The following is a 56,277-nucleotide window of genomic DNA, read 5'->3' on the forward strand; positions in this document are numbered from 1 at the left end:
CTACCCGCCGCCTCCACAGGGCGGAAACTTCCCGCCCCCTCAAGGTGGCAACTACCCGCCGCCTCCGCAGGGTGGAAGCTATCCCCCTCCCGGTGGCAACTACCCACCGCCTGGTGGGTACCCGCCTCCTCCCGGGGGCGGCAACTTCCCGCCGCCGCCCGCCAATGACTACGGCGCAGGATTCGGTGGACCACAGCTTTCCGTGGGTGCCGCGCTGAATTACGGCTGGGAACGCTTCAAGAACAATGCGTTGACGTGGATCGGCATCACTGTTGTCGCGGGCCTGATTTCGTTTGGCATCAACCTGTTGTTCGGGGGCTTCGACTTCTCGACCGACGGGTCGACTTCGGTGTCGGCGTTGAGCATCATAGGCGGATTGGTCTCGATCGTCGTCAGCATTCTGATCCAGGCTGCCTACGTTCGAGGTGCCCTTCATGAAGTCGACGGCAACAAGCCGGCTTTCGGTTCCTTCTTCCAATTCTCGAACATCGGCGCCGTTATTCTGGCGAGCATCTTGGTCGGGTTCGCGGTAGCGATCGGCCTCGTCCTGCTGATCATTCCGGGCATCGTCATCGCATTCCTGACCTATTTCACGTTGCAGTTCGTGATCGATCAGGATCAGGATCCCGTCACCGCAATCAAGTCGAGCGCCAGCGTCATCTCGAAGAATGTCGGCCCACTGCTTCTCCTGGCACTCGCGGCAATCGGCATCAACCTCGTTGGCGCACTGCTCTGCGGTCTCGGATTGCTGGTCACCGGACCGGTCACTCTCATCGCAGGCACCTATGCGTATCGCGTCATCACAGGACGCTTCGTAGCAGCACTCTGACGAGGCTTCACCCCATCACCGAAGGCCCTGCGGTTCCACGTGAAACCGCAGGGCCTTCGGTGTGTTCTGCGCAACTGGACGGTCGCCAACTCGCATCCGAGCGCCTTGTGGTGCTTGGATGACGGACGTGACAGCTCAGGATCAGCAAGACGAATCGACCCACGAAACCAAATTTGCGCACGTCAGCCGGGGTTATTACCCGACGATCGTCGCGCTCTTCACCGCAACGCTGCTGATCTCGAACGTGGCGGCGACCAAGGGGGTCGCCTTCTTTGCGGATTCCGACTTCTCGCTCGGTCCCTTGCAGATTCTGCCCATCATCACCGATGGTGGATTCTTCTTGTTCCCGCTCGCCTACGTCCTCGGTGACGTGCTCAGCGAGGTCTACGGCTTCAAAGCGACCCGACGCGCGATCTACCTGGGCTTCGGCGCACTGATTCTTGCCGCTGCGTGCTTCTGGATTGCAGTGCAACTCCCGTCGGCAGAGTTCTACGAGAACCAGGCCGCCCTCGAAACCGTGGTCGGTGTCATTCCCCGGCTACTGGTCGCGGGCTTGGCCGCCTACCTCGTCGGCCAGTTGCTGAACTCCCTGGTCCTGGTCATGATGAAAAAGCGCATGCAGGAGAAGCACCTGTGGGCGCGGCTGATCGGCTCGACCGTCGTCGGCGAATTCGCCGATACCCTCATCTTCTGTTCCATAGCGGCCGGTGTCATCGGCATCAGCACATGGGAAGACTTCATCAACTACGTGCTGGTCGGCTTCCTGTGGAAGACGCTTGTCGAGGTTCTGGTCATGCCGATCACCTACCGCGTCATCGCATACGTGAAGAAGCGCGAACCGACCTACGCCTGAGGTGCAGGCGTCTTCGCCGCGTAGAACTTTCCGAGCATGTCAGCCTTGAAGTCGTGGAAATACCCGCCTTCGATGCTGGCTCGGATGTCGTCGACCAACTTCACGGTGAATCGCTCGTTGTGGATGGTGCAAAGCGTCGACGCGAGCATTTCCTTCGCCTTGAAGAGGTGATGGATGTACGCGCGGGTGTAATTGGCGCACGTGTAGCAATCGCACTCGTCGTCGATAGGCGTGAAGTCACGACGGAATCGGCTGGTGTTGATGTTGAACCTGCCGGAGCGGACGTAAATCGCAGCATTGCGAGCAACACGCGACGGGTTGACGCAGTCGAAAGTGTCCGCGCCGTTCTCGATTGCGACGAAGAAGTCGTCCGGTTCACTGATGCCGAGCATATGACGCGGCTTGTTCTCGGGTAGTTCCTCGTTACACCAACGCACGATCGTTCCGAGGTTCTGCTTCTCGAGGGCGCCGCCGATGCCGTAGCCGTCGAAGCCGTATCCGTTCTCGCCTTCGATCGACTCGAGTCCGCGGCAGGCTTGACGTCGCAGATCTTCGTACTGCGCGCCTTGGATCACGCCGAAGAGAGCCTGATAGGGCTTGTCAGCGCGTTCGGCGGTGAGCTTCTCGTGTTCATTGATACAGCGGATCGCCCACGCCTGCGTGCGCTCGACCGATCGCTCCTGGTAGCCGCGGGTGTTGAGCAGCGTTGTGAGCTCGTCGAACGCGAACATGATGTCGGCGCCGAGCTGATGCTGGATCTGCATCGACACCTCGGGGGTGAAGCGATGCTTACTGCCGTCGAGGTGCGATTTGAACGTCACGCCCTCGTCGTCGACTGTCGCGAGACGCTCCTTGCCCTTCGCGATGACGTCGTCGGACTGCACACCGACGGCCTCCATCGCGAGCACCTTCTTGAACCCGACACCAAGCGACATGACTTGGAAGCCACCGCTGTCGGTGAAGGTGGGCCCGTCCCAGTTCATGAACTTGCCCAGCCCGCCGGCCTCGTCGACGATGTCGGGTCCCGGCTGCAAGTACAGGTGGTACGCATTGGCGAGCAACGACTGCGCACCGAGTTCCTTCATGGACTCGGGCAGCACGGCCTTGACCGTGGCCTTGGTTCCGACGGCCACGAACGACGGCGTCGCGATATCACCGTGCGGTGTGTGGATGGTTCCGGTTCGTCCGAGCCGGTCCTCGAGCCTGGTCCCTATCGTGAAGATCGACTCGGGACGCTTGTCGACGACGGGCTCGGGCGGTGTCGGTACTGCAGAAGTCACGGGTTCAATCCTGTCACAGCCGCAGAAAGGGGCACGTCGTGCAGTATCGCTACGTTCACGATCCCGAGGATGCCGACGCTGCAATCGTTGCGGTGAGCGCAGCAGTGGTGGCTGCCTGCGTCGCGGCGATCGACTGCCGCACTGCCTCGCTCGCCCAGTTTCCTTGCGACAGCACTTTCGCTCGCGCTTTCGCCGCCTTGAACTGATCGGCCGGAACGATCACCTTGAGCATGTTCGCGCCTGCCAGGATCGATACCAATGCACCTTCGGTGGAAGTGGGTTGGCGGACGCCCAGCAGAATCTCACGCAGCACGAAGCGCAGTTGATCTTCGTACTGCGGACTGGTCGCCGGCCATCTGACGCTCGGAAAGATCCCGAACACTTGATGTTCCACGGCCGTCACTATTCCGCGGGCTCCCATACCTGCATAGAGCGCTTTCCTTGCACCCTTCGCAAGTCGGTTCACCACCGCAGTCGGCCGGGCCGGTGGCTTCTCGGCCAGCCGTGCCAATGCAGCGTTGAGAGTGGGATCCGCGAGTGGCCGATTGTCGATGACGACCGCCCGCGCCCGCCATCCGGAGCCGTCGAGGCGAACGCGGTCGGCAAGCACAAGCTCGACCAACAAGGCGCCTCCGAGCGCAACATCGACGTAGGACGACGAACGCAGTAGCTTTCCGCTGACGTCGTCGGTGGCGAGCAACAGCAGATCCTCGGCAATCAGCATGCTCACCACCGTAGTAGTGCGATCAGATCTCCGCGCCCACGAATTGGCTGTTGTACAGACGGAAGTACGCGCCGCGGGATTCGAGCAGAGCCTCATGGCTCCCCTGCTCCACGATCCGGCCTTCCTCCATCACCACGATCAGGTTCGCATCACGAATTGTCGAAAGACGGTGCGCGATGACAAAGCTGGTGCGGTCGTTGCGCAGAACCGCGGTGGCGCTCTGGACCAGCAGTTCGGTGCGTGTGTCCACCGAACTGGTCGCCTCGTCGAGGATCAGGATGGACGGCTGCGAGATGAAGGCGCGGGCGATGGTGATGAGCTGCTTCTCGCCGGCACTGACGTTGCTGCCTTCCTCGTCGATGACCGTGTCGTAACCCTCAGGCAGAGAGTGCACGAACTTGTCGACGTAGCTCATCTCGGCCGCGCGACGAATCTCCTCGTCGGTGGCACCAGGCTTGCCGTAGGCGATGTTCTCGCGGATGGTTCCACCGAACAGCCATGCGTCCTGCAGAACCATGCCGATCCGTGAGCGCAGATCGTCTCGCGTCATGTCGGCGATGTCGATACCGTCCAAAGTGATTCGGCCCGAATTGAGTTCGTAGAACCGCAGGATGAGGTTGACGAGGGTGGTCTTGCCTGCGCCGGTGGGTCCGACGATCGCAACCATCTGGCCCGGCTCGGCAGTCAGGGACAGGTCCTCGATCAGCGGCTGTTCCGGCTTGTAACTGAAGGTGACGTTCTCGAACTTGACGCGACCCTTGTCGACCGTGGGCGACTTCGCACTCTTCGGGTCCTCCGACTGCTCCTCTTGGTCGAGCAGCGCGAAGACCCGCTCGGCCGAAGCGACACCGGACTGCAGCAGATTGGTCATCGACGCGATCTGCGTGAGCGGCTGGGTGAACTGCCGCGAGTACTGGATGAACGCTTGCACGTCGCCGAGGGTCATCGTTCCGGATGCGACGCGCATGCCACCCACCACTGCGATGGCGACGTAGTTGAGGTTGCCCAGGAACATCACGGCCGGCATGACCAGACCGGAGATGAACTGCGCCTTGAAGCTGGACTCGTACAGATCCTCGTTCTGCTTGCGGAAGCGCTCCTCGACCTCCTGCTGGCGACCGAACACCTTGACCAACTCGTGGCCGCTGAATGCTTCCTCGACCTGCGCGTTGATTCCGCCGGTGCTCTTCCACTGCGCCACGAAGTGCTTCTGTGAACGCTTCGCGATGAACGCCGTCACCATGATCGACAGCGGAACAGTTGCCACCGCGATCAAGGCGAGCAGCGGTGAGATCCATAGCATCATCACCAGAATGCCCAGGACGGTCATCACCGACATGACCAACTGGCTGAGCGTCTGCTGCAAGCTCTGCGCGACGTTGTCGATATCATTGGTCACGCGTGAGAGAACATCACCGCGGGCATGGGTATCGAAGTACCGCAAGGGAAGTCGGTGAATCTTCTGCTCGACGTCCTCACGCAGACGACGAACGGTTCGCTGGACCACGATGTTGAGCAGATACGCCTGCAGCCAACTGAACAGCGACGCGCAGACGAACAGCAGCAGCACGATCATCAAGACCTTGCCGACTGCGTCGAAATCGATTCCGGTACCAGGCACAACTGCCATGCCGGACACCATGTCGGCGAGCTGACCCTGCCCCGAAGCGCGCAATCCTTCGACAGCCTGTTCCTTGGTCGTCCCCGGCTGGAGTTGCTTGCTGACGATGCCGTCGAAGATCAGGTTGGTGGCGTTTCCCAGGATCTTCGGCGCGATCGAGGAAAGTACGACGCTTGCCGTCACCAAAGCGAAGATCAGGACGACGATCGGCTTGTCGGGGCTCAAGCGACCGAGGAGACGTTTGAGCGAAGGGCCGAAGTTCATGGCCTTCTTTGTGGGATCGCCGCCGCCGGGCGGGCCGATGGGAGGCGAGGAAGTCGGTCGATTGCTCATGATGCGTCCTGTACGGCTAGCTGAGAGGCGACGATTTCGCCGTAGGTGGGACAACTGACCACGAGTTCGTCGTGCGTGCCGATCCCCACGATGGCGCCGTCGTCGAGCACGATGATCTGATCGGCTTCCACGATGGTGGAAATGCGCTGCGCGACAACGACGATGCAGGCGTCTTGCGTGACCGGCCGGAGCGCCGCACGCAGCCTCGCATCAGTAGTGAGGTCGAGTGCCGAGAAGGAATCGTCGAACAGATAGATCTGTGGCTTACGCACCAACGCTCTCGCGATGGCGAGTCTCTGACGCTGGCCACCCGATACCGTCGTACCGCCTTGTGCCACCGGTGTGTCCAGGCCTTCGGGCATGGCGCGGACGAAGTCGGCGGCTTGGGCGATCTCGAGGCACTCCCACAGCCATTCGTCGGTAGCTTCGGGGTTTCCGTAGCGGAGATTGGTGGCGACAGTGCCCGAGAACAGATACGGCTTCTGCGGGACCAGACCGATCACCGAGCAGAGCAACTCCGTGTCGATGTCGCGGACGTCGACTCCTCCCACCGATACCGATCCGGAGGTGGAGTCGATCAATCGCGGAATCAGGTTGAGCAGAGTGGTCTTTCCCGATCCGGTGCCGCCGATGATCGCCGTCGTCTTGCCGGGTTCGGCACGGAACGTGATGTCGCGCAATACAGGTTCCTCGGCTCCGGGGAACTGGAACTGAGCGCCACGAAGTTCGACGACTCCCGGGTCCTTCAGTTCTCGGACCGGGTTCTCGGGCGGAATCACCGACGAATCCGTGTCGAGCACCTCGGAGATACGTTCGGCGCACACCGACGCACGCGGCAGCATCACCGCCATGAAAGTGGCCATCATGACGGCCATCAGGATCTGCATGATGTAGCTGAGCATCGCGGTGAGCGAGCCGATCTGCATCGAGCCCTCGTTGATCTGATGGCCACCGAACCAGATGACCGCGACGCTGGTGACATTGCTGATCAGCATCACGAGCGGGAACATCAGTGCCATGAGGCGGCCGACGCCGAGTGCAGTCTCCGTCAGCTCACGGTTGGCATCGCCGAAACGCTCTACCTCGTACGGTTCCCGTACAAACGCTCGGACGACACGGATGCCCGTGATCTGTTCGCGAAGAACACGGTTGACGGCGTCGAGGCGGCCCTGCATGACCCTGAATCCGGGGACCATCCGGGCAATCAGGAAACCCATCGAGACTACGAGAAGCGGGACGCTGATCCCCAGGATCCAGGACAGATTCAGGTCCTGACGCAGAGCCATGATGATGCCGCCGACGCACATGATCGGCGCCATGACGAGGATGGTGCAACTCATCACGACCATCATCTGCACTTGCTGGACGTCGTTGGTGTTGCGGGTGATCAGCGAAGGCGCACCGAAGTGCCCGACCTCTCGGGCCGAAAACGTCCCGACCTGATGCAGCACCGAAGCCCGGAGATCGCGTCCGACGCCCATGGCGACTCGCGCACCGAAGAAGACGGCACCCACCGAGCACAGGATCTGCGTGAGCGTGACCATCAGCATCATCCCGCCGGTGGAGAGGATGTAGCCGGTGTCGCCTTTCGTCACGCCGTTGTCGATGATGTCGGCGTTGAGACTCGGAAGGTAAAGGGCCGCCATAGTCGAAATAAACTGCAGGACGACAACGCCCGTGAGTTCACCCCGGTACGGCGTCAGATAAGTGCGCAGCAGCCTGATCAGCATAGTGAGCGAAGGTTACCAATCCTGGCCGACATGTGCCGCTGGATATTTCGATACACAAAAACTGCTGTGCGCCTTTATTAACCGCGGGGGTTAATAAAGGCGCACAGCAGAGATCAAGCAGATGCGGACTGAAGCTCCGCTTCCTTTTCTTCACGGAGGGCCTTGCTGAGCTTCTCACCCTCGATGTCGACGTTCGGCAGAATCTTGTCCAGCCACTTCGGCAACCACCACGCCTTGTCGCCGAGCAGTGCCATGACGGACGGGATGATCACCATGCGCACGATGAAGGCGTCGAAGAACACCGCCGCGGCAAGCGCGAAGCCGATCGACTTGATGAACGAGTTCGGTTCCGCGATGAAGGCACCGAACACGGAGATCATGATGACCGCGGCCGCACTGACGACCCGGGCGCCATGGTTGAAGCCGATGGTCACGGCCTCCTTCGCGCTCGCGCCGTGGACGTACTCCTCACGCATACGCGTCACGAGGAACACCTGGTAGTCCATCGCGAGTCCGAACACCACACCGATCAGGAAGATCGGCATGAAACTCACGAGTGGTTGCGGGTTCGAGATGATGCCCAACCAACCGTGCTGGAAGATCGCCACCGTCGCACCGAATGTCGCGAGCACGCTGAGCAGGAAGCCGAGCGTCGCCGTCAGCGGAACCAGGATCGAACGGAACACCAAGAGCAACAAGATGAATGCAAGGCCGACGACGACGGCCAGGTAGGGCACCAATGCATCCTTCAGCGTGTCCGAGACGTCGCCTTCGAGTGCGGTCTGACCGGTGATGCCGTAGCTGACGCCGATCGAATCGTTGAGTCCGCCTTCGGCTCCACGAAGGCTGGACACCAGATCCATCGTGGCGGGGTCGGTCGGACCACTCTTCGGAGTGATCAGTACCTGCGCGGTGTCGCCGGCCTCGTTGACCCCGACGACCTGTGCGTTCTGGACGTCATCGAAGCCCGAGATGGTCGAGACGACCTCCGCAAAGGCCTCCCCGGCGGGAACGCTGGCCCCCTTCGCGTCGACAACGGCGATAAGCGGTCCGTTGCGACCGTCACCGAAGCCCTCGTCGATCAGGTCGTATGCCTGACGCGCACTGGTCGCCGGGTCACCGGTGGCCTCCGACGGCAGTGCCAGGCTCAATCCCGTTGCGGGCAGAGCCAATGCGCCCAGAAGCACTACTCCACCGATCAGCGGCACCAGCGGACGACGGACGACGGCACTGATGAAGCGCAGAGCCAACTTCGGCTTGCCCGAATCTTCGTCTTCGGACTCCTCAGCGCGCTTGCTGAGGAAGGGAATCTTGCCGGCAAAAGCCTTGCGTCCGAACATACCCAGGATCGCAGGCAGCAAGGTCAAGGCGATCAGAACCGCGATCAGCACGGTAAAGGCCGCTGCCGCACCCATATCGGAGAGGAACGGGATGCCGACGACGCGCAATGCAACCAGCGCGATGATGACCGTCAAACCAGCGAATACCACTGCGGAACCGGCGGTTCCGACGGCGCGACCTGCTGCTTCGGCACGGTTGTCGGTAAGGGTGAGCTCATGCCTGAACCTGGACATGATGAACAGCGAGTAGTCGATCGCCACAGCCAGACCGATCATGATCGCCAGCGTCGGAGTCATCGAACTGAGATCCATGAATCCGGTGGCAACCGTGATTCCGAGGCTGCCGATAGCGATACCGATGATCGCGGTGAGGAGCGGAAGCCCCGCGGCCACAAGCGAACCGAACGTGATGGCCAGAACGACTGCGGCAACGGCGATACCGATCAGCTCGGTGACACCACCGGGCATCTCCGCTTCCTGAGCAGCAGAACCACTGACCTGGACGTTGAGTCCCTCGGCCCGACCGACATCGGCTGCGGAGTTGATCGAATCACGCAACGCCTGATCGAGATCGGCGAAGTCACCGCTGAACGGAACCTCGACGTACCCGACTGTGCCGTCGGCACTGAGCGGCGACAACGCACGCGCGTCGTCCACGGCCTGTGTCTCGGAAGTTCCAGCCGCAGCAGCCTTTTCCTTGAACATCGCAACCATGGAGTCGTTGCCGGTAACCGGATTGACCAACGCCTTCGCGGCCTGTTCCGGAGTGGCAGTCGCCGGGTCCACCTTGGCAGAGTCGGCGACCTTGTCGATGCCACGAATACTCGCGAGCATGTCGTCCATGGCCTTGACGTTCGCCGGATCGGCCAGCGTCGTGCCTGCCGGAGCTTGCACTACGTATCGCGCGCTCAGCGAATCCATAGGATTGGGCGCGTCGGGAAAACGCTCCGCCATCAGGTCTTGCGCCTGCTGCGCCGGGGTTCCCGGAATGGAGAACGAGTCCTTGGTGGGGCCGGACAGAGTCGCTGCCCCGACGCCCATCAGGACCAGGATTATCAGCCAAACGCTGAGGACCGCGCCTTTTCGCCGGTAGGCGAACTTGCCGATCCGATAAAGATAGGTGGCCACGACGGGCTCCTTGCTGTTTCGGTGCGTGTACGTGGACAGGTATTACGTGTGGGGCTCAGAGACGAGACATCTCAGGGACGCGACATCTCAGGGGCAGGCGGCGGCGCGGGCAACCCGGCACGAATCTGCCGAAAAGCGTCGTGAACCAACTCTTCCGGACTGGAAGCCTCCGACTTTCCGCCAGTCCAGACGTCGATCACCGATTTAGCGGCTCCGCCCACCGCTCCCAGGAGGAGCGTCGGGTACAGGTCCTTCTCGGCGTCGGTACCGGTGCGTTCCGCCAATGCCTGAACGACTGCACGGTTGATCCGCTGATGCATGTCTGCGGCATCCCGGTAGAGCGCGGGACTCGAATCCGACAGCAGCCAGATACTTGCCTTCTCACTCCCACTCGGACCTGAGTCGTTCACGATTTCGACCACAAGTTCTTCGAGGACGTCGAGAATTGGTTCGTCCGCGGGCCGTGACGCAAGCGCCTCGATCCACAGGTTCACCGATTCCTCGAAACTGGCGAGCACTGCCTCCTCCTTGCTGGAGAAGTAGTTGTGGAACGTCCTCGTCGACACTCCGGCCTCGGAGGCGATTGCGTCAGCGGTGACGCATTCGATCCCCAGCGCACGAGCGAGCCGTGCTGCCGCGCCGCTGAGTGCGGCACGGGTTGCTGCCTTCTTGCGGTCACGAAGGCCTTGTTCGATGATCACCCCAACACGGTACCGAACTTGCAGAGCTCTGCAACTTTGCAGAGGTCTGCAATATTGTGCGATCGAACACACGGCACGGAAACTCGAGGCGTACCTCACACTCACGCACGGCAAATGCCTGAACAGCGCGACAGAGAGGGTTGCGAGCAACTCCACCGCCTGACGCCCCCTGCCAAGTTGACGCGTGAATCAACATGGCCTGACATACTTTGCGGTGAATTAACCGCAATTTGCTCGGCGAAGGAATCTGATGGACCCGCTCCTGCACACCTGGCCGGTTTCGTCCACGGTGATGCTGTGGGGATCGAAGTCCGGACGAGGCTCCGTACTACGTCTCGTCCGTCTCACCATCGGGTTCTGCTCACTCAATTTCTCGATCGTGGCGTTCCTGTTTCTCCTCAGCGGAGAGGGCCCGGACGGACCGTTTGCGCGCAGTTGGCTCGTCGGCATTGCGGCCGTCAACCTGATCCCTACGATTCTCTGGTTTGTCGGCCGAATCAGAGGTTCACGCATGCTCAAGCTCTACGGACTGTGGGCGGATCTCGGAACTGCCTCGGTTCTCATCACCTTCACCAGCCATAACGCCGCCCTCTTCGGCGCGGCACTCTTTGTCGCCACCGGCGCCTACTTCACCTATTTTCTCGATTACCGCTGGTTGGCCTTCCATCTCGCCTTTGCCACGACATTTGTCATCGCCCTGACGGTGCTCGGCCTGACGAACGGCGACTACTCGACAACCAGCGTGATCGCACGCACGGACGTCGTCCTGTGTGCCGTGATCTTCATTCCGGCCACAATTCAGTTCACTTGGCGGCAATTACTCGCGCGCGCAACGGGATCCAAAGTGGATGCGCTTACCGGCCTGTTGAACCGACGAGGACTGTGGGACATGTCGGAGCGCATCTGGTCGGTCGCGTCGGCAAATCGTGCCGACATTGCTGTTGCCGTCGTCGACATCGACAAGTTCAAGGCGGTGAACGACACGTTCGGCCACGAAGTCGGTGACGCCGTCATCATCCGGACCGGAACGCGCCTGCAGGCGCATGTGAACGGTTTCGGTTACGCCGCGCGCACCGGCGGCGAGGAGTTCACCGTTGTGATGATCGGTACTCCGTACGGACTTCGCAAACGAATCGCGACGCTCCCCAAAGCCGTGGTGAACGCTTCCGACGACCCCCTGGCCACGGTCAGCGTCGGCGCAGCGACGCTACCTTTCATCCCACATCAGGAAGAGTTCGATTACAACGAGTTCTCCCGAGCAATCGTTGCGGCCGATCATCTGATGTACGACGCAAAATCCGCGGGAGGCAACACCGCGAACACTGCTCCTATGGCAGTTCCGCGTCGACGGGCACACTGAAACCGGGCTGTATCAGCGCCGATTCCACGCCTCGGGATCTGCCGTCAGTTCGTGAATGAACTCGGGCAACTCTCCACCTGCAACATCGGTGAGTGTGACATTTTCGAGCACAGCACGGAGGTTGACTCGCACTGCAATCCACACCTCCTTGAGGGGCGTTGCCGGTCCCCCGTAGTCGACGTCTTCCGGTCGCTGACCCCGAATCGAAGCCAGCGGTCCCTCGACAGCTCGTATGACGTCGGCAATCGTGATCTCGTCCGCGGACCGAGCGAGCCAGTATCCCCCGTCCGGGCCTCGACGGCTGTTGACCAAGCCGCCGCGCCGCAGGTCCGAGAGCACCGCTTCCAGGAACTTGTGGGGTATTACCTGGGATTTGGCGAGAAACTCGGCCTTGGCCGGGTCAGGACCAACTGCCGCGAGCTCGACCAGAGTCCGCACGGCGTAGTCCACCTTCGCGGTGATATGCACCGGCAATTCCTACCATCGTTCTATGAATAGTCGCAACAAACCTGCGAGTTCTTCGCCGCAAAGGGTTCCCTGACGTTACATTTTAATGCATGATGTAACGATCGGAGCTAAAGAACAGGACAAATCACGTGTGGGAAACCCTTCTCGAATCATGGAAGTCACTGCTCGAACCGCTCCATGATCCCGTTACGCTCGCAATCCCCGCGTTTGTCATCTTCCTCGCAATCGAATGGTTCGCGGCCCGTGCGCTCGAAGATCATCCCGACGACGCCGACGGACGCGCACGGCCGGCACAGGGCGGCTACCGAAGCGCCGATGCCAGAACCAGCGTTCTACTCGGACTCGTGTCGATCGCAACGAGCACCTTCTGGAAAGTGCTGGCGCTGATCGGCTATTCCGCAATCTGGGTGTATCTCGCTCCGTGGCACCTCTCGCCGACTGCCTGGTACACCTGGGTGATCCTGCTGCTCGGAATCGACGTCCTCTATTACGCGTATCACCGCATCGCACACCGAGTTCGAGTCATCTGGGCCACACACCAGGCTCACCATTCGAGCGAGTACTTCAATTTCAGCACCGCACTGCGGCAGAAGTGGAACAACAGCGGTGAGATCATCATGTGGTTGCCGTTGCCGTTCCTCGGGATCCCGCCGTGGATGGTGTTCGTCGGCTTCTCCGTCAGCCTCGTCTACCAGTTCTTCGTCCACACCGAACGTGTCGGAAAACTCTGGCGGCCCATCGAATTCATCTTCAACACGCCGTCACACCATCGCGTCCACCACGGCTCCGACGCCGAGTACCTCGACCGCAACTACGCCGGAATCCTCATCATCTGGGACCGGATGTTCGGAACCTTCGCAGCCGAAACCCACCGGCCCACCTACGGACTCACGACGCCGGTCGGAACGTACAACATCTGGAAGCTCCAAACGCGCGAATATGCTGCCATTGCTCGTGATTGGAAGGCGTCGACATCGTGGCGGCAGCGAGCCGGCTACGTGTTCGGCCCGCCCGGCTGGGCGCCGAAAGCCGAGGTCACTTCAGCAGAATCCAAAGCCCCGTCGCACTGAGCAGGAGCAGAGCGACCGCGAGAGTTGCTCCCATAACCAAAGCGGGCGTTGCCTTTTCGGCCGAAAACTGGGCCAACCGCCTGGGCCGCGACCGACGTTCGTAGACCGTCACCGCGACGACGAGCACGGCAGCGACGGACGGGCCGATCAGGGCCACCGACCCGAACGGCGGCAACCATCTCAGACAGGCGGCAGACAAGCCGAGGATCGACAGACTCGTACGCACGAACGAGAGCGATGTGCGCTCGGACTGCAAGCCCTTGTCCGGAGGCTTGACACCTTCCGACGGTTCCAGCGCGGTCAATCAGTTCACGACCTCGACCACCAGGACGGTTGCGCAGATCACCAGCACGATGCCGACGACCGGCGCCATGAGCGGCACCGGCAACGAGCGCTCAGTTCGCAGTGCACGCTCGGCGCTGATCCAGTGGACAAAGGAAGTGATGGCGATCAGAGCACCGCCGACGAGCAACAACGCGGCCAAGCCGGATCGAACCGTCGGATTGAGAATGTCGCCGCCGAACGCTTCGAGTCCGACGCCCGACGCGACGAAGGCCGTTGCAGTGCGGATCCAAGCCAGATATGTCCGCTCATTGGCGAGCGTGAACCGTGGATCGGGGTCTTCGCCCGTCCGGAACGGTCTCCACCGGGGCATCACCTGTTCATTCCGTCCGGGCAGAGATCGCACACTGCCTTCGGAGCGGACAAGAAGAAAGGAAGGTCATGTCCTTAATCTTCCCTGCCCGCCCCGAAGCAGTGCGAATCGGGTGGACGTAATTCAGCTCGCGGCGAGTGAGACCAGGAAGTCCACCGAGCCGCTGCCGTCGACGGTGACGAAACCGAGGGACGGAGGCTCGACTCCGAAATCGGTCCAGGTGACCGGAATCGAGCCCGATGCGATCAGCGAATCACCCGAATGCAGCACGGTCATGTCGACCGACACCGGCTTGGACTGACCCTTGAGCGTCAGCGTTCCTGACACCGTGACCGCCGCCGTTGTTCCGTCCGTCGGTACAGCAGACAAGTCCACCGGCGAGTCGATCGTGAACGTCGCCGTCGGATACGTGCTGGTATCCATCACATTGCCCGTGAACTGGCCGTCGCGCCGATCCGAGTCGGTCTTGATGCTAGCCACCTGCACCGTCACTTCGCCGGAAGTGAGCTTTTCACCCTCGACAACCGCGTTTCCGCTCACCTCGCCGGTGGTTCCGACGACGGTCACACTCGATCCGTTGAGAATCTCGTGCACGGTGTACCCAGCTGCCGTCTGGTTGTCCCCCTGCCCGGCGACGACGGTCCATTGCCCGTCGATCGATCCGGACGCCGCCTCCGCGCTCTCAGTGGACACCACGGCCGCCGGTGCATCGTCTTCAGCGATGAACTTCCCGTACGCCCACGGCCCCACGAGCAGGGCGAGTACGACCACAACTACTGCTCCGCCGATCCACCAGATCTTTTTCATGGGCTCGACGATAGTTGCAGCTTCAACAGTTGTCAGGACTTACGACCTGGGAGAACCCTGTGAAAGTGCTCCACGACCACCGCAGGCGAGCCGCATCTACAGCCATTAGTAATCATTTGGTAAAGTCGACTGTGCATTCCGGCCCCCAGCCTGGAATGCCTGGGCCGTGCGCATCGAATCATGCATCGATCCCGATGCGCACGGTCTGCCCGAAACACGAATCACACCGATCGAGGGAGCTCGCGATGGCGGACCTGACGCTCCTGACCGACGACAAGTTACGCGAGCGTCGGATCGCCCTCAGTCGATCCCTCACTACCGCAGCAGATTTGATCCCCACCCCGCCACCTTCGTTCTTCGAGAAGCTGAAGCAGGACATCGATGCCGCCGCTGCAGAGTGGATCGCCCGCCGCTCCTGAACGTTCGAATTGCGCACACAGAACCGGTTTTCGATTTCCTCACCGGTTCACCCCGCAAGGGTGATGATGCAGCGGACGGTCACCGGCACCATGACTTCATGGACTCCCCGACCGACTCAATCGCACAAGGTTTCACGCCGGCACACGCTCAACTGGCGAGATCGGCCGGAGTTCCAGCAACGCTCGCCGCTGAGAGTTACGTGGAAGCCCTCGCCCGGATCGTCTATTACTGGGGCTATCCAGCTGTGGACACCTTCGGCCGTACAAACATGTGGGAGATCATGGATGGCAAGACCGGACTCCAACTCGGCCTTCTGCCAGGCGCCGCCAAAAATTACACAGGTGCCCTCACCGACTACATGAGCCCGGCGCAGCGGTGGGTCGTCTCACCCAACAACGACACGATCTACGGCGCAGGATTCTCCGATCTCACCGACGAAACCGCAGTGATACAGACCCCGACCGAGGTACCCGACGGCCATTACTGGACTATCCAGATCGTCGACGTGCTGACCAATGTGACTCACCAACTTGGTTCGGCGACAGGCACTCCCGGCGGAAAGTTCCTTCTGGTCGGACCTGATTGGGATGGCGAGTTGCCGGAAGACTTCCTCGATGTGCTTCGAGCACCGACGAACGTGGCTGGTGTCTTCCCTCGCAGTTTCGCAGCACGTTCCGAGGCGTCCAAGCAGCAGGCGCGGTCGGTGCTCGACCAGATCGGCATGTACCCGTTCAGCGAGGATCGACCCGGCCCGCGGTCCTTCGGCTACGAGGCCCACGCCGCGAACTCGATCTACCCTCAGGGCGTCACCGCCGAAATGTTGGCGGCCGATCCCGACGCCAGTCGACCTCAATGGGTGAAGCCGGAATCTTTCTGGACCGATCTTGCAGCAATGCTCGATTTCAACCCGACCATGGGCGCAGCAGACACCCCGATGGCTGATCAAGCCAAGACGCTTGTCGCACTGCATCGTTCGGACAAGTCGTACCGAGCGCTGCTCGACCGCGCCGCGCTCCGCGCCGACGTCGCCCTCCATCAATCGGCGAGCTACGTCCAAACCGGGGTCGACGCAGGCAACGGATGGCAACGGCAACGCAACAGTGGCCTGTGGGGCACCGACTGGTTCGGACGGGCGCTCGCGGCCGTCATCTACATTTACGTCAACGACTTTCACGAGGCTGTCTACCTCATCCGGGGTACCGACCACGACGGAGCGTTGCTCCACGGCCGCGAGCGGTACACCATGACCTTCACAGAAGACGCACTCCCACCCGTCGACCGCAGTCGCGGCGGCTTCTGGTCTCTGACCATGTACGACAAGGACGCATTTATGCTCGCCGACGCACCGGGTAACCGCGTCAACCTCGGCACCGTCAATCTCGACGCGGGCGATCTCGTCTTTCGTGACGGGAAGCTCATCTTGCACCTGTCTCACGACGAGCCGACCGATCCGGATGCTCGTGCCAACTGGCTACCCGCTCCGCATGACGAATTTCGACTCATCATTCGCAGCTATGTCCCCGACAAATCAGTCCTCGATGAAACCTACCGATTCCCTGACGTCGTCCGAGCAACGGGACTATAGGCGCCACCAAGCACAAAAAAGCTCCCCACCTGCGTGAACAGGTGGGGAGCTTTGGCGGTGGCGGAGGGATTTGAACCCTCGGACGGGGGTTACCCGTCACACGCTTTCGAGGCGTGCTCCTTAGGCCGCTCGGACACGCCACCGTTGGTGACTTTACCGGATGGAGTGCCCGTGGCTGAAATCGCCAGGTGGAGCGGTATTACGTGAGCTTGTCCTTGATGCTGGAAGCGGCGTCCTTGACCTTCTCGCCTGCATCCTTGACGGCCGATTTCACCTGGTCGCCCTTGCCTTCGTTTTCGAGGTCCCGGTCACCGGTAGCGCTGCCAGCAGCTTCCTTGGCCTTGCCCCCGAGGTCTTCGGCCTTGTTCTGAGCCTTGTCTGCGATTCCCATGAGTACTCCTCTGTGAACGCGAACGAATCGCCTTCCGACGATCCGCCGATGCCCTGACGGCATCTGCCTCCACCATGCCCTCGATTGATGGATCCGGCTACCCGAGTGTGCGATCACTCTCGATGGGGAATACCGAATTCAGGCCCGCTGCTCGCGGAAGAAATCTTCCAAAAGCCCAGCGCATTCGTCCTCGAGGACCCCGCCGCGCACCTGCGGCCGATAGGTCAATCTTTTATCTCGAACTACGTCCCATAATGATCCGACGGCTCCGGTTTTCGGCTCCCACGCCCCGAAAACGACCCGAGAAACCCGGGCGAGGACCAGAGCGCCCGCACACATCGTGCATGGCTCGAGGGTCACGGCAAGCGTCGCACCTTCCAGGCGCCAGCCGTCACCGTAGGTTTTCGCGGCAGCACGCAACGCGAGGATTTCGGCGTGCGCGGTCGGATCGGACGACGCTTCCCTGGCATTGGAGGCCCGAGCAACTTCGACGCCGTCTGCGTCGAACACCACTGCCCCGACCGGGACGTCTGCGTCGGAGGCGGAACGTGCGGCCACGATGGCCGCACGGATCATGCGCTGATCGTCAGCGAGAGTCATCTAGCGCGGGAGCTTGTCGAGCGCTGCGCCGAACTCGGATGCGAACCCGAGTCGCTGCGCGATCATCCCCAACTGCTCGTCCGGATAGAGATCGGTCTCGGCCGCGATGACGGCGAGCACGGGTTCCGGCAGGCCCAGATCGGCCAGCACGGACAGATCGCCCTCTTCCCAGGGTTCGACATCGTCGAGGTCGTCCGGGTCGATGTCGGGGATCTCGATGTGCAAAGCGTCGAGGACGTCGGCCGCGATGTCGTAGTCGATGGCGGCGGTCGCGTCGGAAATCAGCAACTGCGTGCCCGACGGCGCCGGACGCAACACGATGAAGAACTCGTCGTCGACGTCGAGAAGACCGAAGACGGCACCCGAACTTCGCAGCTCACGCAGCTGCGTTTCGGCGGCCGAGAGCGAGGTCAACGCGTCGGGCGTCAGTGCCTTGACCGTCCAACGCCCCTCTTCACGGACCACCGCGACACCGAAGCCTTCAAGCTCCTCCGACTGGTTCGAAGAGGCGCTCTTGTTACCCGCGCGCTGTGCACCCATGGCGCAACGGTAGCCCGCCTGGTGCCAGTGAGTGAAGTCCGAGCATCGATGTGCCAACCTGAACTCGTGTCTGCGATCGATTCCGCCCCACCAGTCTGCGTTCTCGGCCTCGGATTGATCGGCGGTTCGCTACTTCGCGCCGCCGTCCGATCCGGCCGCCGGGCGTGGGGTTACAACCGTTCCAGCGAGTCCGCCGACGCGGCCCGAGCCGACGGTTTCGACGCCGACACCGATCTGGTTTCAGTGCTGCAGAGAGCGAACGAAAGCGGCGCGATCATTGTGATCGCCGTGCCGATGCCTGCCGTCGACGCCACCTTGGAGGCAATCGCCGCGCATGCGCCCGACAATCCGATCACGGACGTCGTCAGCGTCAAGGGTGAAGTGAAGGCCGCGGTCGAACGAGCGGGCTTGAGCGCCAAGTTCGTGGGCGGTCATCCGATGGCGGGGACGTCAGCTTCTGGTTGGGCGGTCGGGGATGCCGATCTGTTCGTCGACGCGGTATGGGTCGTTGCCACCGACGAGGGCGTCGACGCAGACGTGTGGTCGCAGGTCGCCGACCTTGCACTCGACTGCGGCTCGGTCGTCGTGCCGGCCGAATCTCTGGAACACGATCGGGCAGTCGCGCGAATCTCGCATCTGCCTCACCTGCTCGCGGAAACGCTTGCGATCACCGGAGCTGCCGGAGGCGAACTGGCTCTCGGGCTGGCTGCCGGATCATTTCGCGACGGCACTCGCGTGGCCGGGAGCGCTCCTGGCCTGGTGCGGGCGATGTGCGAGGGCAACCGCGACGCCCTGCTGGTCGCGCTGGACGAGGCGCTCGACCTTTTGCAGGGTGCACGTACCGATCTGCTTGACAACGGCTCGACGGCACGATTGGTGGACGCAGGGTTCGCGGCGCGCGGCGCCTACGAGTCGCACGAGCGGTGGGACATCGAAGACGTTCAGGCCGGAGAACCCGACTGGATCAACCGGATGCGAGACGCCGGTCGACGCGGCGGCGTCATCCGGCGATCCGCAACCTAGAACTACGCAACCTGGAGATACGAAACCTAGATACGAGTTGCCAGACCCGGGTAGTCGAGGACAAAACCTTCGGTGTCGACGGACAGCGTCGAGCTGGACACCGGGGACAGCACACTGATTCCGTCGGCGCCGGAGCTGTAGGTGATGGTCGCACCCTCGACGCGCAGGTCGAGGAGATTGACGTAGACGACCGGGACCTCGGCGTCTTCGATGTCGTTCTGCAAGCCGACGCGGCGGATGGGCAGCGTGTTGAAGAACGGGCTGAGGATCACGTCGACATCGAGTGCGCCATCGAACGCAGAGCGCTGGTGACTGGCGCCGTTCTCGACCATCCAGGTGCCTTCTTCGTCCCGGCTGATCGACATCTGACGCTCACCGGCGGCCAGGGCGGTCCGCACGGACAACCGGCGGGTGATGCCGGCCTCGTCGGTGACCAGGTCGTACGACGCGCTGAATGCCGGGTGCTCACTGCAGGCTCCACCGATGATCCGGCCGGAAGCCTTGATGCGATTTCCGTTCAGCTGCACACGAACAGACTCCATACGAGGAGCGTTGTGGGCCTGCCAGGTCAATACCGCGGGCCAGGACGCGTCACCGGAAGGTTGGATGCTCACCCGACCACGGTAATGGACGAACGGGCACGGAGCACCGCTGGTTCGGGTTATTGCTTCGATCAGGGACCTTTTAGGGACTTCGATCGGCCCCGAAGATCTCGATGTAAGGCGTTTCACAACGGTTCTTCCGTAAGGAGCACGCCGCGGACCGAATAGTTGGCAAACGGTGTCGGAGTTCTCGAGTACCGTGCTTCTAGGTCGGTTCGTGAGGAAGGGTGCTGTGACGTCGTCGCGGAGCATGTTGGGTTTGTTTGCCGGTATCGGTGGTCTCGAGTTGGGGCTCTCGGAACATGGGTGGAACACCGAACTGCTGTGTGAAATCGATCCGGGCGCGCAGGCAGTTCTCCGTTCGCGTTTCGCCGACGTGCCGTTGCACGGTGACGTCACCAAACTTCGCGCGCTGCCCAGTGACATCGAATTGGTGGCCGCCGGTTTCCCCTGCCAGGACCTCTCTCAGGCCGGCAAAACGGCAGGCATCACCGGCGCACGCTCAGGCCTGGTGGACGAGGTGTTCCGTCTGGTCAAGCGCAAGAAGGGCCCGCGCTGGCTGTTGATCGAGAACGTTCCGTTCATGCTCCAGCTCGGCAAGGGCGCCGCCATGCGGCACATCACCGACGCCCTCGAAGACCTCGGATACACCTGGGCGTACCGGGTGGTCGACGCCCGCGCCTTCGGACTCCCCCAGCGTCGCCAGCGAGTCATCATGCTTGCCTCGCGCACAGATGATCCCCGCGAAATCCTGTTCGGCCAGGACGCCGGCGAGCGCCTGGGTGGCGATCCCGCGGACTACCCCTGCGGCTTCTACTGGACCGAAGGCACTCGCGGTCTCGGATGGGCCGTCAATGCCGTGCCGACGCTCAAGGGCGGCTCGTCCGTCGGCATCCCCAGTCAGCCGGCAGTCCGGTTGCCGTCAGGTGAGATCGTCACTCCCGGTCTAGTCGATGCCGAGCGACTGCAGGGTTTCGATCCCGACTGGACGCTGCCGTCCGTCGAGGTTCCCGGCCTACGCCACAGCCATCGCTGGAAGCTCGTCGGCAATGCCGTGAGCGTGCGGATGGCGTCGTGGGTCGGTGGCCGGTTGAGCGATCCCATCGAATACGACGCCGCGGGCGAGACGCCACTCGAACCGGGCGACGCCTGGCCGAGTGCGGCCTGGGGCCGTAACCGCCAGGCCTTCCGCGTCCATACCTCGACCTGGCCGGTCCAGTACGACTACGAGGATCTGAGCGGCTTCCTCGAAGACACGCGGTTGCTGTCGGCTCGGGCCACCGCCGGCTTCCTCAAGCGCGCGCGCATGGGCAATCTTCGGTTCATCCCCGGTTTCATCGAGGACGTCGAAAGCCATCTCGAGCGGATGGGCGGATACCCCGAGGCCGCAGCATGACGGACTCGCTGTTTCCCGAACCTGAAACGCTGTTTTCCGAGCCGGAACACGAACCACTGTGGAGTGCACTGCAACTCGCGGGCGACAAGCCCCCGGCCGACGCCGATCGCGGCGAGAAGAAGAACTACGCCCAGCGACTGTCCAATCAACTGGCACAGACGGTCGCCGACGCTCTGCGTCCGCTGTATCCCAACATCACCCCGACGGCGTCCGGAGAAGGCCAGGAGGCAACAGTCGATGTCGCCAAGGGCCGAAAGCGCTTGGACGTCAAGGCACTCGACCCCACTCTCGGCCTGATCCTCTGCGTCTCCATCAAGACGTACAACTTCCAGGACTACAGTCCCCGCAGCGGCAAGCTGGGACGGTGGACCAAGAACATCGTCCGCAACGACCACGAATTGCGTGGCGAGGCAATGGTTCTGCATCAGCGTCAGCCGTACAGCGTGTTGGTCGCCGTCATGTTCGAGCCGTACGCCACGTGCGACGACGGCGACCCGACCAAGACCAGCGACACCGGCAAATCCTCTTTTGCACACCACGTCACGACGCTCTCGAAGCGCTCGGGCCGAGGCAAGCGCGCGGTGGTCGGCGTTCCGGGAAAGGCCTGGGTGGATCTCGGCGCCGAGGACACCCGCTACGACCTCTTCGAGAAGGTCTACATCGGACTCTACGAACCCGATGGCGCAGTTCGGTTCTTCGACGTCGACGAGCCGCCGCCGCGCAACGGACGCCCCACCGAAGCTCAGACGCTCTCGTTCACCGACTTCGTGACCGTCGTGCACGGTGAAGTGGAGCGTCGCAACAGGTTTGCGCCTACCTGGTCCGATCCCGAAGACAGCGACGATTCCGACGGCTGAGAGAACCACGGTGCCTGCGACGGATCCTGCCACCAGCGCTCGGATGAGCGCTCAGCGTCGGCGCGACACCAAACCCGAAATCGCACTTCGACGCGAGCTGCATCGACGCGGACTCCGGTACTTCGTGGATCGGGCGCCTGTCAAAGGTGTTCGCCGACGGGCCGATCTGGTATTCCCACGCCGCAAAGTCGCGGTGTTCGTGGACGGATGCTTCTGGCACAGCTGCCCGCAGCATGCGACGTTTCCCAAGAACAACGCGCAGTGGTGGACGGACAAGTTGGCCGCCAACGTGGTTCGAGACCGCGACACCGATGCACGTCTGGCAGAGCAGGGTTGGACCGTCATCCGCGTCTGGGAGCACGAAGATCCGCTGGTAGCGGCCGAACGCGTCCAGAAAGCCCTGCTCGGTCCGTAAGCTCGATTTCGTGAAGGAACGCAACGTTGCGCGGTGGGGTTTGGTGGCTGCGCTGGCTCTGGGCGGAATCGTCTACTCGTCGTGGATTCTCGAATTCTTCCTGGACACCGGCCTCGACCCGGTGACATCGTTCCTCAGCGAACTCGATGCCGAGAACCAGAAATACCGCGATGTCTTCGGTAACGCCGATGTCCTGTCCGCAATCTTGATGTTGATCTCCGGAGCGCTGGGTCTGCTGATCACGCCCCGGCGAAGGCTCTACGTCACGGGCTGGATTGCGCTGGCAGTGTTCGGCATCGCGACCATCGCCGACGCGTCGTTCCCCCTCGAATGCTCGGGCGAGGGTTGCCCGTCGAGCGCACCCGACGGTCTACTTCCGCAGCTCCACCATGTTCACGCGTTGACGAGCAGCGTGGCGGTCTTCGCGATCTTCACCGCGATGATCGCATTCACCGTGGGAGCGTTCAGGTATCGCGAGCACCCTTCTTTGCGGACGACGGGTCTGACCATTCTGATCCTGACTTCCCTTGCGACGGTGTGGATGTTGACGACCAACAGCATCGAAGTCTCCGGCGGCGGTAATCTCGGACTGGGTATCGCTCAACGTGCGCAGGTGCTGGGAATGTCGTTGTGGTTGTGCACCCTGGCATTTGCGATGTCGAGGCCGCCATCCACCGGGCTCCCGGCGTCGCCGCGCTGACAGGTTTTCCGGCAAGCGATTCGGGCGATCCTGGAACTACAACTGAAAATGGCTGCCCCGAACTAGCGAAGGTGTGCCCATGTCTCTCGCGTCGTCGTTCTTCGCCCATCCGCACCAGGCGTTCACTGCTGGTTTCTATCGCAACGAGTCCTTCGACTTCGAGCTACGAGTCGTTCTCGGGCAAGCCACCTTCGGCGCGGCAGACACCGGCGAAGTGCTCTCGGCCATCGCTCACGTCGGCGAGAAGGACCTCGAAGGCTGGTACGAGGCCTGGTTCGACCTCGGTACACGGGTATTCGGGCAGGCCGATGAGGCAGCCGAGGCCGGGCATTCGCGAAGCGCGTCCAACGCGTACCTGCGGGCGGCGTCGTACTTCGGTGTGGCGATCAACGCAGTCGACGGTCTCAGCGACGATTCGGTTCTGGTCCCCACTTTCAAACGTCACCGACAGGCGTGGGACCGCTTCGTCGACACCACCGCCCAGCCCGTCGAACGCGTCCGGATCCCTTACGAGGACACCTACCTGCCCGGGTACTTCTTCCGGCCGCCCGGGGACGTGCGACGGCCGACGTTGATCATGGTGAACGGTAGCGACGGCCCGATCAGCGGGCTGTGGGGCAGCGGCGGTGCCGGGGCGCTCGAGCGGGGCTACAACGTGTTGATGTTCGACGGTCCCGGTCAGCAGTCGATGCTCTTCGAGCGCAACATCCCGTTCCGTCACGACTGGGAAGCCGTCATCACGCCCGTCGTCGACTATCTCGTGGACCGGCCGGACGTCGATGCGTCGAAGCTGGCGATGTACGGGATCAGTCAGGGCGGGTACTGGGTGCCGCAGTCGTTGGCGTTCGAGCATCGGATCGCGGCAGCGATCGCCGATCCGGGGGTCGTGGACGTGGCCGCGTCGTGGCTCGCCCACATCCCCAAGAACATGCAGAAGCTGCTCGACGAGGGGAAGTCGGAGGCCTTCGACCGCGACATGGCGATAGGGCTGGGAATGAAATTCTCCAAGGACAGCGCCCGAATCTGGCGTTTCCGAGCGCGTCCGTACCTCGCCGCCGGCTACTACAACACTCTCGCCGAGGTTCGGAAGTACCACCTCGAACACGTCGCCGGCTCGATCTCCACTCCCCTGCTCATCACCGATCCGGAAGGCGAGCAATTCTGGCCCGGTCAATCCAAGCGGCTTGCCGCCCTCGCCGGCGGACCGACGACGGTGGTTCCCTTCACCGCTGCCGAGGGCGCGAACTTCCACTGCCAGCCCATGGCGAGGCGTCTGACGGATCAGCGGATGTTCGACTGGCTCGACGAGCAGTTGGATCTCTGAATCAGGCCCTCGAATCAACGATCGAATGATGGCGTATTTGCTGTGCGCTCGATGGAGTTCGGCATTCGTCGGGTATCAATCTGTGGAAGCGTGCGAGTGTGCCTACCTATCACGACTATGTGTGGATTCAGCAGTACCTCAACACGAGCCTGTCTCTTGGGTACTGCGCTGCACTCATCCCTCGGTCCACTCCCGCACAGGTGTTGAGTGCCCTCGGCGCCGACGAGAACACACAATCGGAGGCAATCGGGATCGCCGAACTCGGCGAGGTGATGTCCGATCTCACTGAACAGCCCGAGACAGCCGGGGCTGGGCAGGTAGTCGCAGTCGCGGCGGTGGGCGACGACAGCACACTGTTGATGCAGATCAACGGCGGTTCCTTCGCTATCTCGGAAGAATTGATGCGGCCCCTTCTATCCGATCGCGAGGTGGCTTCGCACTATCTCAGCGTCAATGCCGACAGCCAGTTCATCTGGTGGTCGAACGGCACACGCGTGGCTGAATTCGAACTCTTCGGATCCAGCCCGGTGGTCGGGGACGATCGGATGGTGGATTTGATTCTCGATGTCGGCGGAATCGGAATCGACGATGACGCCCAAGGCTATGCAGGTGAGCATGCGTTGGAGGGCGCCTTTGCTCTCGCCGAGCAGATCACCGGCGTCGCAGTCCCCGCCTCGCTATTCGTGGAAGGCCAATTTATGGTGGCCGTTGTCCCCAAGTCAGGACAGTCCCCCTCGGCAGATGTACCATCTGAGGCTTCTCCGCGAAAGTCGCCCGCTGCGTGGAGCGAGGTAGCGCGACGTTACAAAGCGGCGGAACGGATTCCGCTACATGGGGTGATGTTCCGCGGGCGACCCCCCGGCGGTCGTCCCTCCGTGCGACTCGAATTCTGGTTCAAGCCGCGCACCTGCATCCGTCTCGAAGACGAGCAGGGAGTGCTGTTTCTGCAGAACCGACAGAAGCAGACGTGGTTCCGCACCGACGGGGTCCTCGAACGACGAAACGGCGGATACAGTCTCGACATCCATATCGAACAACTTCTCCAGATACACAGAACCTGGCCGTACACACCTTTCGCCGACCTACGCCCACCCGACACGACAGGGCGGGAAGTAGAGGTCGACGGGCGGAGAGCGTGGGAATTCGCGATGCCACCGGATTGGGCCGGCCGTGATGCCACGGTGGCGTTCGACGCGGAAACCGGGATCCCTTTGCGGTGGGCGGACCGAACGGGCAGCCATGAGATATCGGCGCTGGAAACCGGTATCGACGTCGACGACGGCTTTTTCTCCGGCCCCTGATAATCGAAGCAAGCGAAGCGTCTGACGGATCAGCGGATGTTCGACTGGCTCGACGAGCAGTTGGATCTCTGAATCAGGACACTTTCTCTTTCTTCGACAACAGAGTGGCAATCATCGGCAACAGCAGAACCGTGATCGCCCCGGCCGCGACAAGAATCGACGCGTTGTCCGAGGACATCTGATGCGCGTCGACGGCCGCGCCCGTGACCGCCACGATCATGGGCAGGCCGGTAGCCCCGTACAACGCGACTTGCGCACTTTCGCGCGTGGTGAAGGGTGGTTCGACCTTCTCGAACTTGGTCACGAAGAACACCGGCACGCCCCGGACGACAACGATCAGGATCAAAAACGCAATCAGTATGCCGGGACTGGCGGCGACCGCCGAGACGTCGATCGCCATGCCTGAAGTGATGAAGAAAATCGGGATGAGGAACCCGAAGGCGATCCCGTCGAGCTTGATCTCGAGGCGCTCGTCGCCCTCTGGCATCAATCGCCGCAGGATGAAGCCGGCCGCAAATGCACCGAGAATGACGTCGAGTGAGAACACGGCCGACAGCACTCCGAGGCTGACCAACAACAGAACGGTGAGGCGGACCGTCGTCTGCGCCGTCGTGTCCGCCCCTGCCCGCACCAGGCGATGTGTCCACGAGCCTTCGTGAATCAGCTTGCCGGGCAGCACCGCCACGATGATGGCGATCACGGCGAAGACGGCAAGAACGATCAGCGACAGGATGGCGCCACGGGCACTCAGCAGCACCGCCATCGCGACGACCGGCCCGAGCTCGCCGACGGCCCCGTGGTTGAGGACGGTCCTACCCAAGCGTGTGTCGAGGAGTTTGTTGTCCTTGAGGATCGGCAGCAGCGTGCCCAGAGCGGTCGACGTCATCGCGATGGCAACAGCGGCTTCGGCGGAGATCACGTTCCTCATGCCAAGCAGCGCGACCACCGTGAACGCCAGCGCGAGGCAGAACAGCCACGTGTAGAGCGCTCGACGTCCGCCGCGCCCACTGAGTTCCTGTCGGTCGATCTCGTAGCCGGCGAGCAGGAACAGCATGCCGAGGCCGAGTTCGCGCAGGATGCCGATCGCTTCGCTGTCAGCTGCGATGTTGAGGGCGAACGGCCCGACCACTGCGCCCGCGACCAGTAGCAACACCACTTCGGGAACCAGTCGACGGGGGATCAAGCCCGCGACTATCGGCGCGATGGCCGCGATCAGCGCAATCCAGAACAGCGAGGAGGCAATTGAAGGCACGGATCATTATCGGACATAGGTGACAAATCTGCGTTCAGTACAGGTACTTGCGGTACGCCTCTTGTCTGGCAGGTTCGAGGTCCTCGACGCGCAGGCTATGTTGCTCGGCCATCATGTCGCGCAGACTCGGCACCTCATCGGATGCCGGCCACGTCGACAGATCCCACAACTTCGCCCGCAGGATCGGCCTAGCAGTCGTCGTCGTACCAAGAACCGTTGATGTAACTCCATCCCCCCGCCGTCATCGGACTCTTGCCGTCCGGAGCCTTGATGACAACGGTCGCTACCGAGTCACCGTTCATGTTGATCAGATACTCGGGCGTCCCGCTGAAATCCCGATCCGCGTACGCGTCGTCGAGCGCTGCCACAAACTCTTCAACCGAGTATTGAACCTGGCAACGAGGCGAACTGAGATCATAGATCCCAGCCCAGTCCGCACTCTGCGCGAGTGCCCACTGCTCGTCCAGCGCGGCCTCCAAGCCCTCCTGCGTTTGATCGCCACGCTGCGGTGCGGCCTCAATCGTCGTCGCTGCGGATGACGAGGCCGACTGCGTCGATGAAACTACAACAGTGTCGGACTTACCCGAACACCCAACTAGAGCTCCGACCGCAACACCAATCACGAGCACAACCGAGATAGTCCGATTCATCAGCAATGCATACCAGACCGATCGGACCGCTAAATGGCGATTTGGCGAAGTCCCGAGAGTCGCGAGCCGCCCGCCCGAGACACCGCGGCGCGATACGAGGATCGAGAACGTCAATTCGGAGGTCAGGTCTGGTCAGCCGCCAAACGGGTCAAGATGTGACCAACGTCGCCATGAAAGGACACTTGCATACAAGAAAGCCCCTCACCGGCATCTCTGCTGGTGAGGGGCTTTCTGTTGTGCGCCCGAAGGGATTCGAACCCCTAACCTCTTGATCCGTAGTCAAGTGCTCTATCCGTTGAGCTACGGGCGCATGTTCTGTTGTCTTGCTGGTCTTGCGTGTCTTACCGTCGTAATTTCTATCATTTCTAACCCGCCGGTCAAAATCACCGGCTTGGCGGAGGCGAGAGGATTTGAACCTCCGGTCCCTCGTAAAAGGGACAACTCATTAGCAGTGAGTCCCATTCGGCCGCTCTGGCACGCCTCCCTGGGGGTTCCGATCCTTTCGGACCGCCGGATCGAAAGATTACACACCCTTCGCCACCAAAGGCAAAACGTGTGGTCAGCGGGCTGTTTTGTGGACTTACCGCAGGTGGCTGTCGAACCAGTCGAAGATCCGGGTCTGAGCTTCGATGATCGAGGCCGAATCAGGGTCGTCGAGGTCAGCGTCCTCGGACAGCTGTGGCGGCTCGTCCGCCCGGTGAGCCAGTCCGGCGTAGCTGACCACCAGTGTCGCGACGTCGGCCTTCGCGGTCGCTTCCCGGAGCAGAGTCACGTGTTCGCGAGGCGTGCTGGGATCGTCCTCGCCGTACAGCGCCAGCCACGGCGCCTGCAGGGAAGTGGCCGCGTCGACAAGCGCCTGAGCATCCACCGACAAGGCTTCGACGATTCCCCGGGCGGCGACGCTCACCGCGGCGCCGACCGGACGGCTGGTGGCCACGAGCATCGCGGCGGTACCGGCGTCGTCGAATCCGAGCACCCCGATGGTGTCTGCGAGAACTTCGCGTCCGACGAGCCAATCGAGGGTCGCGTCGAAGTCGGCGAAGAGGTTGTCACCGAACACCTCACCCTGCATGTGTTCGGGTTCGCGGTGAAACAGGTGAGGTGCGACGCTCACCCACCCTTCGCCGGCAAGCGCGCACATCAGATTCAGCAGAGCCGGGCTGAACTTCCGGGCTTCATGCAGGACGACGATCCCGCCCCTCGTCGGGCCGTCCGGCTCCACCACGGTCAGCGGAACAGCCGTGGCGACCTCCCCTTCGGCTCCGCGCAGATACGCGGTGGCTCGGAAGATTTCCGACATCTTCTAACTCTGACACGCAGACGGCCGCTACGCACCAAATCAGTGCGCGCATAATCGACTCGTGACCGCACACATTCGCCCTGACCTCGCCTCCATCCCCGCCTACGTTCCCGGACGCAATTTTCCGGGTGCGATCAAGCTGGCGAGCAACGAAACGACAGTAGGGCCGTTGCCCGGTGTGCGTGACGCCGTCGCCGACGCGGTCGCCAATGCCAACCGCTACCCGGACAATGCCGCGGTCGCACTCATCGAGGCGCTGGCCAGCTTCCTGAAAGTCGAGCCGGCCAACGTCGCCGCTGGTTGTGGCTCCGTGACGCTGTGCCAGGAACTCGTGCAGATCACCTGCGATCAGGGTGACGAGGTCATCTACGCGTGGCGTTCGTTCGAGGCGTACCCCGTGGTCACCCAGGTCGGCCATGCCGTCTCGGTCAAGGTTCCGCTGACCGAGGACTTCGGCCACGACCTCGACGCGATGCTGGCCGCGATCACGGATCGCACGCGGTTGATCTTCGTATGCAACCCCAACAACCCGACCGGCAACGCACTGTCGAAGGCAGAGCTCGAGAGCTTCCTCGACGCGGTCCCGGCGCACGTCGTCGTCGCACTCGACGAGGCGTACTTCGAATACTCACGCTCGGACGCCGACGGCATCGAGCTGTTCCGCAGCCGCCCCAACGTGGTTGTTCTGCGCACCTTCTCGAAGGCGTACGGCCTCGCGGGAATCCGCGTGGGTTACGCGGTCGCGGATCCGGAGATCATCGTGGCCCTCGGCAAGGTGCACACCCCGTTCACCGTGAGCGCTGTCGCGCAGGCCGCCGCAATCGCTTCCCTGGCTGCAGCAGACGAACTGCTTGCCCGCACCGAAGGTGTCATCGCCGAGCGGACACGAGTTCGAACCGCTCTGATCGAAGCCGGGTACACCGTCCCCGAGTCGTCGGCGAACTTCGTCTATCTCCCCCTCGGAGAACTCTCTCCCGCTTTTGCCGAGGCGAGTACCGAAGCGGGCATTCTGATCCGCCAGTACGGCGTCGAGGGCGTCCGGATGACCATCGGCGATCCACACGAGAACGACGCATTCCTCGCTTTCGCGAACACCGACGTCGCGAAGCAGGCCGCGGGCATCGGCGTCACCGCGTGACACTCGATACATAACTGTTACGCCGAGGACTGGAATTCGTTTCGGCAGACGGGCACACTCAGGGAGGTTCGAGGCCGGTCCGAGTGAGGGAGCACGACGCATGACGCGACGCATGACACGAACGTGTGCCGTGCTCGCAACGACCCTTCTCGCCACCACCGCGACCTCCCTGAGCGGCGTCGCCAACGCAGAGTCCCAGGACACGGTGTCGGTACGTCTGTTGGCGTTCAACGATCTGCACGGCAGTCTCCGCCCGCCGGAAGGTGTTCGCAGCGAGATCAGGCAGGCCGACGGCTCGCTCACTCCCGCAGGTGGCGCGGCGTATCTCGCGGCCTACGTGACGCAACTTCGCAGCCAGGCCACCAACTCGCTGCTGTATTCGGTCGGTGACAACTGGGGATCGTCGGCGCTCGAGTCGGCGATGTTCAACGACGAACCGACGGTCGAACTCCTGAACCGGATGAAGATCGACGCTTCCGCGATCGGCAACCACGAACTGGACAAAGGGCTCGCCGAGTTCCGACGCATGCAGTCCGGCGGTTGCTCCGCCGTCGATGCGTGCACGTTCAGTCCGTCCTTCGGCGGCGCCAACTTCCCGCTGATGGCCGCGAACATGACGTACACCAACGGCACCCCGGCCACGCTGCCCTTCACCGTGAACATGGTCGACGGCATTCCGCTCGGAGTCATCGCGATTTCCCCCGCCAACACGTCGCAGATCGTGACACCGGGTGGGATCGCCGATCTGCAGTTCGGCGACGAGGTCGAAGCGATCAACCGCACCGCCGACGTCCTCGACTTCTTCGGCGTCAAAGCCATCACCGTCCTCCTGCACCGTGGGGACGAACCGGCCGTCGAAGGTGGGCCCAACGACTGCAACGTCGAGTCCGGGCCGGCCCGCGACATCGCCCTTCGTGCGTCACCGAAGGTGGACGTCATCTTCACCGCCGACAGCCACCAGCAGTACAACTGCGAATTCCCTGATCCCGCAGGCAATCCCAGAGTCGTGATGCAGGGCGCTTCGCACGGCCGGATCGTGTCCGTCGCAGACGTCACCATCGATCGCAACACCCGCGAGGTCGTTCGCGATCAGACGTCCGCGTTCAATCAGATAGTGACACACGATATTTCGCCGGATCCCGATATTCAGGCGCTCGCCGACCGAGCCTGGTCGGAGGCATCGGAAAGCGCTCAGCGACCGGTGGGGACCATCACCGCCGATCTGACACGGGACCGGGTACCCAGCGGCGAATCGACACTCGGCAACCTGGTCGCCGACGCTCAACTCGCCGCCGGATCGACACGAGGCGCCCAACTAGCGTTGACGAACCCCGGCGGCATGCGCGAGGACTTGGACTTCGGCACTTCCGGCCAGGTCACCTACCGCCAGGCCTACGGTGTTCAACCCTTCGGTAACAGCCTCGAGGTGCTCTCCGTCACAGGAGCGGTGTTGAAGGACGCTCTCGAACAGCAATTCCAGATCGACCTCGACGGCACCGCTACCGAGCGCATCCTCTCCCCGTCCGCGGGCTTCACCTACGCTCTGGACCGGCGAGCAGCGCCGGGCTCGCGAATCTCGGAAATGCGCTTGAACGGGCAGGACATCGCCCCCGACGGCGTCTACAGCGTCGTGGTGAACAAGTTCCTCGCCGAGGGCGGGGACGGTTTCACCGCACTGAAGAACTCCACCCAGATGACCGGTGCGGGCAACGACCTCGACGCCTTGACCGCCCTGTTCGCAGCCGGGTCACCGGTCTCGCCACCTGCCACCGACCGCATCCGCACCATCGGCTGACTAGGCATCCCCGCGCTCGATTGCCTAGTCTCGACGGGTGATCATCGCGACCCATAACGGCAAGTTCCATGCAGACGACGTCTTCGGCGTATCGCTGCTCAAGCAGCTGTACCCCGACGCCACCGTCGTTCGCAGCCGTGACGAGTCCGTCCTCGACAGCGCGGACATCGTGCTCGACGTCGGCGGTCGCTACAACCCGGCCGAGGGGCGCTTCGACCATCACCAGCGTGATGCCGGCGAGCGCAGCAACGGCATCCTGTACTCCGCCTTCGGTCTGCTCTGGCAGGAATACGGCCTGCAGTTCTGTGAAGGCGACGCCTCCGTGTTCCGCCGTATCGACAGCCGACTGGTCGAGGGCATCGACGCCGTCGACAACGGCCAAGAGATCTACACCCTCAACGACTACGGCACCAAGCCTTTTGATCTGTCGTCCGTGCTGGACCTTTTCAATCCGATCTCGTCCACCGACGAGGAGTTCGACACCCAGTTCGAGCTGGCCGTCGTTCTCGCAACCCAGGTCTTGATTCGCCTGCGCGCCAAGTATGCCGGCGACGCGGCGGCCGAACGCGAGTTCACCGAGACCTACGAAAAAGCAACGGATCCGCGCTTCGTCGTGCTGGAACGCTTCGTTCCCCACGGCCGCGCCGCGTCGGCCCAGCCAGAGCTGCTGTTCACCATCTTCCCGAACACCAACGGCGGCTGGTCGATTCAGACGGTCAAGCCTGCTGACTCCAAGTTCGGTTCACGAAAGCTGTTGCCGGAGCCGTGGCGCGGCCTGAACGGCTCGGATCTTGCCGCCCAGACGGGCGTCGACAGTTCGGTCTTCTGCCACAAGGCCGGGTTCATCGCGGCTGCGCAGACCCGTGACGGCGCCCTCCAATTGCTCGAACTGGCACTGGCCGAGTAGTTCTCAGCTCACATTCCCAGCGCCGTCTTCACCGTCGGCCAGGAATCGTGAAGCGCGTCTTGCCAGTACGGCCACGAATGGGTGCCGTCGTTCCGATACGCGAACACTGCGGGAATCGACAACTCCCCCAACCTCGCTTCGAACAGTTGTGTGCACGTATTAGCGAGCGCCTCGAGCGGTCCACCTTCGATGGCAGTCTGCAGTCCACTCGGGGTGAAGACGTTGTCGTATTCTCCGGGCGCACCTGTACCGGAGGACACGTAGATCGTCTTCCCACGCAGCGTTTCCGCGTTGGTGGACGGGTCGTGCTTTTGCCAGTCGGGGTCCGACGCCGGGCCCCACATGTTGGTGGCGTCGCCCGCCTTGCTGGCCACGGTGAGCCGCACGGAATCCTGCGAGGACGATTCGGAGTTGTCGAGACAGCCACTGTACGAGGCCAATCCGGTATAGAGCTTCGGGTGATGTGTGATGAGGTTGGCCGCGCCGAGCGCACCCATGGACACCCCGCCGACCACATTCGTCCCATTTCCGGAAAACGCAGAATCGATCAACGCCGGAAGCTCTTCAGCGAGAAACGATTCCCACTTGTTCACACCGAGGTTCGGATCGTCGTTCTTCCAGTTGGTGTAGAAACTGCCGGTACCGCCAACAGGGAGAACGACGTTGACGTTCTTGTCGGCGAAAAACGCTTCGATGTCGGTCTTTTGAGTCCAGGTGCTTTCGGAGTATCCGGATTCCGAACCGGCACTGACGCCGTCGAGTAGGTAGAAGGACGGACGCGAACCGGCACTCGACGCTGGATGCAGAACCTGCACTTGTACCTCGCGTCGCATGGCCGGCGACTCGACGAACACGGCACTGCGTGTGGGCGACAACTGCTCTATGCGATTGATGTGAGCCCCGGCCTGACCGGCCGAATCTCCTGGTGGGTTTTCAGGTGCCGGTTCGGCATACGCCACTCCGCCCACGACAAGCGCGAGCACGACCAACACAATCCCGACAAACCCAAATCTCCGCATCCGTCAAGCGCCCCCTGAGCATCGCACGACTACCGCTGACCCTCGATTGGACAGGACGAACGTCCCAGGGTCAACCCACTGGTTGGGATTTATTACTCGCGGGTATCCAATGGAGTTAGACAGTTCTCCACCGATGCACACAAAGGTGTGGATAACTTCATTCACATCCACTTCCCAGTTGTGCATAACCTGTGGACAAAAGGATGAATTACAACAGAGTTATTCCTCCTACCTGCAACGATTCGTTTCCCCACAGTGTGCATAACTTTGTCGAACAGGGCTCGCGAGACGCCGGTTTCCGGGCGTGTCCATGCAGTTCACACCGCCGTGCCACTCTTTGTTCACAGGCACGACACCACCGGCCGACAATGCTCCCCACCCCGACTTCATACTTGTTGCATGCTGACCGCTCTGCTCGCCGCCACAGCTGTGCTCGCCCTACTGACTCTGGTCCCCGGGCCCGACATGGCCGTCGTGACGCAGGCTGCTCTCGGCGCGGGCAGATCTGCCGGTTTCCGGGTAGCGGCCGGCATCGTCTCGGGCCTTCTGGTGTGGGGTCTGTTGACCGTCCTCGGGCTTTCGGCGATCCTCGCCGCGTCGGCCGAGGCGTACACGGTGGTCAAGCTCGCCGGCGCGGCTTACCTGATCTATCTCGGTGTGCGAGCACTGTGGGAGAGCCGGACGTCGCGGATGCAACACAATGCCGACGCTCCACGATCGCAGAAGGCCGGGACATGGAAGACGGGCTTCACCACCAACCTGCTCAACCCCAAGATCGCCGTCTTCTACACCGGACTGTTGCCGCAGTTGGTTCCGGCCGGGTGGCCGACGGGACCGTCGCTTGCATTGCTGGTGCTCATCCACGCAGCCATCACCATCGTGTGGCTCAGTGGCTACGTGGTCCTTCTCTCGCGAGCGCGTAGCACCTTCGAGAAGCCCCGAGTGCGACAGGCACTCGAGCGCATAACCGGAACAGTTCTTCTAGGATTCGGAGCGAAGATCGCGCTCGAAGCGCGCTGAGACGGCAATCGGAAAAGAGTAGACAGTGGGCGCGTGGGGATCGGGACCGTTCGAGAACGACGGTGCAGGGGATTTGATCGCGTCCATCGGACACGGTGACTTCACCTTCGAATCGGTGGAGTGGGCATTCGAGGACGACTACCTCGAGGTGGACGGCGGACAAATCGCCATCGCCTTGCTCGAATTGGTGCTGATCGTGCGCGCCGATCGCAAGCGCGACCCCGCCACCGAAGACCTCGATCTCGATTCCTTCACCGCGGCCCTGACCAGCGAGCGGCTCACCTGGCTGATCGAAATGGTGGAGCGCACCATCGCATCGACCGATTCGGAACTGTTCGAATTGTGGGACGAGCAGGGACCGGAAGAGCTTGCGTCGTGGCGCGTTCCCGTCGTGGACGGTCTCGAGGATTTGCGCGTTCTGTCGGTCTGATTCCGTCGCCGCTCCATCACGTTTGCTTATCGGGCCACAACGGTTCGGTCTTGGTCAGATGCCCTGGTAGGACCCTATGGTCGAACGGATCACCGAGTGAGAACTGTGGCTCGTCGACGACGGGAATCCACGCTCACCCCGGACCCAGGAGCAGACCATCATGGCGACTTTCGTTCCGGCTGCGCGCGTCGACAGAATCAGGGAGTCGCCGAGTGTGGCTGCCGCACAACGAGTGCGCGAGCTGAAGGCCCAGGGCCGTGAAATACTCGACCTGACCGTCGGGGAGCCCGATTTCGACACACCCGACAACATCAAGTCTGCGGCGATCACTGCGATCAACACGGGTCAGACCAAGTACACCGCAGTCAACGGCATCCCGGCTCTACGCGAGGCAATCGCAGCACGCGCGGCTTCGCGAACCGGAATCCAGTACGCGGACAACCAGATCACCGTCGGCGGCGGCGCGAAACAGGTCATCTTCCTCGCTCTCATGGCGACGGTCGAAGCCGGCGTCGAGGTTATCGTTCCCGCCCCTTACTGGGTTTCGTACCCGGATATGGTCCTCGCTCACGACGGAACTCCGGTGATCGTTCAGTGCGAGGAGTCCGACAACTTTCTTCTCACAGCCGAAGCACTATCCGCTGCAATCACTTCGAACACCAAGTGGGTCATCCTCAATGCCCCGGGCAACCCCACCGGATCTGTGTACACCCGCGAGCAGCTGCAGGCCCTCGCCGAAGTGATCGAGGCCAATCCCCATGTCAGTGTGTTGGTCGACGAGATCTACGACGAGATCAACTTCGGCGACGCTCCGATCCCGAGTCTGCTGCAGGTCGCTCCGCACCTCCGTGATCAGGTACTGGTCACCAACGGAGTCTCCAAGTCTCATGCCATGACCGGGTGGCGACTCGGATACGGACTCGGAAATTCCGGATTGATCGGCGCCGTCAACAAACTGCAGGGTCAGAGTTCTTCCTGCCCGTCCTCGATCAGCCAGGCCGCAGCAGTAGAAGCCCTCACCGGCGACCAGAGTTTCCTCACCGAATCCGTACGAAGTTACCGACGACGACGCGACCTCTCGGCTCACCTCCTCAGTGTTGTCCCCGGGCTCGAGCCCGTCGTGCCGCAGGGTGCGTTCTACCTGTTCGTCAACTGTGCCGGCTTGATCGGCAAGCAGACCCCGGATGGCACCGTGATCGAGTCCGACCAGGATCTCGTCCTCTATCTCCTCGACGAGGCGTCAGTTGCCACTATTCAGGGTTCGGCCTACGGCGCTTCGCCCTACTTCCGCATCTCCTTCGCCACATCCGAGGCGATCCTCGAAAAAGCCGCGGCACAGATCGCCGCCGCAGTCGAACGCCTTTCCTGATCTTTCATACTTTCTGGAGTACAAGATGATTCACGTCAAGACCAAGATCGACCGCGCGGACAAGGACCTGATTGCCGAACTGGGAACGTTCTCCGCAGCCACGATTCACGAGGCACAGGGACGTAAGGGCTCGCTGCATCCGGCGATCAAGCCGATCGACCGCGACATGAAGTTCTGCGGCTCCGCTTTCACAGTCAAGTGCCATCCCCGCGACAACCTCATGCTGCAGGTTGCGATCAGCTACGCACAGCCGGGTGACGTCCTGATCGTCTCTTCAGGTGATCAAGCCGCCGGCCAGTTCGGCGATGTTCTGGCCAATGCCTGTGTCGCGCGCGGCATTGCGGCACTGGTCACCGACGGCGGAGTGCGAGATACCCGGGAGATCCGCGAACTCGGATTCCCCGTCTTCTCCAAGCACGTGTACATCGAGGGAACCGTCAAGGAATCTCTCGGCCCGATCAACCATCCCCTGGTCTTCGGAGAACAGGTCATTTATCCCGGTGACGTCGTCAAGGGTGACTGCGATGGCGTCGTCGTTATCCGACGCGAGGAGGTTGCCGAGGCAATCGAACTCTCGCGTGCCCGTGACGAAGCCGAAGCCGGGTACATCGAGCGTTACAAGCGAGGCGAGACCCCACTCGAGGTGAGCAATCTGACTGCCCTGCTGGAAGCCAAGGGCCTGGTGGTCGAATAACCTGCTGTGCGCCTTTATTAACCGCCCGCGGTTAATAAAGGCGCACAGGGTCGAAGGACTCAGAACCGCAACAGCACCTTCCCCGACACCGAAGCATCCTTGGCGACTGCGAAGGCTTCCAGAGCTTCCTCGACCGGATATTCGTGTGTGAGAACAGCATCGACAGCAAGCGAACCGTCGGCGAGGGCGAGCAGCACCTCGTCGATTTCGTCGTTGAAGCGGAATGAGCCCACCAACTCCAACTCTCGCGTGATCGCCAGCGAAATGTGTACCGGTTGAGGTCCGGACGGAAGAAGCCCGAGCATGACCACCCGTCCACCGCGCGTCGCCCCGCGAATAGCGGATTCGAGCCCGCGATGATTGCCGGTGCACTCGACGACCACGTCGGCATCGGATGCGGCGACTGCCTCGGCGTCGGTGGCCTCGAGAACCCGATCCGCACCGAGCGTCGACGCGATCTGCAGCGGAACGTCGTGCACGTCGACCGCGGTGATCGACTGCGCGCCTGCTCGTCTGAGCACAGCCACGACCAGTGCGCCGATGGGTCCGCAGCCGACGACCAGCGCCTTCTTCCCGCGTACGTCTCCCGCTCGCGAAACAGCGTGCCAGGCAACGCTTGCCGGTTCGGCTACCGACGCAGTCCGCAGGTCCAACCCCTCGGGCAGTTCCCGGAGCATGCGTGTCGGGAGCACTGCGTATTTCACGAAGGCGCCCTCGGTGTGTGGGTACTGCGCTGCACTTCCCAGGTATGTGCAGCAGGGCGAGAGGTTGGGCCGATCGCTCGGGAACCGAGGCGCGGTCCCACCGGGCGTTGCGGGGTGTACGGCCACGGAAGTTCCAACTGCCGGCCCCGTTCCGTCCGCTGCGGCCGTCACGACCGTGCCGACCACCTCGTGACCGAGCAGCATCGGTGCCTTCAGAATCGACTCCCCCGCCGCGCCGTGCGTCCAGTAGTGCAGATCTGATCCACACACACCGCCGTAAGCGATCTCGATCACTGCCTGCTCGGCGGTCGGCGCAGTCAACGCAACATGCTCGACCCGCAGGTCACCTGCCGCATGGGCCACCACTCCGAGCGTCGTTTCCGGTAGTACAAAACTCATGATGCGCTCTCTCAGTCGTTGCGACGGATGAAGTCGAGGCCACCGGGCACCTGGAAGGTGGGGAGCACCTCGATGAGACCAAGATTGACGTGGCCAGGGGCGTCGATCGCGAACTCGATGGTATCCGCGATGTCCTTGGTAGTGATGGATTCGTAGCCTTCGTAGAAGGTCTCCCACGCTTCCTTCATGGCTTCGGGCGTGCCGCCGAGGTTGCGACCGAAGATCTCGGTCTCGACCCGGCCAGGGCAGATCTCGGTCACTCGAATCCGCTTGCCGATGCAGTCGTTTCGCAGCTGGCGCGAAATCTGGTGCACCGCAGCCTTGGTCGCGTGGTAGGCAGTGTGGCCGTAGAAGTTGTACAGGCCGGCGATGGAGCTGATGTTGACGACATGACCTAGATCGCGCTCCACCATTCCCGGCAGCAGAATGCGGCACAGGTGCAGCACCGCACGAAGATTCACGTCCACCATCGCGTCGACCGATGCTTCTTCGGCGTCGAGAATGTTTCCGGTTGCGGACACCCCCGCGTTGTTGACGAGGATGTCGATCTCCAGTCCGCCGACAGCTTCGGCGAGCGCGGCGGTGTCGGTGATGTCCACGGGCAGAGGGATCATTCCGGTGCGATCGGCAACCTCACCGAGCTTGTCGGCATTGCGGGCGACGCCGTAGACCGTCAGTCCGCGCTTGGTGAACATCTCGGTGACGGCGGCACCCATTCCGGTGTTGGCGCCGGTGACGAGAGCTGTGCGGTAATCGGAGAAAGGCATTGTGTGCTCCTACAGGAAGAAATTGGTATGACCCGGCGGCCGCCGCGGACTGCAGGCGGCCACCGGGCCGGATCAGGAGTGACTCACGCGAGAAGTCACAGAGTGTCGCGTAGCGGAACGTGGGCGCGATCGGTGATGGTGCTGACCGCGATCAGCGTGCCGACTGCGGTGATGACCGCGTAGAAGGCGGGAACGTAGATACCGAATTCGGGGATCAACCAGGTCATCAACAACGGTGCGGTACCACCGAAGAGTGCGGACGAGATGTTGTAACCCAAACCGTAGGCGGAGTAGCGAACCCGCGTGGGGAACAGTTCGACGATCAGGATGTGGATGACGGCTGTGTGCCCGGCGAAGATCACTGCCATGAGGCAAGCACCGAGAACGGCGAGGCCGACGTTGCCGGTCACGATCATGGCATAGCAGGGGATCGCTCCGATCGCCATTGCCGCAGCTGCACCGGCGATGACCTTCTTGCGACCGATCCGGTCGGAGAGAGCACCCATGAACGGAATCGCGAAGCAGATCGCGACCAGGCTGGATGCGGTGACGAGAAGCGCTGTCCCGGTCGAGAATCCGATCTGATCGCCTTTGAGGAACGTGGGCATGTACGAGAACAGAACGTAGTAGCCGGAACCATTCATCAAGGGGATGAACAGGGCGAGGATCATGGCGCGACGGTGTTCGGGAGTGGAGAATGCTTCCTTGAACGGATTGCGCGACAAACCGCCGGATTCCTTGAGCCGCTCGAAGTTCGGGGTATCGGAGATCGCGCGGCGGATGTACCAGCCGATGATTCCCATCGGAATGGCCATGAGGAACGGGATGCGCCACGCCCACGATGCGAGTCCGCCGCCGTTGATCGCGTCGGCGTTGAGCCACGGCGACATGGCAAACGCGATCATCGTTCCGGTCAGCAGTGCGAGGAACGACGCGATCTGCGCGTAGCTCGTGATCAAGCCGCGCTTGCCTTCCGGGGCGTGTTCGGCGAGGAACGTCATGGCGCCGGCAGCTTCACCACCGACGGAGAATCCCTGCACGATCCGCAGAAAGATCAGCAGTGCCGGTGCCGCGATACCGATGGCCGCGTAGGTGGGCAGCAAGCCGATACCGGCGGTCGCCACGCTGATCAGCATGATGACGAACACCAACATCTTCTGTCGACCGATCCGGTCGCCGAGGATGCCGCAGACCACCGCGCCGAGGGGTCGAACGAAGAACGAGACCGCGTAGCCGGCGAACACCAGCATCAGCGCGTCGCTCGACTTCGATACGTCGAAGAACACGATGGCCAGTGCCGTCGCCATGAACGCGAAGACACCGTTGTCGTAGAGCTCGACGAAGATGCCGACGCAGCCCGCTGCGACGACTTTCCGGACCTTGCGCGGGTCGGCTACCTGGCCGTCTACCGCTTCGATGGTGTTGGTCATGCTGTCTCCAAAATAGACGCGCGGCGCGGAGCGCTCGCGGGGCGTGTGGTGCCGACGTGGCTCGGTACTCGGGCTTCCGAGGTGTGAAGAGGTATCCGGAGGGTGGTGAATACGTTCTCCACACGCCGCCTCAGCAAGGCGATGCGGTGCTGCTGTTCGCGGTGCTCTGCAACCGCCGTTGCGACGCTGCAGTTCCGGAATCGGACGCGGTGCCCGGGTCGGGCCTGTCCCAGCTGTGAGAGTGAAACGGTGGTGACGACTGCCAGCACCGGATAACCGGCGGTGACGCCTCTACCTCGATGCAGGACCAGAAGTTCGTTGCCAGCGGGTACTTCGACGGCGCCGATGGGGACGCCGCGCGAGAGGACCTCGCCGGTGCCGGTGCGCTGTGGGAGCGGCTGCTCATCGGTAGATGCCAGCCGAAGCCCGATGTGATTGCTCTGATCGCCCACCACGAATTCGGTGCCGAACAGCGCGGCTGCACTCTCCCCGAAGTCGTCGATGTCGGGGCCATCGGTCACCTCGAGCGTCCACACGTTGCCGAAGGACGGTCGGTCGGGCAACAACCGGAACAGCGGTAGCCGGAAGACCGGGTGGTCGATCGGCGGGCAGTCGGTGTCGACGACCAGCGTCTCCCCCGCGGTCAAGTGACGGCCGAATCCGAGGACCTGGTCGGGAGCGCAGCTGCCCAGGAGGTAGTCGGCCGTCAGCTCTCCGTGGACGGCGACGTAGACGCGCAATCCGTCGTGGATTCCGGTGACGGCAAGCCGCTGACCGGCTCGCCAGACGATCGGTTCCCACTGCGGTTGCCGATGTCCGTCCACCGTCACCGTTGCGGGTGCACCCGTGACGGCGATCAGCAGATCCGTGGACGCCGACGCTGAAAAGTCGAGGGCCGTCAACTCCAGTAGCGGGGCCTCGCGCCTACTACCCACCAACGCGTTGGCGATCTCCGCGCTGATCTGGTCGGCTGCGCCGCCCGTCGCCTGACCGAACTGTGACGCCGATCCACGCCCCAAATCCTGGACGGAGCTGATTCCGGGAGTCAGGACGGTGACGGTCTCAGCCATGGGGATCACCCCCTACGGGCAGGAGCGAGCGTCCGTCGAAGTCGTCCCAGCGATCGGCGTCGATCGCACGGAAGACGAACAGATCGCCCGGGCGGTAGGCAGAAATCTGCTCCGACGCCGGATCGACCAAGATGAGCGGGGTCCGGCCGATCACTGCCCAACCGCCGGGCGCAGGCCTGGCCGAAACGACTGCCTGACGTCCGGCCACCGCAACGGAACCGGCCGCGACGTGCGGTCGCGGGCTCGATCGGCGCGGGATGGGAAGGCCGAACGCCGGGCCGTCGAGCATCGGGGCGCCGCCGGGTGAGCCGTAGCAACGCATGACCAACGGGGCTGCGGAGTGAAGGCGCACCACTTCGGCTTCGGTGACGCCGAGAAACCGCGCTGTATCACCCAGGTCCGGGCCGTGTTCGCCCCCGTAGACGACGGGGATCTCGAACGTCCTAGGTTCACCTTCCAGTGGTCGGGGGATAGTCGTTGCTTCGCGAACCAGGCCGCGGACGGCGTCGTGGTCGGTGAGGAGGTTGTCGAACTCGACCAGCAGGGCGTCGTATGTCGGGATGACGCTGACGATGCCGTCGGCACCGAGATCGAAACGTGCAGCGATCGATCGAACGGTGTTCCAGTTCTGCTCGGCGGTCCCGCCGCTGACACTGACGCGAACGGCGGCGTCACCGCAGTCGGCGACGTAGGTCTTCACGCGGGACACCCGACATCACGGGCCCGCCGTGACGCCACGACCCGGGTCAGCGGCGCAATGGTGACACCGGCGGCCTCGAGCGCGGCGCGAATCGCCTTCGCGTTCGCGACGGCACCGGGGTTGTCACCGTGCACGAGGACCGTATCGGCGACAACCGGGATCAACGTGCCGTCCACAGCTTCGACGACTTCCTCGACCACCATCCGAACGGTCCGCTCGACCAGAACGTCGACGTCGTGAATCACCGCTCCCGGCTCGCTGCGGGGCACGAGAGTTCCGTCGGAGTTGTATGCGCGATCCGCGATTCCGACGATGCCGACGCTCAATCCGCGGGCAGTCGCCTCGTCGGCCAACGCCCCGTCCTGGGCGAGCACGATCAACGACGGATCGAAGGCCGCGACCGCATCGACGACGGCGCGCGCGTAATCCTGGCGTACGGCAACAAGATTCCCGAGCTTGCCGTGGGGAGCGATGTGCGACAACGACGTTCCGCTCGCGACCGCAAAGGCGTGAAGGGCGCCGAGTTGGAACAGCACGTCGGTTCGGACCTCGTTCTCACTGAGATCCATCGCGCGACGTCCGAATCCGGCGAGGTCCGGAAAACTCGGATGCGCGCCGATGCCGATACCGCGCGATACGCACCCCCGCACGGTCGCATCCATGGTTCGTGGATCGCCTGCATGGAATCCGCAAGCGATGTTGGCCGAAGTCAGCGTGTCGAGCAGAGCATCGTCGGCGCCCATGGTCCACGTGCCGAAACCTTCGCCGAGATCGGCGACAAGATCGATGCTGGTTGCCATTTCGGTCCTTCCGGTTCGTTTACTTGTTCGTACGGGCGCCGTTGCCCGTGGTTGGTCCGACTGTCGAAGTTCTGTGTGTCGACTTCGGTGTTTCTGGGACGCTACTCAGGAACGCCAAAGGGTTGTTAATACCGTTTCGCGTTGGGGTGATCGGAATTCGATATGTCCGTTGAGCTGGTAGTTTGCACAGCATGGACACGAGAAGGCTCTACTCGTTCGTACGAATTGTCGATGCCGGCAGCATCACCCGAGCCGCCGACATCCTGCACATCGCACAACCCGCCCTGAGCCAACAGATGACGTCGCTGGAAACGCAGTTCGGTCAGCAACTTCTGATCCGCAGCAAACAGGGTGTCGAGCCGACCGATGCGGGGCACGCACTCTATCGGCATGCTCAGGTGATTCTGCGTCAGGTGGAGAGTGCCCAGGCCGAGGTGTCCGTGGTCGGACGGGCGCTGGCGGGTGGCGTCTCGGTCGGCCTCGCCCCGTACAGCACCGCCACGGCAATCGCCTTGCCGCTCTTGGCCCGTGTGCGCGAGCAGCACCCGAATATCTTGTTGCACATCAACGAGAACTTCGGTGGCGTGCTCAGCGAAGCGATGATGACCGGTCGCATGGATCTGGCGTTGTTGTACGACGCCGGCCCGATCAAGGGTGTGACGTTCGAACGCTTGCTCACCGAGGAGCTGGTGGTGGTTGCCCCGTTCGGTACCGGACTGGCAGGCGAATCGGGATCCGACATCTCCCTGCCCGAGATCGCCGAACTGCCACTATTGCTTCCGGGTCGGATGCACACCATCCGCAAGGTGGTGGAGCAGGCTTTCGACCGTGCAGAGCAGCAACCGAACGTCGTGGCCGAAGTGGAATCGGTGATGACGCTGTCCGAGGCCGTACGCACCGGATTGGGCGCGACGGTTCTGCCGTGGTCGGTGGCCCGCAGGGTCATGGACGTCGAAGCGCTCGAGCTACGACGCATCGAGCCGGGCATCGAAGTGCATGTCTCCCTTGGCACCCCGGCCAATCAGCCCCTCTCCAAACCGGCCGAGGCGGTGCGCGATGTTCTGCGCACCGTCGTTGCCGATTACGTGAAGGGAACCAACGCGAGCGGTCAGTAGCCCGCCGACGGATCGATCACGGCGGCGAGGTCCTCACCTGCGGCGAATCGGGCGACGTTGGCTGCAACGTGATCTGCCAGGACGCGGGTGAGCGTCGTAGCCGGGTTGGCGACGTGTGGAGTGATGATCGCGTTGGGCAGCTTCCACAACCGATGCCCGTCCGGCAACGGCTCGGGATCGGTGACGTCCAGTGCCGCCCCGCCGATCGAACCGGCTTCCAGTGCGTCGACCAATGCGTCCGTGTCGACGAGGGTGCCACGCGCGATGTTCACGATCCAGCTCGACTCCGACATCTGGTCCAGTTCGGCCTTGCCGACCAGATGCCGCGTCGCGGATGTCGACGGTGCTGCGATCACGAAGTGATCTGCCTTGGACCAGATTTCGCCGGTGCGGTCGGCCGAGAGCGTTTCGGAAGCACCCTCGACAGGGGTCCCGGAGCGGGTGATCGCGATGACCTTGACTTTGGACGCGGCGAGGTACGGGATCAACGCACGGCCGATTCCGCCGCAACCGATGATCGCCACTGTCGAGCCCTGCAAAGTGCCCACCCGCGGGTCGAACTCTTCCTTGCGCCACGATTGCGCCGCCAATTGTTCGGGGAGAGAACGAACTCCGGCGAGGAGAAGCATCATCGTATGTTCGGCAACATTGCCCGCGTACGCTCCGGCAGCAGACGTCCAGACCCGCTTGTCGTCGATCACCCCGGCGTCGAACCAGGGCTCGATGCCGGCGAACGGCAACTGCACCCAACGAACCGAATCGGGTAGCGACGACGGGAACGTCTCCGGCCCGTGTACCCACACGACGCCCTCGGCGTCTGCCAGTGGAACGAGAACTCCACCGGCTCGGCGTATTCCGTCGGCGACGTGAGGATCCTCGACGGGACCGAGGTGGATGCGAGGGGCGCTGGCGTCTGTCATGTGGGTGCTTTCTGTTCGAGTAGCGGACGATCTAACAGCGGACAATCAGACGACGGCCGTCATTCCGCCGTCGACGTAGAGGATCTGACCGTTGACGAAATCCGAAGCCGGGGAGGCCAAGAACAGTAGCGACCCGATCAGCTCCTCGGTACGGCCCCAACGTCCGGCGGGTGTCCGCTTGGCGAGCCACGCGGTGAACTCCGGATCGTTGACCAGCGCAGAGGTCAGTTCGGTGTCGAAGTATCCCGGTGCGATCGCGTTGATCTGCAAACCGAAGGGTGCCCAGTCAGCGCACATTCCGCGGGTGAGCATCTTGAGCCCGCCCTTGCTGGCCGCGTACGGTGCGATTCCCGCTCGGCCGAGTTCGCTCTGCACCGAGCAGATGTTGACGATCTTCCCGTGTCCGCGCTCGACCATGCCGCGGGCGAATTCACGTCCGACGTAGAACGCACTGGTCAGGTTGGTGTCCATGACACGCCGGAAGTCGTCGTCGCCGAACTCGAGAAGCGGGGCGCGGTGCTGCACGCCGGTGTTGTTGACAACGATCTCGACCGGGCCGACCTCCGCCTCGATGCGTGTCGCCGCATCCCGGACGGCGGCCGAATCGGTGACGTCGAACGCGTATGCGTGCACCGTTGCGCCGGTCGCGTCGGCGATGCGTCGACGCTCGGCTTCGAGCACGTCGGAATTTCGGCTGTTGAGCACCACCACCGCACCCGCCTCGGCGAGACCAGTCGCGAGGGCCGAGCCGATGCCTCGGCTCGAACCCGTCACCAGCGCGACCTTCCCGGAAATGTCGAACGGGCCGGGGCTTGCGGTGCTACTCACGCTGTGACGCTCCTCTGAGATGTATGGATGTAGTCGACTGCCTCGCCCACCAGTGTGCTCGGTTCGGAGACGACATTCAGCGTGATGCCGCGCTCGTCGTCTGTAAGCGGTTCGAGAGCCTCGAACTGGGAGATGAGCAGACTCTCCGGCATGAAGTGCCCGGCGCGGAAACGCATACGTGCGGAGATAGTCTCGAAATCACCGGCCAGGTGGACGAACTGCACGTCGAGACCGTCCGGGCGCAACCGGCCCCGATAGTCCTTTCGCAGAGCCGAACAGGCAACGACGCCTGTTCGTCCCGCATCGGCACGCTCGGAAAGCCAGGCCGCGATCGCGTCGAGCCACGGCACACGGTCTTCGTCGGTCAACGGTGTCCCCGAACGCATTTTGGCGACATTGGACTCGGGGTGCAGATCGTCACCGTCGACGAAGTCTGCCCCGAGAGACGTGGCGAGACCCACTGCCACGGTGCTTTTTCCAGCACCGGCCACACCCATCACAACTACCTGCACGGTCATGCTTCGACCATGCCCGACTACCGAAGGCCAGACAATACTCGAGTGATACAGGTTCGCGAGGGTGCCATAGCGGAACGATCTAGGAACTTCTGCCCGTTCGAGCCCTATCCGTTCGCCTTCGCGATCGAATCCTTGCCCTCGGCCGCTCCACCCTCGATGGTGTCGTGCTGGATGGGAACGAACTTCTTCTTCGGCAGCAGGAACAGCCACGTCGCGAAGACGAACGGGCCCGTTCCGGCCGGCAGGCTGATCGGAGCAAAGGCAGACACCAGCGTGCCGTGGATGACAACAGTCACCAGTACTCCGAAGACGGTGTAGACGAACACACGCCACGACGGGTTGTAGAACACCGATCCGAGAGCAATTGCCGTCAGCACCGAACTGAGCCCGTAGAGACCATTGCCGATGTCGACGGTGTTTGCGCCCAGCGCCAGTACCGAACCCATCGCTATCGCGGAACCGATGAGCGCGAACAACGCCGCCCAACGCGACGCGACCAGCAGCGCGATCACGAAGATAATGCCGGTGACGGTGTTGTTGATCAGAAAGATCTGGGAGACGTTGCGGAACAGCGTGTCCCACAGGAAGCTGAAAGTAATTTCGGCATGAACTGACGCGTCCCCGATGTGCTGGGGAAACTGGCCCGCGCTGAGGTCTGACGTTTCGATCCGCAGGAACTGGAACGCCGCGAGGAGGAAGAACCAGTTGACGAGGTTGAACGGAAAGGTCAGCGCCGGTACGCCCCACGTCTTGAAGACATTGGCAACGGCCAGGAACGCGATCGTCGACGCGGCAGCTCCCACCACGAGGTAGATCCACAGCATCACACCGCCGGCAAGGAACGTCGGAAAGGCAGCTCCCACAAGAACTCCGTTGTATCCGTACAGGCCGATACGCATCGAATCGTCGTCGGAGTGCAGCATCATGCCGGTGACGGTGGATACCACCAGACCCACCACGGCACCAATTGCGACGGTGATCGTGTCCGCGGCTATCGCTCCCCAGAAGATACCGACCAGAAACAGCAGGCCCGTCAGCGCATTGCCCTGGAACATCACCTGCCCGGAGCCTTTGAGATTGGTGTCGATGAATCTGAGCACGACGTTCTTGTCCGCGACGTCGTCCCAGGGTTTGGTGATGGTGGTCATCGCACGTCCCTCGATCCTTCTCCGACGATCCGCGTCATCCCCACAGCGGGACGGGCGGAATGGTGGTGTCCAGAACTGCCTTTCGCACCAGAGCCCAGAAATCACGAACCTTCGCCTTGACGGGTTCGCTCTCCGGACCGAGGACTTTGAAGATGAGACCGGCGTCGTTCGGTAGCCGACTCGCTCCGGAAACGACCTTGCCGTCACGGCCCGGAACTACCTCTTCGAGAATCGCGTCGGCGTGCTCCTTCGGTGTCAGCAGGATGACATTGCCGAACACGTCGTGGTCGCCCATGATTCCGCCGTATCGCACGGGGAAGCGTGCCGGTTCGATCACCAATTTCTCGGTGAAGAGGTTCTTCCCGTCCGGACGCTCCGCCTTGATCATTGTGGAGTACAGGTCGTAGACGAACATCTCTCCGCCGTCGTGGTACTTGCGACCCGACATCACGATCTCCGAGAACAACAGCGTTGCAGTCGGATCCACCGTGATGTCGGTGCGCGCGTAGTACCTCGCGTTGCGGTGTGGGATCGTCACCCCGGGCATCAGTTCGAGATACGAATTCTCCGCGAGCACCACTTTCTGGAGTTGCGACGCGTGATTGGCATCCATCCGGTGAACCTTGGTGGCCGACTGAGTGGTCACGTGCGCGAGGGAACCCGGTTCCATCTCGATGGTCAGGAACAGTCGATCGCCTTGCAGCACACTGCCGGACGTCGAGATCATGTAGACGCACGGCATGGTCGGCAACGCTTCGTCCCAGTACAGCGCCTGCTGAACCAGCAGCGGTGTCTTGCGGTACATGTCCCGCAGAATCGTCTTGTCGCCACGGTCGACAAATCGCATCTCGAGAACGCCGGTCTTCCCGACCTTGCCGGCCGGGGCCTGCTTCGGCTGGTCCTGGTACTGGTCGAGTTCCGGGATGGTCGGGATCGGCCCCGGGAGCGACCGCGATGCTCCCGGGACGGACGTTGCGCTCACGGTGCGCTCGCTCCCACTTCCTCTTCGTCGAAGAGGACTCCGTGCACGATGAGGTCCACCACTTCCTTGATGCCTTCCCCGGTCATGCAATTGGTGAAGACGAACGGCTTGTCGCCGCGCATCCCCTTGGAGTCGCGATCCATGACTCCGAGATCGGCGTTGACGTACGGTGCGAGATCGGTCTTGTTGATGACCAGGATGTCGGACTGCGAGATTCCCGGACCGTTCTTGCGCGGAATCTTGTCGCCTGCGGCCACATCGATGACATAGATGAAGAAGTCGACGAGAGCCGGACTGAACGTCAGTGTGAGGTTGTCGCCGCCACTTTCGATGAACACCACGTCGGTGTCGGGGAACGTCTTCTCCATGTCCTCGACCGCCGCGAGATTCATACTCGGGTCTTCGCGGACGGCGGTGTGGGGGCAGGCTCCCGTCTCTACGCCGACGATACGTTCCTCCACGAGAACACCTTTGAGAGCCTTGCGCACATGCTTGGCATCTTCGGTGGTGACCACGTCGTTGGTGATGATCAGAACGCTGGTGCCCCGCTTGATGAACTCCGGTGTGATCGCCTCGATGAGCGCGGTCTTACCCGAACCCACGGGTCCGCCGATTCCGATGCGCGTTGTCTTCTTCATTGTTCTCCTTCTAGTTCATGAACATTCGGACGTGCGCCTTGACGTGCACCGCAGCCAGAATGTCGATCATCGGGGCGAAATTGGACATGTCGTCGAGTCCGTAGTCACGCACTGCGGCGTACTCATGGCCGGCAGTCTGATTGACCTCGAACAGAATCTCTTGCGTCGCGAGGTGATCGACTCGGACGATACGAAGGGCAGCGCCGAGCAACGTCATCGCGACACCGTACTGATTGACCGTGAAAGCGTCCTCTTCCGGAGAACCCATCTCCGCGAAAGCAATTCCGAGGCCGACGGGGTAGGTACCCGGTGTCTCCCCCGATGCGATCGCGGCCAACCACTTGTTGAACAGGGTCTCACCGGCCAAGCGCCCGCCGAGTTCGGCCAACTTCTTACCCATGCGGGTACTCATCGTGCGTGCTTCTTCGTTGAGTTTGCGTTCGATCACTGCATGATCAGCGGCGAGGATCGCCGAGAAATCACCGGCTGCCGCACCCCGGTGCGCCGCGAGTACGGCGATACCGTCGCACGTCGCGCCCTGATGGGCGGCCGAGAGCACAAACTCCCGCAGCGACGGACCACCCGTGACAATTCCCTGCGCCACGGCCGATTCCAAACCGTTGGAGAACGAGAAGGAACCGACCGGGAACATGGAATCGGAAAACTGCATCATCCGCATCGCGCGGTTGATGCTGAGCCCGGATCCCTCAGACGAGAGGGTCATGGGTATGCCCCTCGCCCTCACGCGCGGCCGCACCGAACAAACGGCGTGCCTCGTGTGGAGCGATGTAGGGAATGACCTCGGCGCCCGGGATGAAGGTGTACTCGATGCCCTCGAAAGCATGTGTCCGCATCACCGAGCCCATGACCGCCTTGTCGACGGTCAACGGAACGTAGACCTTCATTCCCTTCACCACCGCAGGCCAGTGCTGGTTACCCACGGCATGTCCCAACTCCAGGCACGTCTGAATCATCTTCTCGGGCGTGACGTCGACCAGCGCGCTCAGGTCGATCTCCAAAACGTCCTTGAGGTTGATCCTGGCCACGACCACGGTGTTCGCCGGCTCGTCCCACAGCAGAATGTCGCCGTCCTGCAACTGAATACCCCGATCGAGCGAGACGGCCAATTCACGGCCACCGATCGTGGTGCGTCGTAACCGACTCTTCTGCGCTTCCCACTGATCGAGCGACAAGACGTCGACTACCGCATTGTCGAGTCGACCGGCCCACTCCTCGTCGGTCTCCTTCCCGAGCAGCGCGTCGACTCGCGTCGGCTTTCCGCTCGGCGCGGTCATCTCGCCGTGCGTGTGTGGCGTCGCATCGGCGCCGTGCGTGTGTGTGATTGTTCCCGACACTGGAGACCCCTAACTGAAGAAGTAAAGTTGGTTCAAGCGAATGGATTCGGCAGGTTCGACGTATGCGTGGACGCCGTCCGCAGTCACCGCGAAGGTCTCCGGGTCCACCTTGATTTCCGGAGTGGCCGAGTTGCGAACCAGATCACGCTTGGTGACTGTTCTGGTCCCCTCGACAGCAACAACTTGACGTTCGAGACCGAGCCGATCCTTGATACCGTCGTCGAGTGCCGCTCGCGAGACGAACGAGACCGAACTCTGCGGCAACGCCTTGCCGAATCCACCGAACATCGGCCGGTAGATCACCGGTTGTGGTGTCGGGAGCGACGCATTCGGATCTCCCATGGCGTGCCAGCTGATCAGACCGTTCTTGATGATCGTCTTCGGCTTCGCGCCGAAGAATGCGGGCTCCCAGAGAACAAGATCCGCCATCTTCCCGACACCGATCGACCCGACCACATGCGAAAGACCGAACGTCAACGCTGGATTGATCGTGACCTTCGCGACGTAGCGCAACACGCGGAAGTTGTCGTGTGTCGGTGAATCCTCTGGCAGCTTTCCGCGGGACCGCTTCATGCAGTCCGCTGTTTGGATCGCGCGAAGCCAGTTTTCTCCGACGCGGCCCATCGCCTGCGAGTCACTCGAGAACATCGAGATGACGCCCATGTCCTGCAGTACGTTCTCGGCACCGATCGTCTCCGCGCGAACGCGAGACTCGGCAAACGAAACATCCGAGGGCACTTTGGGATTGAGGTTGTGACAGACCATGATCATGTCGAAGAGCTCGGCCTGAGTGTTGATGCCGTACGGCAACGTCGGATTGGTCGACGCCGGAAGTACGTTGTCCTCGCCCGTCACCCGCAGAATGTCGGGTGCGTGACCACCACCCGCACCCTCGCTGTGATAGGTGTGAATGGTACGGCCTTCGAAGGCCGCGATGGTGTCCTCGACGTATCCGGCCTCATTGAGGGTATCCGTGTGAATGGCGACCTGAACGTCCATTTCGTCTGCCACCCGAAGAGACTCACGAATTGTGGCCGGTGTCGCGCCCCAGTCCTCGTGGACCTTCAGACCGGCCGCACCGGCCTTGATCTGTTCGACCAGCGACTGATGCCCGGACGAGTTCCCCTTGCCCAACATGCAGACGTTGACCGGCAAACCCTCGTTGGCCTTGAGCATCATCTCCATGTTCCAGATACCGGAAGTGATGGTGGTGCCGTTGGTTCCGTCGGTCGGGCCGATGCCGCCACCGATCAGCGTCGTCACTCCCCCACTGAGCGCGTGGTACGCCTGCTGTGGTGACACGAGGTGCACGTGCGGATCGATGCCGGCTGCAGTGAGGATCATCTGCTCACCGGAAATCGCGTCGGTCGCCGGACCGGTGGTCAGCCCCGGGGTGACGCCTTCCATCGTGCTGGAGTTTCCCGCCTTGCCCCAGCCGACGATCTTGCCGTCTTTGATTCCCACGTCTGCCTTGACGACGCCGATGGTTGCATCGACGATGACCACGTTGGTGATCACGAGGTCGAGGGCACCGTCGATGCTGCACGACTCCGGATCCTGGCCCATGCCGTCGCGCAGCGTCTTGCCGCCGCCGTAGATCGACTCGTCGCCGATCGTTCGAAGATCTTCCTCGACCTCGATGTACAGGTCGGTGTTGCCGAGCCTGATCTGGTCACCCGTGGTGACCCCGAACAGACCTGAATACTCTTGTCTCGAAATGCTTGTCATGGGTGTTGCTCTCCTTCGTCCGCCGTGAACGAGAATCAGTCGGTTTGAGGTTCGGACAGGAAGCCGAGTTCTTCGGCACGCTGGACGGCTCCGGGGAGCCTCGGCCGGTAGGCGGCGTGGGTCGGCGCCCAACCGTCGACAAGTCCGTTGAAGCCTTGCACTCGTTGCTTGCCGCCGAACGGCACCAACGTCACTTCCTTCTCGTCGCCCGGCTCGAACCTGACCGCCGTGCCCGCGGGAATGTCGAGGCGCCAGCCGAAGGACTGTTCACGATCGAAGGACAACGCTCGATTGACTTCCATGAAGTGGTAGTGCGAACCCACCTGGATGGGACGGTCACCGGTGTTTCGGACTCGCAACTTCAAACGTGGACGGCCCTCGTTGAGTTCGATCGGCTCGTCCCGCAACACGTATCCGCCGACCGGTACTTTCTTCTCGCCGCCGGAATCCTTCTTCGTCGATTTGCTTGCCATCTTGGAGTGCTCCTGACATCTCGGTCGGGCTACTGGATCGGAGAGTGCACGGTGACGAGCCGGCTACCGTCGAGGAACACCGCCTCGACCTGCACACGCGGAATCATCTCCGCGACACCGTCCATCACGTCGTCGACCGTCAAGGCGTGCGATGCGTCGGCCATGACCTCCTCGAGCGTCTTGCCCTCCCGAGCTCCCTCCAGGGCGGCTGCAGTGATGACTGCGACGGACTCCGGGTGATTGAGTTTGAGCCCCTTTGCCTTTCGCCTCAGTGCGACATCCGCCAATATGAGGATTGTCAGCTTGTCGAGTTCTCGCGGTGTCAGATGCATTCTGAACGCTCCTTGTCGATCATGCGGTAACTCCCTGTCGTCGAATACATGTCAGCTCCCCTGTTCCGTCGCTTCGGTGAGAGGTTCGGCCGCTTGCTGGACGAAACCGCTCCTCCTGCCGCCCGAGTACTCGTTGATCGCGTCCAGAACCGCCTGGGCATGTTCCGAGGCGACCAGCACCTCGACACGCAACCGCTCGGTGAACACGACGTCGTTGCGTTGTCCGCGGAACTTGAGCGAGGCCGAGTCACTCGCGGAGACATGCGCTTCCGATACGACTATCGACTCCGCTCCGGCGGCCAGCAGCGCCTCCCGTAGCTTCTCGGACTCGATGGTCTGCAATACCGCGGTGATGAGTTCGTGCTTCGGGGCGCCGAGGTTCGGAACAAGTTTTGCCCCCTCGACCAGGACCCCCGAGTCGAACCCGCTGGTCTGCGGCGCACCACCCGCGTCCACGAATGCGGCGTTGTAGCGGTATGCGTCCATGCCTTGCTGACGACGGTCGATGTCCACCTGGTCTTTCGGGGCCAGCTTGAGACCGATGGTCTTCTCGATGCCCGTGGCGATCAGCCAGGTCACCACGAACGAGAAAGCGATGACGACGATCAACGCCAGCGCCTGCTCGCCGAGTAGTCCTGCCCCGCCGCCGAAGAAGAGTCCGTCGCGGCCGATCGAATTGATGGCTTTTTCGCCGAACAAACCGAGAAGGAGTGAACCGAGGATGCCGCCGATGAAGTGGACCGCGATGACGTCGAGCGCGTCGTCGAACTTGAAGATCGACTTGAGCGCGAGCGCGAAGTGGCAGACCAGTCCGGCAAGCGCGCCGATCGCCAACGCGGAGAAGGTGCTGACGAAGCCGGCGCAAGGGGTGACGGTCGCGAGACCGGCTACCGCGCCGGTGATTCCGCCGATCGCCGTGGCCTTGCCCTCGGTGTACCTTTCGATGACGAGCCAGACGACCATACCGCCCGCTGCGGCGATGTGAGTGTTCATCAAGGCTTGTGCCGCAACACCATCGGCGGCCAATCCGTCGCCTGCGTTGAATCCGAACCAGCCGAACCACAGGATGCCTGCGCCGATCAACGCCAGAGGCACCGAGTGCGGGACTGCCTCGGCGTTGGGCCATCCCGGACGTTTACCGACCACCAGCAAGATTGCCAGGGCGGCGGCGCCGGCGGATGCGTGGACGACAATTCCGCCGGCCCAGTCCTGAGCTCCGCGGAGCGCCAACCAGCCTTCGGGATTGAAGAGCCAGTGCGCAATCGGGGGGTAGACGATGATCGACCACAGCACGAGCAGAACGGCCCAGCCCAAGGGCTTGAGCCGGTTTGCGGTCGCACCGGTGATCAGCGCGGGCGTGATGATCGCGAACATCATCTGATAGACCACGAACGCCAGAGTCGGTACCGCGACTGCACCTTCGATCAGGTGGAAGCCCGGGGCGGCGGCTGTGTGTATGTCCTGCAAGCCGAACAATTTGAGGTCACCGAGGAAGCCGGAACCCCAGTCTCCACTGAACGCGAAGCTGTATCCGAACACGACCCAGGTAATCGAGACGAGTCCGAGTGGGACGAGGTTCTGCTGCAACATGACGAGCGCACTGCTACCACGCACCAGACCGGCGTAGAAGAAGGCGAGTCCGGGAACCATGAAGAGAACCAGACCCGCGGAGATCAGCACCCACGCCGTGTCCCCACTGTCTATCACTGCTTCGGCTAACACCATTTCCATCGACATCGACGACCTCCGAGCATTATTCGGACCTGAACAAAGTCATTGGTTAGAGCAGCAATTCGCGATGTTCCGGTTCGCTGCGACAGTTACGCTACGCCCCATAGTTGCACCTTCTCAGCAAAATCGGGGGAACATCCGGTTTTCACGTTTAGTAGAGCATTGTTCTGGGAAAAATTGGGACTTTGCCTAAACATTGCGGACGCTCCACAACCTGCAATTGCGAGACTAAATCTCGCCGAAAGTGGTTTAAGTCCTGCAAAATGGGGAACGTAGCCGCAGGTGAGCGCCACTTTCGGAGCAGAAATGCCGTTTCCAGCTCGGGACTTAGCTCCCTAACCAAGACAATCGCGAGCACCTTATGCGATTACCAACGTCGGTGACCCGCCTATCCAATCGGGTAGGTAATTTCACCGAACATCTTCTCACCTGTTCAGATGATTAACCTTCACCGCACTGAGGGCAATCCTGTCGTTAATATGTTCTTAATCCGTACTGGATATTTCGACTGGAAGATCAAAGATCACCTTTCGATAACCTTTGAAGGTGAAATGACTTTCGCTGTAACTCTTTTGTTATGCAGAACCCTAGAGGGGAGGATTGATCCCACCAGGCGAGCACTCGGATGCCGGACAAAGTCAGCCACTTCGACGGCTCCCCCGCCTTTGTGTCGACCTCGAACCACACCCGCCCCGGTTGGCGACCGGCCTGGAGCCACGTCCCATCCGAGGCTCGAGCGGCCCGGATCATCTCGATCGCGTCCGCCATTCGCGGATCAGGCTCATTTCCATCCGACAACGACGCTTCGCGGAAGTAGTCGGCTGCGTTGAGCACGTTGTAACGCCACCGGAACGGGTACGCGAACCGGCCGATCCAGTCCCCCACCGGTTCCCCGGTCGAGAGTCTCCGGAACAGACCGCGCTGCAGCAAGAATTCCTCACCGGATCGTCGAGCCGCGCGCGTCTCAATTGTTCCCCCGGTCGCGATCTCGTACGCGAGAAGCCCTTTGAGT

At 62.3% G+C, this 56,277-nt stretch carries 58 protein-coding genes and 3 tRNA genes (1 of these 61 only partly in view); 21 read left to right on the top strand and 40 right to left on the bottom strand.

Annotated elements, in window-relative coordinates:
* The coding region (locus tag AC1Q61_RS11790; RefSeq protein WP_492654887.1) for a proline-rich domain-containing protein at positions 1-829 on the top strand (829 nt) is incomplete at its 5' end.
* A 118-nt stretch (positions 830-947) separates the two neighbouring features.
* Positions 948-1,682 (top strand): queuosine precursor transporter, encoded by a 735-nt coding sequence (locus AC1Q61_RS11795; RefSeq protein WP_030535741.1) that lies wholly within the window; start codon positions 948-950, stop codon positions 1,680-1,682.
* Here the strand turns inward: AC1Q61_RS11795 and tgt are convergent.
* The 6 genes from tgt to AC1Q61_RS11825 all read right to left on the bottom strand — a co-directional run bounded on the left by tgt (position 1,673) and on the right by AC1Q61_RS11825 (position 10,539).
* Entirely contained in the window at positions 1,673-2,962 is a 1,290-nt protein-coding gene (gene tgt, locus AC1Q61_RS11800) for a tRNA guanosine(34) transglycosylase Tgt (RefSeq protein WP_030535742.1), read from the bottom strand. The genes AC1Q61_RS11795 and tgt overlap by 10 nt on opposite strands.
* Positions 2,963-3,017: 55 nt before the next feature.
* Positions 3,018-3,686, bottom strand: coding sequence for a GOLPH3/VPS74 family protein (locus AC1Q61_RS11805; protein WP_042447719.1), 669 nt, complete (start codon positions 3,684-3,686; stop codon positions 3,018-3,020).
* A gap of 22 nt (positions 3,687-3,708) precedes the next feature.
* Positions 3,709-5,640 (bottom strand): ABC transporter ATP-binding protein, encoded by a 1,932-nt coding sequence (locus AC1Q61_RS11810; RefSeq protein WP_003943946.1) that lies wholly within the window; start codon positions 5,638-5,640, stop codon positions 3,709-3,711.
* Entirely contained in the window at positions 5,637-7,370 is a 1,734-nt protein-coding gene (locus AC1Q61_RS11815; protein ID WP_003943950.1) for an ABC transporter ATP-binding protein, read from the bottom strand. The genes AC1Q61_RS11810 and AC1Q61_RS11815 overlap by 4 nt, the downstream gene beginning before the upstream one ends.
* Positions 7,371-7,483: 113 nt before the next feature.
* The gene (locus tag AC1Q61_RS11820; protein ID WP_003943813.1) at positions 7,484-9,838 is read right to left on the bottom strand and encodes an MMPL family transporter; all 2,355 of its coding nucleotides are present in this window, start codon (positions 9,836-9,838) and stop codon (positions 7,484-7,486) included.
* A 71-nt stretch (positions 9,839-9,909) separates the two neighbouring features.
* Positions 9,910-10,539, bottom strand: a complete 630-nt coding sequence (locus tag AC1Q61_RS11825; RefSeq protein ID WP_007731646.1) for a TetR/AcrR family transcriptional regulator — start codon at positions 10,537-10,539, stop codon at positions 9,910-9,912.
* 250 nt (positions 10,540-10,789) lie between these two features.
* Here AC1Q61_RS11825 and AC1Q61_RS11830 point away from each other — a divergent pair, with 250 nt between their 5' ends.
* A complete protein-coding gene (locus tag AC1Q61_RS11830) occupies positions 10,790-11,899 on the top strand; it encodes a GGDEF domain-containing protein (protein WP_020968182.1) in 1,110 nt (369 codons plus the stop codon).
* A 12-nt stretch (positions 11,900-11,911) separates the two neighbouring features.
* On the opposite strand, the gene AC1Q61_RS11835 is transcribed toward AC1Q61_RS11830, so the two are convergent.
* Positions 11,912-12,367: an RrF2 family transcriptional regulator gene (locus AC1Q61_RS11835; RefSeq protein ID WP_003943908.1), complete on the bottom strand. Its 456-nt coding sequence runs from the start codon at positions 12,365-12,367 to the stop codon at positions 11,912-11,914.
* Between the two features lie 128 nt (positions 12,368-12,495).
* On the opposite strand from AC1Q61_RS11835, the gene AC1Q61_RS11840 reads away from it, so the two are divergent.
* Positions 12,496-13,437, top strand: a complete 942-nt coding sequence (locus AC1Q61_RS11840; protein WP_042921124.1) for a sterol desaturase family protein — start codon at positions 12,496-12,498, stop codon at positions 13,435-13,437.
* On the opposite strand, the gene AC1Q61_RS11845 is transcribed toward AC1Q61_RS11840, so the two are convergent.
* From AC1Q61_RS11845 to AC1Q61_RS11855, 3 genes are all read right to left on the bottom strand, one after another.
* On the bottom strand, positions 13,403-13,741 hold the full coding sequence (locus tag AC1Q61_RS11845; RefSeq protein WP_042921127.1) for a DUF202 domain-containing protein: 339 nt from the start codon (positions 13,739-13,741) through the stop codon (positions 13,403-13,405). The genes AC1Q61_RS11840 and AC1Q61_RS11845 overlap by 35 nt on opposite strands.
* Positions 13,742-14,092, bottom strand: a complete 351-nt coding sequence (locus AC1Q61_RS11850) for a YidH family protein (protein WP_003943804.1) — start codon at positions 14,090-14,092, stop codon at positions 13,742-13,744.
* Positions 14,093-14,215: 123 nt separating this feature from the next.
* Positions 14,216-14,899, bottom strand: a complete 684-nt coding sequence (locus AC1Q61_RS11855) for a YceI family protein (protein WP_042921130.1) — start codon at positions 14,897-14,899, stop codon at positions 14,216-14,218.
* A 245-nt stretch (positions 14,900-15,144) separates the two neighbouring features.
* Between AC1Q61_RS11855 and AC1Q61_RS11860 the strand changes: the two genes are divergently transcribed.
* Together AC1Q61_RS11860 and AC1Q61_RS11865 are read left to right on the top strand one after the other, a co-directional pair.
* The gene (locus tag AC1Q61_RS11860; RefSeq protein WP_198531533.1) at positions 15,145-15,318 is read left to right on the top strand and encodes a hypothetical protein; all 174 of its coding nucleotides are present in this window, start codon (positions 15,145-15,147) and stop codon (positions 15,316-15,318) included.
* A gap of 98 nt (positions 15,319-15,416) precedes the next feature.
* Entirely contained in the window at positions 15,417-16,904 is a 1,488-nt protein-coding gene (locus AC1Q61_RS11865; RefSeq protein ID WP_252194193.1) for a DUF1254 domain-containing protein, read from the top strand.
* Positions 16,905-16,956: 52 nt separating this feature from the next.
* Here the strand turns inward: AC1Q61_RS11865 and AC1Q61_RS11870 are convergent.
* The 4 genes from AC1Q61_RS11870 to AC1Q61_RS11885 all read right to left on the bottom strand — a co-directional run bounded on the left by AC1Q61_RS11870 (position 16,957) and on the right by AC1Q61_RS11885 (position 18,435).
* Positions 16,957-17,047, bottom strand: a tRNA-Ser gene (locus AC1Q61_RS11870).
* Positions 17,048-17,103: 56 nt separating this feature from the next.
* Positions 17,104-17,295, bottom strand: coding sequence for a CsbD family protein (locus AC1Q61_RS11875; RefSeq protein ID WP_003943869.1), 192 nt, complete (start codon positions 17,293-17,295; stop codon positions 17,104-17,106).
* A 138-nt stretch (positions 17,296-17,433) separates the two neighbouring features.
* Positions 17,434-17,895: a nucleoside deaminase gene (locus AC1Q61_RS11880; RefSeq protein ID WP_003943976.1), complete on the bottom strand. Its 462-nt coding sequence runs from the start codon at positions 17,893-17,895 to the stop codon at positions 17,434-17,436.
* On the bottom strand, positions 17,896-18,435 hold the full coding sequence (locus tag AC1Q61_RS11885) for a tRNA adenosine deaminase-associated protein (RefSeq protein ID WP_003943823.1): 540 nt from the start codon (positions 18,433-18,435) through the stop codon (positions 17,896-17,898). It lies immediately after the preceding gene.
* Positions 18,436-18,483: 48 nt separating this feature from the next.
* Between AC1Q61_RS11885 and AC1Q61_RS11890 the strand changes: the two genes are divergently transcribed.
* On the top strand, positions 18,484-19,458 hold the full coding sequence (locus AC1Q61_RS11890; protein ID WP_031332706.1) for a prephenate dehydrogenase: 975 nt from the start codon (positions 18,484-18,486) through the stop codon (positions 19,456-19,458).
* 26 nt (positions 19,459-19,484) lie between these two features.
* On the opposite strand, the gene AC1Q61_RS11895 is transcribed toward AC1Q61_RS11890, so the two are convergent.
* Positions 19,485-20,072 carry a putative glycolipid-binding domain-containing protein gene (locus tag AC1Q61_RS11895; RefSeq protein WP_073512852.1) on the bottom strand — a complete coding sequence of 196 codons (588 nt, stop codon included), beginning with the start codon at positions 20,070-20,072 and terminating at the stop codon, positions 19,485-19,487.
* Between the two features lie 238 nt (positions 20,073-20,310).
* Between AC1Q61_RS11895 and AC1Q61_RS11900 the strand changes: the two genes are divergently transcribed.
* From AC1Q61_RS11900 to AC1Q61_RS11925, 6 genes are all read left to right on the top strand, one after another.
* Positions 20,311-21,456, top strand: coding sequence for a DNA cytosine methyltransferase (locus tag AC1Q61_RS11900; RefSeq protein ID WP_492650902.1), 1,146 nt, complete (start codon positions 20,311-20,313; stop codon positions 21,454-21,456).
* A complete protein-coding gene (locus tag AC1Q61_RS11905; RefSeq protein ID WP_054831521.1) occupies positions 21,453-22,313 on the top strand; it encodes a hypothetical protein in 861 nt (286 codons plus the stop codon). The genes AC1Q61_RS11900 and AC1Q61_RS11905 overlap by 4 nt, the downstream gene beginning before the upstream one ends.
* A 10-nt stretch (positions 22,314-22,323) precedes the next feature.
* A complete protein-coding gene (locus AC1Q61_RS11910; RefSeq protein ID WP_042921136.1) occupies positions 22,324-22,728 on the top strand; it encodes a very short patch repair endonuclease in 405 nt (134 codons plus the stop codon).
* 10 nt (positions 22,729-22,738) lie between these two features.
* Positions 22,739-23,428, top strand: a complete 690-nt coding sequence (locus tag AC1Q61_RS11915) for a DUF998 domain-containing protein (protein WP_007731663.1) — start codon at positions 22,739-22,741, stop codon at positions 23,426-23,428.
* 79 nt (positions 23,429-23,507) lie between these two features.
* Entirely contained in the window at positions 23,508-24,752 is a 1,245-nt protein-coding gene (locus tag AC1Q61_RS11920; RefSeq protein WP_030535752.1) for an alpha/beta hydrolase family protein, read from the top strand.
* 98 nt (positions 24,753-24,850) lie between these two features.
* Complete coding sequence (locus AC1Q61_RS11925) at positions 24,851-26,053, top strand: DUF6461 domain-containing protein (RefSeq protein ID WP_030535753.1); 1,203 nt, start codon at positions 24,851-24,853, stop codon at positions 26,051-26,053.
* Positions 26,054-26,126: 73 nt separating this feature from the next.
* On the opposite strand, the gene AC1Q61_RS11930 is transcribed toward AC1Q61_RS11925, so the two are convergent.
* The 5 genes from AC1Q61_RS11930 to AC1Q61_RS11950 form a co-directional block, all read right to left on the bottom strand.
* Positions 26,127-27,305, bottom strand: a complete 1,179-nt coding sequence (locus AC1Q61_RS11930) for a cation:proton antiporter (protein WP_215515596.1) — start codon at positions 27,303-27,305, stop codon at positions 26,127-26,129.
* 188 nt (positions 27,306-27,493) lie between these two features.
* The gene (locus AC1Q61_RS11935; RefSeq protein WP_215515595.1) at positions 27,494-27,955 is read right to left on the bottom strand and encodes a hypothetical protein; all 462 of its coding nucleotides are present in this window, start codon (positions 27,953-27,955) and stop codon (positions 27,494-27,496) included.
* Between the two features lie 237 nt (positions 27,956-28,192).
* A tRNA-Arg gene (locus AC1Q61_RS11940) sits at positions 28,193-28,265 on the bottom strand.
* A gap of 82 nt (positions 28,266-28,347) precedes the next feature.
* A tRNA-Ser gene (locus tag AC1Q61_RS11945) sits at positions 28,348-28,439 on the bottom strand.
* A 96-nt stretch (positions 28,440-28,535) separates the two neighbouring features.
* Positions 28,536-29,255 carry a dienelactone hydrolase family protein gene (locus AC1Q61_RS11950; RefSeq protein WP_003943860.1) on the bottom strand — a complete coding sequence of 240 codons (720 nt, stop codon included), beginning with the start codon at positions 29,253-29,255 and terminating at the stop codon, positions 28,536-28,538.
* A gap of 61 nt (positions 29,256-29,316) precedes the next feature.
* Here AC1Q61_RS11950 and hisC point away from each other — a divergent pair, with 61 nt between their 5' ends.
* The 3 genes from hisC to AC1Q61_RS11965 all read left to right on the top strand — a co-directional run bounded on the left by hisC (position 29,317) and on the right by AC1Q61_RS11965 (position 33,095).
* Positions 29,317-30,393 carry a histidinol-phosphate transaminase gene (hisC, locus tag AC1Q61_RS11955; protein ID WP_007731684.1) on the top strand — a complete coding sequence of 359 codons (1,077 nt, stop codon included), beginning with the start codon at positions 29,317-29,319 and terminating at the stop codon, positions 30,391-30,393.
* A 100-nt stretch (positions 30,394-30,493) separates the two neighbouring features.
* Positions 30,494-32,188, top strand: coding sequence for a bifunctional metallophosphatase/5'-nucleotidase (locus tag AC1Q61_RS11960; protein ID WP_215515578.1), 1,695 nt, complete (start codon positions 30,494-30,496; stop codon positions 32,186-32,188).
* 37 nt (positions 32,189-32,225) lie between these two features.
* Positions 32,226-33,095: an MYG1 family protein gene (locus AC1Q61_RS11965; protein ID WP_003943978.1), complete on the top strand. Its 870-nt coding sequence runs from the start codon at positions 32,226-32,228 to the stop codon at positions 33,093-33,095.
* A gap of 8 nt (positions 33,096-33,103) precedes the next feature.
* Here the strand turns inward: AC1Q61_RS11965 and AC1Q61_RS11970 are convergent, their stop codons facing one another.
* Positions 33,104-34,114, bottom strand: coding sequence for an alpha/beta hydrolase (locus tag AC1Q61_RS11970; RefSeq protein ID WP_030535774.1), 1,011 nt, complete (start codon positions 34,112-34,114; stop codon positions 33,104-33,106).
* 399 nt (positions 34,115-34,513) lie between these two features.
* On the opposite strand from AC1Q61_RS11970, the gene AC1Q61_RS11975 reads away from it, so the two are divergent.
* The 4 genes from AC1Q61_RS11975 (at position 34,514) to AC1Q61_RS11990 (ending at position 37,627) form a co-directional block, all read left to right on the top strand.
* The gene (locus tag AC1Q61_RS11975; protein ID WP_007731691.1) at positions 34,514-35,134 is read left to right on the top strand and encodes a LysE family translocator; all 621 of its coding nucleotides are present in this window, start codon (positions 34,514-34,516) and stop codon (positions 35,132-35,134) included.
* Positions 35,135-35,159: 25 nt separating this feature from the next.
* Entirely contained in the window at positions 35,160-35,564 is a 405-nt protein-coding gene (locus tag AC1Q61_RS11980) for a DUF4259 domain-containing protein (RefSeq protein ID WP_042921148.1), read from the top strand.
* Positions 35,565-35,724: 160 nt separating this feature from the next.
* Positions 35,725-36,933 carry an aspartate transaminase gene (locus tag AC1Q61_RS11985; RefSeq protein WP_042921151.1) on the top strand — a complete coding sequence of 403 codons (1,209 nt, stop codon included), beginning with the start codon at positions 35,725-35,727 and terminating at the stop codon, positions 36,931-36,933.
* A 25-nt stretch (positions 36,934-36,958) separates the two neighbouring features.
* Positions 36,959-37,627 (top strand): 4-carboxy-4-hydroxy-2-oxoadipate aldolase/oxaloacetate decarboxylase, encoded by a 669-nt coding sequence (locus AC1Q61_RS11990; RefSeq protein ID WP_020905845.1) that lies wholly within the window; start codon positions 36,959-36,961, stop codon positions 37,625-37,627.
* Between the two features lie 59 nt (positions 37,628-37,686).
* Here the strand turns inward: AC1Q61_RS11990 and AC1Q61_RS11995 are convergent, their stop codons facing one another.
* The 6 genes from AC1Q61_RS11995 to AC1Q61_RS12020 form a co-directional block, all read right to left on the bottom strand.
* On the bottom strand, positions 37,687-38,730 hold the full coding sequence (locus AC1Q61_RS11995; protein ID WP_030535776.1) for an L-idonate 5-dehydrogenase: 1,044 nt from the start codon (positions 38,728-38,730) through the stop codon (positions 37,687-37,689).
* A gap of 11 nt (positions 38,731-38,741) precedes the next feature.
* The gene (locus AC1Q61_RS12000) at positions 38,742-39,497 is read right to left on the bottom strand and encodes an SDR family oxidoreductase (RefSeq protein WP_007731698.1); all 756 of its coding nucleotides are present in this window, start codon (positions 39,495-39,497) and stop codon (positions 38,742-38,744) included.
* A 95-nt stretch (positions 39,498-39,592) separates the two neighbouring features.
* Entirely contained in the window at positions 39,593-40,927 is a 1,335-nt protein-coding gene (locus AC1Q61_RS12005) for an MFS transporter (RefSeq protein WP_492650900.1), read from the bottom strand.
* Positions 40,924-41,997: a 5-oxoprolinase subunit C family protein gene (locus tag AC1Q61_RS12010; RefSeq protein ID WP_042447693.1), complete on the bottom strand. Its 1,074-nt coding sequence runs from the start codon at positions 41,995-41,997 to the stop codon at positions 40,924-40,926. Before AC1Q61_RS12010 ends, AC1Q61_RS12005 begins: the two co-directional genes overlap by 4 nt.
* Complete coding sequence (locus AC1Q61_RS12015) at positions 41,990-42,697, bottom strand: 5-oxoprolinase subunit B family protein (RefSeq protein WP_172403470.1); 708 nt, start codon at positions 42,695-42,697, stop codon at positions 41,990-41,992. Before AC1Q61_RS12015 ends, AC1Q61_RS12010 begins: the two co-directional genes overlap by 8 nt.
* On the bottom strand, positions 42,694-43,497 hold the full coding sequence (locus AC1Q61_RS12020; protein WP_042921153.1) for a LamB/YcsF family protein: 804 nt from the start codon (positions 43,495-43,497) through the stop codon (positions 42,694-42,696). Before AC1Q61_RS12020 ends, AC1Q61_RS12015 begins: the two co-directional genes overlap by 4 nt.
* 191 nt (positions 43,498-43,688) lie before the next feature.
* On the opposite strand from AC1Q61_RS12020, the gene nac reads away from it, so the two are divergent.
* Positions 43,689-44,612, top strand: coding sequence for a nitrogen assimilation transcriptional regulator NAC (gene nac / locus AC1Q61_RS12025; RefSeq protein ID WP_030535780.1), 924 nt, complete (start codon positions 43,689-43,691; stop codon positions 44,610-44,612).
* Here the strand turns inward: nac and AC1Q61_RS12030 are convergent.
* The 13 genes from AC1Q61_RS12030 to AC1Q61_RS12090 form a co-directional block, all read right to left on the bottom strand.
* The gene (locus AC1Q61_RS12030) at positions 44,606-45,532 is read right to left on the bottom strand and encodes a D-isomer specific 2-hydroxyacid dehydrogenase family protein (RefSeq protein WP_007731707.1); all 927 of its coding nucleotides are present in this window, start codon (positions 45,530-45,532) and stop codon (positions 44,606-44,608) included. The two genes, nac and AC1Q61_RS12030, sit on opposite strands and share 7 nt — an antisense overlap.
* A gap of 45 nt (positions 45,533-45,577) precedes the next feature.
* The gene (locus tag AC1Q61_RS12035) at positions 45,578-46,360 is read right to left on the bottom strand and encodes an SDR family oxidoreductase (protein WP_007731708.1); all 783 of its coding nucleotides are present in this window, start codon (positions 46,358-46,360) and stop codon (positions 45,578-45,580) included.
* Positions 46,357-46,878: a gluconokinase gene (locus AC1Q61_RS12040; RefSeq protein ID WP_030535782.1), complete on the bottom strand. Its 522-nt coding sequence runs from the start codon at positions 46,876-46,878 to the stop codon at positions 46,357-46,359. The genes AC1Q61_RS12035 and AC1Q61_RS12040 overlap by 4 nt, the downstream gene beginning before the upstream one ends.
* 104 nt (positions 46,879-46,982) lie before the next feature.
* Complete coding sequence (yut, locus tag AC1Q61_RS12045; protein WP_030535783.1) at positions 46,983-48,026, bottom strand: urea transporter; 1,044 nt, start codon at positions 48,024-48,026, stop codon at positions 46,983-46,985.
* Positions 48,027-48,060: 34 nt separating this feature from the next.
* Positions 48,061-49,008 carry an urease accessory protein UreD gene (locus AC1Q61_RS12050; protein WP_007731712.1) on the bottom strand — a complete coding sequence of 316 codons (948 nt, stop codon included), beginning with the start codon at positions 49,006-49,008 and terminating at the stop codon, positions 48,061-48,063.
* A complete protein-coding gene (ureG, locus tag AC1Q61_RS12055) occupies positions 49,005-49,646 on the bottom strand; it encodes an urease accessory protein UreG (RefSeq protein WP_007731713.1) in 642 nt (213 codons plus the stop codon). Before ureG ends, AC1Q61_RS12050 begins: the two co-directional genes overlap by 4 nt.
* Positions 49,647-49,656: 10 nt before the next feature.
* Positions 49,657-50,370 (bottom strand): urease accessory protein UreF, encoded by a 714-nt coding sequence (locus tag AC1Q61_RS12060; RefSeq protein WP_042921156.1) that lies wholly within the window; start codon positions 50,368-50,370, stop codon positions 49,657-49,659.
* Positions 50,354-51,001: an urease accessory protein UreE gene (locus tag AC1Q61_RS12065; RefSeq protein ID WP_007731715.1), complete on the bottom strand. Its 648-nt coding sequence runs from the start codon at positions 50,999-51,001 to the stop codon at positions 50,354-50,356. Before AC1Q61_RS12065 ends, AC1Q61_RS12060 begins: the two co-directional genes overlap by 17 nt.
* A 9-nt stretch (positions 51,002-51,010) precedes the next feature.
* Positions 51,011-52,729 (bottom strand): urease subunit alpha, encoded by a 1,719-nt coding sequence (locus AC1Q61_RS12070; RefSeq protein ID WP_003943847.1) that lies wholly within the window; start codon positions 52,727-52,729, stop codon positions 51,011-51,013.
* A gap of 35 nt (positions 52,730-52,764) precedes the next feature.
* A complete protein-coding gene (locus tag AC1Q61_RS12075) occupies positions 52,765-53,202 on the bottom strand; it encodes an urease subunit beta (RefSeq protein WP_003943812.1) in 438 nt (145 codons plus the stop codon).
* Positions 53,203-53,231: 29 nt separating this feature from the next.
* Positions 53,232-53,534: an urease subunit gamma gene (locus tag AC1Q61_RS12080; protein ID WP_042921157.1), complete on the bottom strand. Its 303-nt coding sequence runs from the start codon at positions 53,532-53,534 to the stop codon at positions 53,232-53,234.
* A 51-nt stretch (positions 53,535-53,585) separates the two neighbouring features.
* A complete protein-coding gene (gene amt, locus AC1Q61_RS12085) occupies positions 53,586-55,271 on the bottom strand; it encodes an ammonium transporter (RefSeq protein ID WP_007731720.1) in 1,686 nt (561 codons plus the stop codon).
* Positions 55,272-55,781: 510 nt separating this feature from the next.
* Positions 55,782-56,277 carry the final stretch of a prenyltransferase/squalene oxidase repeat-containing protein gene (locus tag AC1Q61_RS12090; RefSeq protein ID WP_229757070.1) on the bottom strand. The gene runs 560 nt beyond the window's last position, so only the last 496 of its 1,056 coding nucleotides appear in the window; its start codon lies beyond the right edge, outside the window; it ends in the stop codon at positions 55,782-55,784.

The organism is Rhodococcus sp. MPR-R1B (assembly GCF_058793255.1).

Excerpts from the sequence above, each read along its gene's own strand:
- AC1Q61_RS11795 (WP_030535741.1), top strand. The coding sequence starts at position 948 with ATGACGGACGTGACAGCTCAGGATCAGCAAGACGAATCGACCCACGAA.
- AC1Q61_RS11805 (WP_042447719.1), bottom strand. The coding sequence starts at position 3,686 with ATGCTGATTGCCGAGGATCTGCTGTTGCTCGCCACCGACGACGTCAGC.
- AC1Q61_RS11810 (WP_003943946.1), bottom strand. The coding sequence starts at position 5,640 with ATGAGCAATCGACCGACTTCCTCGCCTCCCATCGGCCCGCCCGGCGGC.
- AC1Q61_RS11815 (WP_003943950.1), bottom strand. The coding sequence starts at position 7,370 with ATGCTGATCAGGCTGCTGCGCACTTATCTGACGCCGTACCGGGGTGAA.
- AC1Q61_RS11830 (WP_020968182.1), top strand. The coding sequence starts at position 10,790 with ATGGACCCGCTCCTGCACACCTGGCCGGTTTCGTCCACGGTGATGCTG.
- AC1Q61_RS11850 (WP_003943804.1), bottom strand. The coding sequence starts at position 14,092 with ATGCCCCGGTGGAGACCGTTCCGGACGGGCGAAGACCCCGATCCACGG.
- AC1Q61_RS11855 (WP_042921130.1), bottom strand. The coding sequence starts at position 14,899 with ATGAAAAAGATCTGGTGGATCGGCGGAGCAGTAGTTGTGGTCGTACTC.
- AC1Q61_RS11860 (WP_198531533.1), top strand. The coding sequence starts at position 15,145 with ATGGCGGACCTGACGCTCCTGACCGACGACAAGTTACGCGAGCGTCGG.
- AC1Q61_RS11865 (WP_252194193.1), top strand. The coding sequence starts at position 15,417 with ATGGACTCCCCGACCGACTCAATCGCACAAGGTTTCACGCCGGCACAC.
- AC1Q61_RS11875 (WP_003943869.1), bottom strand. The coding sequence starts at position 17,295 with ATGGGAATCGCAGACAAGGCTCAGAACAAGGCCGAAGACCTCGGGGGC.
- AC1Q61_RS11880 (WP_003943976.1), bottom strand. The coding sequence starts at position 17,895 with ATGACTCTCGCTGACGATCAGCGCATGATCCGTGCGGCCATCGTGGCC.
- AC1Q61_RS11885 (WP_003943823.1), bottom strand. The coding sequence starts at position 18,435 with ATGGGTGCACAGCGCGCGGGTAACAAGAGCGCCTCTTCGAACCAGTCG.
- AC1Q61_RS11890 (WP_031332706.1), top strand. The coding sequence starts at position 18,484 with ATGTGCCAACCTGAACTCGTGTCTGCGATCGATTCCGCCCCACCAGTC.
- AC1Q61_RS11900 (WP_492650902.1), top strand. The coding sequence starts at position 20,311 with ATGTTGGGTTTGTTTGCCGGTATCGGTGGTCTCGAGTTGGGGCTCTCG.
- AC1Q61_RS11905 (WP_054831521.1), top strand. The coding sequence starts at position 21,453 with ATGACGGACTCGCTGTTTCCCGAACCTGAAACGCTGTTTTCCGAGCCG.
- AC1Q61_RS11920 (WP_030535752.1), top strand. The coding sequence starts at position 23,508 with ATGTCTCTCGCGTCGTCGTTCTTCGCCCATCCGCACCAGGCGTTCACT.
- AC1Q61_RS11935 (WP_215515595.1), bottom strand. The coding sequence starts at position 27,955 with ATGAATCGGACTATCTCGGTTGTGCTCGTGATTGGTGTTGCGGTCGGA.
- AC1Q61_RS11950 (WP_003943860.1), bottom strand. The coding sequence starts at position 29,255 with ATGTCGGAAATCTTCCGAGCCACCGCGTATCTGCGCGGAGCCGAAGGG.
- AC1Q61_RS11960 (WP_215515578.1), top strand. The coding sequence starts at position 30,494 with ATGACGCGACGCATGACACGAACGTGTGCCGTGCTCGCAACGACCCTT.
- AC1Q61_RS11970 (WP_030535774.1), bottom strand. The coding sequence starts at position 34,114 with ATGCGGAGATTTGGGTTTGTCGGGATTGTGTTGGTCGTGCTCGCGCTT.
- AC1Q61_RS11975 (WP_007731691.1), top strand. The coding sequence starts at position 34,514 with ATGCTGACCGCTCTGCTCGCCGCCACAGCTGTGCTCGCCCTACTGACT.
- AC1Q61_RS11985 (WP_042921151.1), top strand. The coding sequence starts at position 35,725 with ATGGCGACTTTCGTTCCGGCTGCGCGCGTCGACAGAATCAGGGAGTCG.
- AC1Q61_RS11990 (WP_020905845.1), top strand. The coding sequence starts at position 36,959 with ATGATTCACGTCAAGACCAAGATCGACCGCGCGGACAAGGACCTGATT.
- AC1Q61_RS11995 (WP_030535776.1), bottom strand. The coding sequence starts at position 38,730 with ATGAGTTTTGTACTACCGGAAACGACGCTCGGAGTGGTGGCCCATGCG.
- AC1Q61_RS12000 (WP_007731698.1), bottom strand. The coding sequence starts at position 39,497 with ATGCCTTTCTCCGATTACCGCACAGCTCTCGTCACCGGCGCCAACACC.
- AC1Q61_RS12005 (WP_492650900.1), bottom strand. The coding sequence starts at position 40,927 with ATGACCAACACCATCGAAGCGGTAGACGGCCAGGTAGCCGACCCGCGC.
- AC1Q61_RS12010 (WP_042447693.1), bottom strand. The coding sequence starts at position 41,997 with ATGGCTGAGACCGTCACCGTCCTGACTCCCGGAATCAGCTCCGTCCAG.
- AC1Q61_RS12020 (WP_042921153.1), bottom strand. The coding sequence starts at position 43,497 with ATGGCAACCAGCATCGATCTTGTCGCCGATCTCGGCGAAGGTTTCGGC.
- nac (WP_030535780.1), top strand. The coding sequence starts at position 43,689 with ATGGACACGAGAAGGCTCTACTCGTTCGTACGAATTGTCGATGCCGGC.
- AC1Q61_RS12030 (WP_007731707.1), bottom strand. The coding sequence starts at position 45,532 with ATGACAGACGCCAGCGCCCCTCGCATCCACCTCGGTCCCGTCGAGGAT.
- AC1Q61_RS12040 (WP_030535782.1), bottom strand. The coding sequence starts at position 46,878 with ATGACCGTGCAGGTAGTTGTGATGGGTGTGGCCGGTGCTGGAAAAAGC.
- yut (WP_030535783.1), bottom strand. The coding sequence starts at position 48,026 with ATGACCACCATCACCAAACCCTGGGACGACGTCGCGGACAAGAACGTC.
- ureG (WP_007731713.1), bottom strand. The coding sequence starts at position 49,646 with ATGAAGAAGACAACGCGCATCGGAATCGGCGGACCCGTGGGTTCGGGT.
- AC1Q61_RS12060 (WP_042921156.1), bottom strand. The coding sequence starts at position 50,370 with ATGACCCTCTCGTCTGAGGGATCCGGGCTCAGCATCAACCGCGCGATG.
- AC1Q61_RS12070 (WP_003943847.1), bottom strand. The coding sequence starts at position 52,729 with ATGACAAGCATTTCGAGACAAGAGTATTCAGGTCTGTTCGGGGTCACC.
- AC1Q61_RS12075 (WP_003943812.1), bottom strand. The coding sequence starts at position 53,202 with ATGGCAAGCAAATCGACGAAGAAGGATTCCGGCGGCGAGAAGAAAGTA.
- AC1Q61_RS12080 (WP_042921157.1), bottom strand. The coding sequence starts at position 53,534 with ATGCATCTGACACCGCGAGAACTCGACAAGCTGACAATCCTCATATTG.
- amt (WP_007731720.1), bottom strand. The coding sequence starts at position 55,271 with ATGTCGATGGAAATGGTGTTAGCCGAAGCAGTGATAGACAGTGGGGAC.